Genomic DNA, 57,055 nt, shown 5'->3' with positions numbered 1-57,055 from the left:
AAACAAAAAAATTCTGAGCTGTCGCTCTCCTCCGGTGTTACACGCCTACAGCGGGTTTTAGGATAAAGATTTAAGATTTTAAAATTAAACCTTTTCAATATTTTCAAAGAAAATATTCATACTTCCGGTAAATATTAGGATAAAATCATTTTATTTTAAAAAATAAATTCTTAAAATATTTGCAAAGCAAATATTTTCGCCTACGGCGGGTTTTAGGATTAAAATTGGATTTTTATATTAAAAAAACATTTTAATATTTGCTTCGCAAATATTCACGCTTACGCAAATATTCACGCTTACGCAAGTATTGGATTAAAACTTTTTTATTTTAAATCTTTTCTATTATATAATTTTCTATTATTAGTTTTTTATAATCTTGTGCATCTATTTGTAGTTTTTTCATTGTAATCATCTCCAGATTTATTTTTCATTCTTATTATAACATAAATTTATATAGATTCCTCTTCTTTTTTATAGAATTAATACGGTTTTTACTAAAGAAAAAACGTCCAGTATAATAACTGGACGTTCTGCTAACCCCTAAAGGGTTTTTAATGATGGCTCCGGCGGAGGGATTCGAACCCCCAGCCTAGTGGTTAACAGCCACCCGCTCTACCGTTGAGCTACGCCGGAACGAACTCTGAAACATATTATAACATAAGAGATATTATAAATCAAGAAAATTTTTTGCTACAAATATTAAAATATGTTTTATTTTACATAAATAACTTTTGATATTTCTAACCACTTCATTTGTTTTTCCCTTATGGAATAAATAAAATAGATATACCCTATCCTATCTGCATGAAACAATCCTGACAAACTTATAGTTCCTTTAAGTTCATATATACCATCATGTTCAAAATCAACAGGTTTTAATTCGGCAATTCCACCCAAAAATAAACTTTTGTAATCCCCAATAAATTGACCATATTCATTATACGCTTTCATTTTTATATACTGTTTTTTTCTGTCTGATAGATCTATATACGTATAATAATTTTTATATTTTATTAAAGCTTTGAAATTATCCATAAATTCTGCCTGTAAATCTATTAAACTTTGTTTTGAACTTAATAATTCCCCTTTTTCATAAGAATATATATAATAGTATATATAATTTCCACTTCCTCCTGAATATCCTTTTAAAAAAACATCTAATTTTCCATCTCCATCAAAATCATAAAACGATATATCAGGCTCATATACTCCAAAATCTAAATTTACTGTTGTTGATTCTTTTCCAATTATAGATAATTTTAAATTATCTATATATACTGAACTCACGTGAATTCCTTCTAAAACAATCTTTTCATTAATTGAATCTCCATTTAAATCTATTTCTTTTTGTTCAATAATATCAGAAAAAACAAATAAAGGAAACAACATCAATAAAATAACAATTATTTTTCTCATTATATCAACCTCCAAAAAAATGATTATATAATTTTTTAGATAAATATTCTTGCTTATGCCAGTATCCAGCCAATTTTTCATTTCTTGATAAATCACCCAATTTTTTATAATATTTTTTATTCAATTCTCCAGGGCCAGCACTGAATAAAGGAGTTCCAGGCAATGGCATAAATGTATGTGAATGGATAACTGCATTATATTTTCTAATTATTTTATCCATAAACTCAAAGGTTATTTTTATATCTTCATCAGTTTCAAACGGAAATCCAAAAATAAAATCAACATATGGAATAAATCCATTTTCATAAATAAGAGAAATCGCTTTTTCAACTTTTTCCAAATTATGCCCTCGTTTTATTCTATCTAATATTTTTTCACTTCCGCTTTGTGCTCCAACTATAATCATTTTATTATTTACATATTTTTTTATCACTTTCAAAATTTCCGGTGTAACTGATTCTGGTCTTACATCCGAGGGAAAGGAACCTAAATATATTTCTTCAATCCCCACTTTTTTCAAGCTATATAGCAATTCTTCGATTTTATTCACATTTGGTATAACACCATTTTTTGAGCCATAGCCAAATGAATTAGGAGTTATAAACCTTGCAATTTTTCTATTATTTTTTATGGCTTCTTTGGTATATTCAATTATTATTTCTATATCTCTATGTCTTACTTTTCTTCCAAATAAATTAGGTGTTTGACAATAACCACATAAAAACGGACATCCACGAGTTATTTCAATAGGCATAAAATGTTTATTTTTTATGGCAAATGGAGGATAATAATTTAAGTCCACAAATTCATCTGATACGATTATTTTTTTGTCTGTCCCAATTTTCAAAAAATTAGTGAAGGTTTTTTCACCTTCACCTACAAAAACATGATCAAATCCTATTTTTAATGTTTGTTCTGGCATTGCACTTGGGTGTGGACCACCTGCAATTACTTTATATCCTTTTTCTTTTAGTATCGGTATTTCTTTCTCAACATCAAATATGTCAAAACTCATAAATGAATATGCAATTAAAGTTTCCTCTGGTGAATATTCAAGTATTCTACTAAAATTTTTCTCTAACATTATTTCTATATCTATATTTTCCTTTTCAATAGCGCCTATTAAAGAAACAATTGAATATCTATTGGATTTAAATAATCTAAATATTATCCTTTTCAATTTCATCAACCTCATGTTTTTTAGGTATTATATCTCTTAAACCTGATAGAAAAATTAAAATTCCTACAATTATTGCAGAAGTAGCTGAAACATTTATATAGATATATGTTCCAATTGCAATTGCATTTAATATCCAGGACAAAGTTATATATAATCTATTTTTTTTATAATTATATAAGGATGAAAACATTGTAGATAATAAGACCATGACAACAAACAAATTAATGTCTAATTTTTTTATAAAGCCAAACACTGATAACAAAACGCCTATAAATAAAAAGGTTATTGTGAGTTTATCGTACTTTTTTGACTTAAAAGAGAAAAATGCTGTAATTAATCCAAAAATTATCGCTAAAATCATCAAAAATATATTTGTTTTAAGATAATATGCTGCTAATCCTGATAATAATAAAGAAAATGCAACAGAATAAATCATTCTTTCACCTCACATCTTGTCTACAACTCTTATCCCCAATAAATCCAATCCTTTTTTCAATACTTCTCCGGCCAGATGAGATAACAACAATCTTGATTTTAATATATCCTCTTTTTCTTTTAAAACAGGTAAATTATTATAGAAAGAATTATACGTTTGCGCTAATTCAAATAAGTAATCAGCTATTAAATTTGGCTTGTAATCTTCTGCTGCTCTCATTGTTATTACAGGTAATTGAGTTAATAATAGACCTAATTTTCTCTCTATTTTTTCATTTATAATCAATTTAGAGTTTTCAATTTTATATCCTTTTTCGCTTGCTTTTCTTTTTAATGACTGTATTCTTGCATATGTATATAATAAATATGGTGCTGTATTTCCCTCAAAAGATAACATTTTATCCCAGTCAAATATTATATGACTTATTCTGTTCTGACTTAAATCTGAATACTTTACAGCTCCTATACCTATTGCCTCTGCTATTTCATTTTTTTCTTCATCTGTTAAATTTGGATTTTTTTCTTCAACTATTTTTTTTGCTTTTTCCACTGCTTTATCAAGCAATTCTTGCAATTTTATAACATTACCTTTTCTTGTAGAAAATACCCCATCTGCAAATCTCATTAATCCAAACCATATATGTTGATAATTATCATCCCATCCCAATTTTTTTGCGATATTAAATACCTGTTTAAAATGTGTTTGTTGCCTTTCATCGGTAACATATAGTATTCTATTTGGTTTATACGTTTCTCTTCTAAATTTTATACAGGCTAAATCCGATGTTGCATATAAAAATGCTCCATCTTTCTTTTGTATTATTGCAGGTGGAAGATTTTCTTTTTCATCAAAAAATACAACAACAGCACCCTCGCTATATGTTGCTATACCTTTTTCAAGAAGCATCTTAACTATTTCTGGCATAATTTCATGATAATGAGATTCACCATAATATGTATCAAATTCTATATCCATTCTTTTGTATATTTTATTGTACTCTTTTAATGATAAATCTATAAATTCCTGCCACAATTTTCTGTTCTCAGGCTCACCATCCTGTAATTTTTTTAATTCTAATCTTGCTTCTTCAAGCAATTCTGGGTTTTTTTCTGATTCTTTTTCAAACTTTACGTAAATCCTTTCCATCTCGCCAATAGGATCTTTTTCGTAATTCTCTTTATCTAACCATAATCTATAACCGACTATCAATTTTCCAAACTGCGTCCCCCAATCACCCAGGTGATTGTCTCCAACCACATTATATCCCAAATATTTATATATTCTTTTTATTGAATCTCCTATTACAGTACTTCTTAAATGGCCTATATGCATTGGCTTTGCAATATTGGGTGAGGAATAATCTATTACTACAGTTCCTTTATCTTTTATAAAGGAAAAATCAGGTTTTTCATTTTCTATTTTCAATAAATAACCTGTTAAAAATTCATTTCTTATATAAAAATTTATAAATCCTGGTCCAGCTATTTCCACTTTTTCTATTATATTATTTTCTGGAATATTATCTACAATTTCCTGCGCAATACTTCTCGGTGATTTCTTCAAAGTTTTTGCATTTATCATCGCATAATTCGTTTGAAAATCACCAAAGTTTTCGTTCGCTGTTTTTTGAACAACTGGACTTTTTATTTCTATTTCTGGATATACTTTTTTTACTGACTCTATTAACAGTTCTTCTAACATTTTTTCAATCAACTTCATAAACAAACACTCCTTTCATTTTTACTAATTTATATTGTAATTATAACATAGATTTTGTTAAAAAAAGTATAAATTAATTTATGGATTTCTTAGTTTTTTATTTTTTTATTCATATTTATATAGCAGTTAATAGTTAAGATTGCTATAAATTTTCGTAAAATATATATTATTTTAATATATAAATATGTAATATAAATGATTTTATGCTTTGGTTAATTTTTCTTTTCAATTGAACATTTTTTATATTTTTGGAGTATAATATATACGGAAGTTAAAAAAGATTAATCAAGGAGGTTGATAATATGGCTGAAAAAGAATATGTTGTTGGTATTGATTTGGGTACTACTAATTCAGCTATTGCCTGGATGAAACCAGACGGAAATGTTGAAGTTATTCCAAATGCAGAAGGAAAAAGAACAACTCCTTCAATTGTTCATTTCTCTAAAGATGGAACAGTTATCGCAGGGGAACCAGCAAAAAGACAGGTTGTTTTACACCCTGAAAGGACTATTAGATCAATAAAAAGAAAAATGGGGTCTGACTATAAAGTAAGTATAGATAATAAAAGCTTTACTCCTCAACAAATAAGTGCATTTGTTTTACAAAAATTAGTAAGAGATGCTGAAGCATACTTAGGCGGAAAGATCAAAAAAGCTGTTATTACAGTACCTGCTTATTTCAACGACGCTCAAAGGCAGGCAACTAAGGAAGCTGGAGAAATAGCAGGTTTGGAGGTTTTGAGAATTATCAACGAGCCAACAGCTGCTTCAATTGCTTTTGGATTAAATAAGGTTCATGAAGATAAAAAAATTGTTGTGTATGATCTTGGTGGAGGAACTTTTGATGTTTCTATTTTAGATGTCGGTGAAGGTGTTATTGAAGTTGTATCTACTTCTGGTAATAATCATCTTGGTGGAGACGATTTTGACCAGAGAATAATAAACTGGTTAGTGGAAGAATTTAAGAAAGAACATGCTTCAGATATATCAAATGACAGGCAGGCTATGCAACGTTTAAAAGAGGCTGCTGAAGCTGCAAAAATAGAACTTTCTACAAAATTAGAAACAGAAATAAATTTACCATTTATAACGGTAGTAAATGGACAACCTGTACATTTACAAAAAACATTAACAAGAAAGAAATTCGAAGAATTGGTAAGAGACTTAATCGAATCAACAAGAGGTCCTATTGAAACTGCTTTAAAAGATGCAGGTTTATCTTCACAGGAAATAGATGACGTCCTATTAGTTGGAGGTTCAACAAGGATTCCCGCTGTTCAGGATTTAGTAAAATCAATTTTCCAAAAAGAGCCAAGTAAAGGCGTTAACCCAGACGAAGCAGTTGCTGTTGGTGCTGCTGTGCAAGCAGCGATTATGACTGGAAATACGGAACAAGACTTAGTTTTAGTTGATGTTACACCTTTATCATTAGGTGTTGAGGTTAAAGGTGGTTTAATGGAAGTTATTATTCCTAAAAACAGCAAAATCCCAATTAGAAAAAGCAAAGTATTTACAACCGCTGCTGATTTCCAGAGTGAAGTTGAAATTGGAGTTTTCCAGGGAGAAAGACCTTTAGCAAGAGATAATTTCTTCCTTGGAAGTTTTAAATTAACCGGTATACCACCAGCACCAAGAGGAGTTCCACAAATTGAAGTTTCATTTGATATAGATGCTAATGGTATAGTTAACGTTTCAGCTAAGGATTTAGGAACCGGAAAACAACAATCAATGGTTGTTACAGGTAGAAATAAATTATCTTCAGAAGATATTGAAAGAATGATTAGAGAAGCTCAAGAGTATGAAGAACAAGATAAGAGAAAAAGAGAAGAAATTGAGCTTAAAAACCAGGCTGATGATTTAGCATATCAGGTAGAGAAATTAATTAACGAAAATAAAGATAAAGTTCCTGAAGATCAAAAAACAAGATTAGAAACATTGATCAAAGATGTTAGAGACGCTATAAACAATAATGATATAGCTAAGTTGAAAATAGTTATGGAAGATTTGAAAAACGAATCAATGAAATTAGGACAATATATATATCAGCAAGCTCAAGCAGCACAGGGTAGTGCAAATCAAAACCCCGAAGATACACAAAATCAAAATAGTTAATTAACAATTATTTAGCTGGATCTGTATAGATCCAGCTTTTTATATTTTGTAAATTTGATGAAATGTATCTGTTATATTCCTCCTGTATAATTGCTGAAATATTTTTCAGGGGGGATGTAATGTATAACAAAAACGTCATTATTTACCCAATTTACAGATTTTTTATAAACTTCCGCATTATTGGACCCATACTCATTCCTTATCTACTCTTCAAAGGTTTAAATTATTCTCAAATTATGTTATTACAAAGTATTTATTCCGTTTCTATCTTTTTATTTGAAGTCCCAACCGGAAGTTTAGCCGATAAAGTTTCAAGAAAATTTTCTCTTTTTTTATCCGGAATATTTGCCGCATTGGGTCTAACCTTATATATAATTTTTAATTCATTTTTGATATTTGTTTTAGCTGAAATACTTTTTGGAATTGGTTTAACATTATCAAGTGGTGCAGATTCTGCTCTACTTTATGAAAGTTTAATCAAATTAAATCGAAAAAAAGATTTTCAGGTCATAGAAGGAAAAAGTAACTATTATTTGTTTTTAGGTCATGCTTTTGGTTCCATCCTCAGTAGTTTTTTATACTCATATAATAAGTTTCTTCCGTTTTGGCTTAGCACATTGAGTGTATTAATTGGTTCTATTGCTGCATTCTTTTTTATAGAAACAGATAGAGAAAAAAGCAAACATAATTATACTATACATATTTTTAAAAGTTTCAAAATAGCTATAAACACCCCTCGCATTGTATGGGCTTTACTATATGCTAGTTTCTATGGCTTTATATATAGAGTAGGCTTTTGGTTATATCAACCATATTTTTCCACAATAAATATTGATGTTAAATGGTACGGAGTAATATTTTTTGGATTCAATATAATTGCTGCATGGGCTTCAAAATATTTATCACCTAAAATTAAAGATACTCGCCCAAGAAAAGTATTATTAAGTTTAATAATGCTGATGACTTTAAGTTTTATTTTACCAGTAATTTTTATATCAAAATTGGCAATAGCTTTTCTGGCTTTGCAACAAATAGTTAGAAGTCTTTATAGACCAACAATGAATTTTTATATTAATCACCAAGTAGAAGATAAATATAGAGCAACTGTAATTTCAATGGTAAGTCTTGCAGCTAATTTAAGTTTTGCGATATTATCACCGTTTATTGGTATGGCACTTGATTATAAAGGGACTATTTTTACATATATTCTGGTCGGGATTATTTCACTTACCGGTACTATAGAATTAATTTTATTAAGAAAAAAACAAAAAAAGCTAAAAGAAAAAATGAATGCTTCTGCATGAAGCGTTCATTTTTCTACGGGTAAATTTTTACCCAATTACGTTCATATTCCAAAACTTTTTTTAAATAATCGGAAGTTTCTTTTCTTGTATTGGATAAAAGATAATTATATAATCCACTTAAATTCATCTTTTCTAAGTTTAACCCTCTAACTCTTTTTGAAATTGCTACTGGTCCCATATTATATCCTGCAATAACCATATATTTTCGTTTTGAATATTCTTTTTCGAACTTGAAATATTTTGTATGTAATAAATATATATAAGCTGACCCATATAAAATATTTTTTTCTGGATTATATAGTTCATTCACCAATATTCTAGGATTTGGTTTTCGTTTATAAAGAAAAATATATGCTTCCGTTGCACCATATCTGGGAATTAATTGCATCAATCCCATAGCTCCACTTCTTGATCTTGCGTATGGTAAAAATGACGACTCTTTTTGTATTATGGAAAGAATAAATGGCTTTGGTAATCCATATTTTTTTGATATTTTATTAACTATTGGAATATATTGCTTTGCCTTTTCCAGAAAAGGATTTTTTATAATTGGAATCTTTGTTTTATATATGATTTTACCATCAACAGTTTCTTTTTCTTTTTTTATTTTCGGATTTTCAATTTGTTTTTTGTCAATAAGATTCTCAAGAACTGGCTTTTTGGTGAATTCATCTTTTTTGCTGATAGTTCTTTTCAATTGTTCTTTTATTTTTTCCATAGCTTTTTCTGGACTCTCATTTTTTTCTATAATTGTTTTTACTTCCAGATATCCATTTTTATTTTTCTCATCACTTTTAAAACTCACTTCACTAAATGTTTTCAAATCTTCAGAAAATTCAAACCATTTTTGCGATGAATATTCAAATGGTTTTCCCCAGATTTTCTCAAAATTTTCTAAAAATTTCTTTTCTTTTATCAGATATTCTTTATAGTATTTATCCCATTCTTTCTGGCTCTCTTTATATAATTCTTGCCATTGTTCATTCATTATTTTTAAATGGCCCTCCCATTCTTTATTCATTTCATCAAAATATTTATTAAATTCTTCAGAAAACAAATTTTCTATATCAGAATTGAAATTCATATTAATATCCATATCCATATCAGGTATTTTAAATGGGTCATCTTCAGAAAAAATTATTAAAAAATATAGCATAAAAAATAATAATAATAATAAAAATTTTTTCATCATTCATCTCCCCCATAATATTTTTTTAAATAGTTTTCAACTTTTCCGGCTAATTCTAAAATAATTAATCCATATATATTTATTCCCAGAACATAAAAAATTATTAAAAAACATAGCATAAAATTATTTTTCATATATTCTGGTATTAAAAAATAATAAAATTTTGTCATTATCATTGTGCTTATAAAAGCTGTTAATGAGGTTATAATATATTTTATTTTTTTAGAATACGTGAAGACTATTATCGGAATAAAAAAGAGAAAAATTAAAGACGAAACTTGAATAAAAAATCCAAAAATAGACATTATAAATAAAAATCCCACTGTAAATATTATCGAATAATATAAATTATCTAACAGCGGGATAAATATTGGTATTAATAATGGAATAATATTTGGAGCTATATGAAAAAATTTAGCAATAATATAAAGAATTACTACAATTGATAAATATATTGCTGTTAAAACACTTTTGTTCCTTAAATACAAGGGCATAAATCTCCTCCCATACATTCACAACATGTATCTGCAACAGCAATAGTCCCTATACATTGTAAACATTCGGAACAATCATCATTTCTTCTATAATAACCAGCTCTGAACTTATAGAGTTCTTCTTTCATTTTTTCATCGCTTTTATATTCATTGAATTTATCTTTCCAACTAAATTTTTCATTTTTCATTTTTATTCTCCTTTCAAAAATTTTAAATTTATATATTAATTATTATACCATAAAAAATAAACCTCTTCCAAAAATCCGGAAGAAGTTTATTTTCAACTTAATAGTTTGATGGATTTATTTTGATGGATTTATAAAGTAAATAGCTACACCAGCTACGCCTAAAACAATACCTAACCAACCTAAAATATTTGCTTGATTTGCCGTTTTTTCTATTTTATCAACTCTTGCTTTATCCACAACAGAATCTGACATTGCATATTTTTCTAATTGTTTTTCTAAATTTGCTTTAGTTACATAATTATCGAGTTTCGAGTCAACATCAGCAACAAGTGCATATTTTTCAAGATCTGTTTTTAACGCATAATCTTTTAATCTGGCATTTAAATCTCCTAATGTTGCATATTGTTTTAGATCACCAAATGTTACATATTCTTTCAATGTATCTTTTGTTACATAATTATCAAAATTTAAAGTTAATTCCTTTATTTTTCCAGCATTTGCAGCCACTGATGTTTCAACAGATTTTAAGCTTGAATTTAATCCATTATATAAATTTTCTAATGATGATACTTTTGAATTTAAAGCAGTTATTTCTAATGAAACTTTACTCAAATCTTCAAGTTTAGCATAATCTTTCAAATATTCACTAACTTTTGTATCAATTGTGGTGTTTACCATATCAATATCGGCTTTTAAAGCTAATTTTGATTCAAAATCTGATATTTCATTTTTTATGTTTTCTAAATCTACTGAATTTACTTTCATTTCTAAATCTGCTACTTTATTAGCCAGTATTCCAATTGATTCTACTGCTGTTTTATTTGAAGCAACTTCCTTTTTAAGAACAGCTATGTCATCTGATAAATTTTTTAACATATTTAGATTATTTTCCAAATTTGATATTTTTTGTTCAATCATTTTATTTGATTGCATTTCATTTATCTTTTTTTCAACGTTGTCAATTTTTGTACTCAAAAAGCTAATAACATCATAAGCACTTTTTAACTCGTTTATAGAAGCTTCTAATTCATTTATTTTTGAATTTAATTGCGTTGTGTCTATATTTTCTATTGATTTTTTTATCATCGCTTCAACTTCCATTTTTGACATGCCTTTTGATTGTTTTTCAATTTCCTGAACCTGTTTATCAAGACTTACAACTTTTTCTGCTAATGTTGCAAACAATTGTTGTTCTACATATTTTAAAGCTCTATCAAGTGCAACTGTTAGTTGATATCTATTTACCTGTGATAATCCTTGATATGTTCCATCTGGAAATCCTTCAATAATGCCTAAAGAGGATAACCTTTCAATAGAATCAAATGCCCAATGATTAACCGGAACATCTTTATACGTTGTTGCCGCAAATGAAAATACAGCTAAAGATAAAACGGCTAAAATAATTAAGATCTTTTTCATCCTAACACCTCCAAAAAATTTTTATTATTTTCTAACTCTCAATCTTATTTTACCACAAAAATCAAAAAAAATGGTAAAATAAATTAGTATTTTTAGACATATTTTTATGATATACTTTAATAAGTTTTATTGAAATTGAAAGTTGATTCCCCTAATATTGATTTTTATCAATACTATTTTCTATATTATTATAACAAATTCCTTAAAAAATATAAATACGGAGGTGTTTCAATGCGTTTAAAAAGAACTCATAAATGTGGTGAATTGAATATTAATAATACTGGAGAAAAGGTTATATTAAATGGTTGGGTAGAAAGAGTCAGAGATTTAGGTGGAATTAAATTTGGATTATTAAGAGATCGCTATGGAAAAGTTCAGTTTGTTGTTGATCCGGATAATGAAAAAATTTATGAAATAGCGAAATCTATAGGCAATGAATATGTTATAGCTATAAAAGGTATTGTTAGAAAAAGGCCAGATGATGCAATAAATAAAAATATGAAAACCGGAGAAGTCGAGATTTTAGTTGAAGACCTTGAGATTTTATCAGAATCTGAAACTCCACCTATTTATATAAACAAAGATGAAGAGATTTCAGAAAATTTAAGATTAAAGTTCAGATATCTTGACTTAAGAAAGGAAAAAATGCAGAAAAATTTATTCTTACGTCATAAGGCTCTTCAAATAACAAGAGAATATTTTTCGAAAAATGATTTTATGGAAATAGAAACTCCTTATTTAACTAAAAGCACACCTGAAGGTGCAAGAGATTTTTTAGTTCCATCAAGACTAAAACCAGGAACTTTCTATGCTTTACCACAATCTCCACAATTATTTAAACAGTTGTTAATGGTTTCTGGATTTGATAGATACTTTCAAATTGCAAGATGTTTCAGGGATGAAGATTTTAGAGCGGATAGACAGCCAGAATTCTCACAAATAGATTTTGAAATGTCTTTTGTTGATATGGATGATATTTTAAATTTTACTGAGGGATTATTAAAAAAATTATTCAAAGAATTAATAAATTATGAATTAGAATTACCATTAAAGCGATATACATATGATGAAGTTATGGATAAATATGGTTCTGATAAACCCGATACAAGATATGGCCTTGAAATCAATGATTTTACAGAAATATTCCAAAATACCCATGCAGAATTTATAAAAAATGCTATAGAAAACAATCAGACTATTAAAGGTATTGTTTTAAAAGAAAAAGCAAATAAGTTTTCAAGAAAAAGAATCGATGAATATACAGATTTTGCAAAATCAGTTGGTGCAGGAGGATTAATCTGGGTAAAAAATGAAAATGGAAATATTAAATCATCAATTAAAAAATTTGCAGAACCTGAACTAAATGAACTAGTAAAAAACGGATATATTGGAAATAATGATATCGCGTTTATTTTAGTTGGAAAAAAAGAAGAAATAAACAAAATTTTGGGACATATTAGAGTTAAATTAATTAAAGAAGAAATGGAGAAAAAAGAAGGTTTTGACGTATTGTGGGTTGTAGATTTTCCAATGTTTGCATGGGATGAAGAAGAAAATAGACTGGTTGCTGAACATCATCCTTTTACTATGCCAAAATTAGATGAGTTTGAAAAATTTGCGGATTCAAATCCACTAAAAATAAGAGCTCAATGTTATGATTTAGTTATCAACGGATATGAAATGGCAAGCGGTAGTATAAGGGTTCATAGAAAAGATTTACAAAATAAAATATTCGAATTAATTGGTTTAAGTGAAAAAGAAATCAACGAAAAATTTGGATTTTTAATAGAAGCATTTAAATATGGACCTCCACCACATGGGGGTGCTGCTATAGGATTTGACAGATTAATTGCAATTATGGCGGGCGAAGATTCTATTAAAGAGGTTATTGCATTTCCAAAAACTGCAAGTGGTTCCAACCCAATGACTGGAGCACCATCTTCTGTTTCAGAAAAGCAATTAAAAGAATTAAAAATAAAGCTCGATATTTAAGGAGGATTAGAATGAATAAGTTTAAAGTAGCTATTGATGGTCCTGCTGGTTCAGGTAAAAGTACTATTGCAAAAGAAATTGCAAATATATTTAATTTATATTATCTGGATAGTGGAGCATTATATAGAGCATTTGGATATTACCTGAAAAAAAAGGGTTTTGATTTAAATAGTGAAAATGATATAATAAATGCGTTAAAATCTTTTGATATTAAAATTATTGATGGAGATTATTATTTGTTTGATGAAAAGCTGGATTTTCAGATAAGAACACCAGAAATTGGAAAAGCTGCTTCAATAGTAGCAAAAAATCCAGATGTCAGAAAAAAAGTTAATGAAATATTACGTAATATAGCTTCAAATAACGGCGTTGTTATAGATGGCAGAGATATCGGAACTGTTGTATTACCTGATGCTGAAATAAAAATATTTTTAACTGCATCTATTGAAGAAAGGGCTAAAAGAAGATTTAAAGAATTAATAGAAAAGGGTGAAGATGTAAGTTTAGAGGATGTTATGAAAGAAATAGAAAAAAGAGATATCGCTGACTCTACACGAAAAATCGCCCCTTTAAAACCTGCTGCTGATGCAATTATAGTTAATACTACAGGAAAAGATATAAAAACTGTGGTAGATGAAATAAAAGAAATTATCTTGAAAAAGATTAATTTGGAGTGATTTAAATGGAAATACGCCTTGCTTCAAAAATTGGATTTTGTTATGGCGTTGAAAGAGCTTATGAAAAGGCCCTGGAACTGGCAAAAAAAAATAAAAATGTATATATATATGGTGATTTAGTACATAACAATAGTGTTAAAGACGAACTTATATCTAAAAATATTAATTTTTTCTATTCTTTAAATGATTTACCAGAGAATTCAAAAGAAGCTATTTGTATTATACGTGCTCATGGTATTCCTAAAAAAGATAAGAACTTTTTAAAAAATAACTTTAAAAGGGTTGTAGATTTAACCTGTCCTATTGTTGAAAAGGTCTTTAATTATGCTTACAGTATGCAAAAAAAAGGGTTCTTTATTGTCGCATATGGAAAGAAAGAGCATGCCGAAATGATCGGATTAAAAGGTAATATAGATGAGAAAAAAATAGAAATATTAAAAAATGCTAAATCTTTTAAACATAACAAATTATGTATAATCACTCAAACAACTATGGATTATAATAATTTTAAAGATTTTGCATCACAAATTGCAAAACTTTCAGAATATAATGAGTTGGTAGTAAAAGATACTATATGTTATGAAACAAAAATTCGGGAAAAAGAAGCTAAAGATATTGCAATTTGGTCAGAATTTGTTATAATAATAGGAGGAAAACATAGTTCAAATACTCGAAAACTATATGAAATTTCTAAAAAATACAATAACAATTCTATTCATATAGATTCGGTTAAAGAATTATTGCATATTGATTTTTCCAAAATAAAGAAAATAGGTATTTTAACAGGTACTTCTACACCAAATAAATCTATCAAAGAAGTTATCGAATTTTTAAGGAGGGGTTTTTGATGGTTGAAGATAAAAATGAATTTGAAAAATTACTAAGCGAGGAAACAGAATTTCAAATAAAAAAGGGGGATATTATAAAAGGTGAAATTATTTCTATTAGTTCAGATGGCCTTTTTGTTAGCGCAGAAGGAAAACCATTTGACGTATATGTCGGAAAAGATTATTTATTAAACAATATTAAAGAATATAAATCAGGAGATAAAATTACTGTAAAATTATTAAAAATCAACGAATCTGAAGGCCAGGCATTCGGGTCAGAGAAAGCTGCAAAAAGAGATGCTATAATAGAAGATATCGTTGAAGGTAAAATTGTGAAAGGCAAAATTGTTGAAAAAATCGAAAAAGGTTATATTGTAGAATTAGAAAATGTTATAAATGCATTTTTACCAGGCTCATTATCAATGCTTAATCCACGTCATGATTTTCCAAAAGAAGAAATGGACTTTCTTGTATTAAAAAATGAAAAAAGAAGAAGAAAAATAAATATTGTCGTATCAAGAAAAGGCATTATCGAAAAATATGTCGATGAATTTTTTGAAAATCATCACTTAAATATGATTGTTGAAGGAATTGTAAGTGGCATAAAAGATTTTGGTTTATTTGTTAATTTAAATCCATATGTTACCGCTTTAGCTCCAAGAAGCGAATTATCCTGGGATAAAAAGTTCGATCATACAAAATCCTATTCTATTGGAGATAAGGTAAAAGGTGTTATTATAAAATTAGACAAAGAGGAAAAAAAGGTGTCTATTTCTATAAAAAGATTAAAAGATGATCCGTGGGAAAATATTGAAAAAAAATTCCAGATTGATTCTGTTGTTACTGGAGAAGTGGTTGAAATTTTTCCATTTGGTTTTGCGATTAAACTTGATGAAGGCGTGGAAGGTCTTGTTCATGAATCTGAAATTTTCTGGACAGGAAAAGGTAGAATTGAAGATATAGTTAAAATAGGTGATTTAGTAAAGGTTAAAGTTATTTCAATAGATAAAGATAAAAAGAAAATAACTTTAAGTTATAAGCAGGTAATTGGAGATCCATGGGAAGATATTGATAATAAGTTAAAAGAAGGAGATATTATTAACGGACAGGTAGAGAAACTTTTACCAAATGGTATTATTGTAAAATTAGATAATAATTTAACAGGTTTTTCACATGTTTCCGAATTATCGTGGAATTTTGTTGATAATATTGAAGATTTGTTCTCAGAAGGGGATAAAATTAAAGTTAAAGTGTTACATATAGATAAAGATAATAGAAAAATAAAATTAAGTATTAAACAGACAAAAGAAAATCCTTGGAAAAAAGTTTCCAATGAATTAAAAAAAGGAGACAAAATAAGCGGAAAAGTCTTGAAATATGTTGGGAAAGGCGCTGTTGTACTTGTTGATGATTATGAAGTAGAGGCATTTATTCCAAAATCAAAAATTGACTTATCTGAAAATGAAACCATTGAAGATGTTTTAAAAATAGGTACTAAAGTCGAAGGTGAGATTTTATCTATAGATTTTGAAAATGAAGAACAAAAAGGAAACATGATTATAAGTTTATTAAAATAATAGAGGTGAATTAAATGAAACCAGTTGTGCTAATTATCGGAAAACCAAATGTTGGAAAATCAACTCTTTTTAATAGGTTGATAAAGGAAAAAAAAGCTATAGTAATGGACTATCCTGGTGTAACTAGAGATCAAATATTCAGTGAGGCACGCTATGATGGGCGTGCCTTCACCTTAGTTGATACATGCGGAATATTTGAAGAACCTGCAAATGAATTAGAAGAAATTGCAAAAAATAAAGTAATGGAATCTTTAAAAGAATCAGATCTAATCTTATTTATAGTTGATGGTAAAAACGGTTTAACCGCTGAAGATTATTATTTAGCAAATGTATTAAGAAAAGTTAAAAATAAAGTTCTATTAGTGGCAAATAAGGTTGAATCTTATGAAAAATTTGAAATTAATGTATTACCTGAACTATATAAATTAGGTTTAGGAGAACCTATACCTGTTTCTTCGGAACATAATAAAAATTTAGATGAATTAATAGAAAATATTTTTGAAAAAATCCCTCAATATGAAACTGAAGAAGAAAAAGACGAAAATATCATAAAAGTGGCTTTAATTGGACGGGCAAATGCTGGTAAATCTTCTCTTTTTAATGCTATTACAGGTATTAATAGAGCTATTGTTTCAGATGTGCCGGGAACAACAAGAGACAGCATTGATGAATTAGTAGAAATAAACGGGCAAAAGTATCTTTTTATAGATACTGCTGGTTTAAAAAGAAAGTCAAAGACCAAATACGGTAGTGTCGAGATGTATAGTACAGTTAGAACTATTCGAGCAATTGAAAATTCTGATGTTGTTGTTTTACTTATAGATGCGGTTGAGGGGATTACTCAACAGGATAAAAAAGTTATAGGTACAGCAGAAAACAGAGGAAAGGCTACTGTAATTGCTTTTAATAAATGGGATCTGGTAAAATATCATGATAAACGAATTGAAGAATACTTAAATTTATTTGAAAAGGAATTGTATTTTGTAAATTATAGTCCTGTTATATTCACATCAGCTGCTAAACATTGGGGCATTGAAAAATTAATGGATGCTATAGATACTGCCTACAATTCTTATACAAAACGAATACCTACAAGTGCGTTAAATGCAGCTTTAGAAAGATTTATGATGGTATCTCCTCCACCGATCCGAAAAGGAAAAAGAATAAAAATTTATTATGGAACGCAGGTTGATATTAAACCTCCTGTTTTCATATTTTTTAGTAATATGCCTCAACAAATTCCTAAAACTTATCAAAGAGCTATTCAAAATATGATTAGACGATATATTGATCCTTTTATTGGCTCGCCCATTTTTATAAAGTTTAAAAATAGAACCAAATAATAAAATAGAATCGAATAATGAGGTGATTATCTTGACTGCTATTTTGTGGATAATGTTAGGTTATCTATTTGGTTCAATTCCATTTAGTTTTCTAATCGCTCGTTTAAAAGGAATAGATATTACCAAAGTTGGTAGCGGTAATGTTGGTGGTACAAATGTTTTAAGAAATGCGGGAGCATTTTATGGAATATTAAGTATGATTTTAGATCTTTTAAAATCATTTATTCCAACATTTGTTGCTTTTAATTTTAATAAAGATATTGCATATTTTGTAGCTCTCTTTTCTGTTATAGGTCATATATATCCTGTATGGTTAAGATTCAAAGGAGGAAAAGGCGTTGCTTCTACAGTTGGTGTCTATTTTGCTTTAAACCCAGCTTTAGCTTTAATATTTTTTCTAATATGGATACCTTTAACCTTAACAACTAAATATGTTTCTTTGGCATCAATTTCTACTTTAAGTATAATTGGAATTATTAGCTTTATTTATTCACCAAAACTTGCTTTATTAAATATAGTTTTAGCTTTAATTAGTATTTATAAACATAGATCCAATATTGAAAGGTTATTAAACCATAATGAAAGAAAAACAGATATTATAGAAATTTTTAAAAGGTCCTTTAAAAGATGAAGAAAATAATATTTATTTTTATATTATTTTATTCAATTGCCTTTTCTCAAAATTTAACAGATAGTGAAAAAATGGCTCGAAAGTTATTTTCAGAGAGTCTAAATAGTTTTTTTTCTGGTAAAAAATATGAAGCTCGTTTGAAATTAGAAGATGCTATGTCAAATCAAATTTATTTAAGAGACGTTCCATATTTCTGGTATTTTGCTGCTAAACTGGATCTTTTATTAGGAAATATTGAAAAAGCCAAAGAAGATTTAAATAACATTCTGTTTTTTTCTCCTTCAAACACTGAAGCAATATCACTTTTAAATTTTATAAACTCCCTGAATAACATTGAAAAAATAATTTCACCAGAAATAAAAATAAAAGAATTTAAACAAATAAAAAATATTATAAATGCTAATGAAAAATACTTTATGGCTAATGATTTTCTTATAGTAAATTCTTATATATATATATTAGATATACAAAATAAGCTAATTTACTATACCAACCTGGATAATTCTTATGAAAACTGGATAAAATTTGAAAATGCTATAGGGAAAGATTTTATTCCTTTAAATATATATTATGATGAGCGCACAGACTATTTTTATGTTTCCGGAAACACCGGTCTTTATGTAATAAAAAATTTTTCTTTACAAAAAAAGTTCTATTTCGAAAAAATTAGCAAATATGATAATCTTTTATTAATTGGATTAGATAGAGTCGGAAGATTCTGGACTTATTATGCAAAAAATAATAGTATTCTTATTCTTGATTATGATGGAAATTTATTGGAAAAAATAGCTCTGGACAATAGCTATATTATAACAAATGGGAGTTTTTCGGAAGAATATATAAACTTAATTGATATAAAAAATAAACAGGTTCTTGTATTTTCAACTTATTCAAAAAAAATAGAATCAATTATTCCTCTAAAAAATTCTCATAAACCTTTAAATATTGTATCATTACCTTATAATATTTTTTTAATTTCTTTTATGAATGATGGTACTTATTTATATCAAAATGGAAAATTTATCAAGTTATTTAATTCTTCTTATTTGTTAAATTATAATAACGGAATTCTAATGAAATTTGATTATTCAAGTTATAAATTGATTTTGGATCAAGTTGATTTTGTTGGAGATATAGTTCCTTATCATGTATTTTTATATGGAATTGATTTTGATGTATCTAAAATGATGATTAATTTAAAAATAAGCACCATTTCACCAGGAAGTAATTTGATTAATTTCATTAATAGAAAAATTTATATTACAGATTCAGAAGGTCGATATGCTTTTGATTATAGTAAAAAATTAGAAAAACCTCGTATTTATAATTTTGATAATATGGAATATCTATTTTTAGAAATGACTCCTCTTTTAAAAAACGATTCTATAATTATATTAAATGATACAGAAAATACAAATTATGAAAAATATATAAATATTACGAATATTATACCTTTTTTATTTACAAATATTTCTTTGTATATTATTTCAGATAAAATAATAGATAAAAAATTTCGATATCTTATTAACTTAACTGGTGGTTATCTTATCCCAGAAGAATATCTTATGACCTTTGAAAAATATATAAAAATAAACAAAAAAATAATACAAAATATTACCTATAAAATTTACCCTCCCATAGCTCCTGGAATTAGACCGGTAAAGATTTATTTACAAATAGATAGTAAAATCATGAGTGATACAATGTATTATTATTCGGAAGGTGTTGGAATTGCAGAATAAAAGTAACTATTATCTCAATTTAGGAAACAAATATCTAAGTTTAAACAATGTCGATTTAGCCATTAAAAACTATTTACTAGCTTTAAAAGAAGATTCAAAAAATCCTTTAATATACCATAATTTAGGTGTATGTTATTTATTAAAAAATGAATCAAGTTTAGCGTTCGAAAATTTTAAAAAATCTATCGAAAATGGATTAAATACTGAAGAAACTTATTACTATTATTTAAAATCTTCATTTAATTCTGGTAACTATGAGGAATGCTTAAAAATTAATGCTAATGATAAATTTTTCATTGACATGAATCTAATAAAAATAAAAGCTGCTTTAAAAGTAAACAATTATAAATATGCAAAAAATACTTTAGAAATTTTAAAAATGAATGGATTTTCAAGTCAGGAATTAAATTTAATAGAAAAAATCATTAATTCAAAAAATAATATATAGGAGGTTTTAGCAGTGAGACTAAAAATGTCTATTATTCTGATTGTCCTTGTGGGAATTTCACTTTTTGCTAATTATACAATTAGGACGGGTGATGTTTTGGGATTATGGGTTTTTGGTTATCCAGAATATTCTAACCAAAAAATTATGGTTGGTCCAGATGGGAAGATTACTGTTCCGCCGATTGGAAGATTAACTGCAATTGGAAAAAACATTGAAGCACTTGAAAAAGAAATAAAAGATAAAATAAGCACTTATATAAAATCACCTAATGTTACTCTGGGTATTGTTAATTATGCTCCATTTGAAGTTCAAGTCATTGGAAATGTTAGAAAATCTGGTATTATACAATTGCCCAAACCTGAATTATCCTTAACAAAAATTATCTCTTTAAGTGGTGGATTTGCGGAACCATGGAAAAGTTCTTATGCCATAGTAAAATATCCTGATGGCACAGAAAAGAAAGTTGATATTACTAATTTATTCAAAGGATTATTATTAGAAAATGATCCTATAGTACCTGAAAACTCAACCGTTGTCATACCTTTTGAATTTAATACCAATATTAATGTATACACAAATTTCGGAATAAAAACTATCCAATATTTTAATGGAATTACATTAAAAGATGTTATTTCTCTTTCAAATATTAATCCAGAAAATTTCGAAAATTCCATTATTGTATTAAGAAATGAAGAAATGTTAAACTATTCTTTTGATGATTTAAAAAATAATAATAATATAACTCTAAAAAAAGGGGATACTATTATTTTTAATAAGTTAGAAAAGTATGTTTATGTTTTTGGCCTAAATAAAAGTGGGAAAATAATATTTGATAAAGATGAACCATTTACTATGAAAACTTTGATGGCTAAACTTGGAATTGACCCAAAATACACTACGTATACAATATATAGTAAAGAAAATGGAAAATTGGATAATATTAATGACGATTATAATTTAAATATTGGAGAGATTATAGAATTTGAATCCGTTGAAAAATATGTTTATGTTAGTTCAAATAAAGGCGGAGGAAAAATCATATTTGATATAAAAGAAGCTTTTGATTTGAATACTTTATTGGGTAAAATGGGTATTGATAAAAAGGAGTACAGTATTGAAATATTTAATCCAAAAACTGGAATAACATCTGAAGCCACAAAAAATATTTCACTTATCAAAGGTATGATTATAAAATTTATACCTGTTGAAAAATTTGTATATGTTAATAATAAAGGTAAAATTTCTTTCTCAAAAACTGAAAACTTTGATTTAGATACTTTAGTTGGTAAATTAGGTGTTGATAAAGACTTAACTGAAATTAGAGTTTTTGATCCTGATACTAAAGACACTTTTGTCGCTACAACCAATATTTCTTTGAAAAACAATATGTATATTGATTTTATTCCTGTTGAAAAATTTGTATATGTTAATAATAAAGGTAAAATTTCTTTCTCAAAAACTGAAAACTTTGATTTAGATACTTTAGTTGGCAAGTTAGGTGTTGATAAAGACTTAACTGAAATTAGAGTTTTTGATCCTGATACTAAAGACACTTTTGTCGCTACAACCAATATTTCTTTGAAAAACAATATGTATATCGATTTTATTCCTGTTAATAAATTTGTATACGTTGTTGGGGATATATCAAAAACTATCTATTTTGATAAAAAAGAAAATATTGATAAAAAAACTATTTTAGCTAAATTAGGTTTAACTGAAAATAAAGTTGAACATTTCGAATATGATTCACTCAAACCTGGAAGCATCATAACAATTAAAATTAAAAAGAATTATGTTTATACTTCTGGTGCTTTTAACTATACAGGAAAAATAGACTTTGATATTTCAGAACCAATCACGCTTTCTGCAATTATTTCAAAAGCAAGAGGTTTTAATAACAGTTTTAGTGGGGAATTACTTTTAGTCAATAAAGATATTTCAAAACAGATTACTATTGAAGAAAATAAAATTTATAATGATATAATAGAACCGGGAACTATGATTATGGCAAAAAGTTCAAGAAGAGATGTTTATATTTTAGGTGAAGGTATAGCAAATGGTGTGTATACTGCTAAACTAAATGACTCATTATGGAGTATTTTATTGAAAGCCGGATATGTACCATCGGAGAAATATGAAATAACGGTAAAAAGTAATAATAATATAAATACTTATAATGGTATAAAAGCAGAAAATGTATTAAATAAAACTCCAATAACAAATGAAACTTATGTAAATGTAAAAAAAGTTAAAAATGATACAGTTTTAATTTATAAAAACGGTTCTATCAAGGTTGTTACACCGAAAAATAAAAATTATGTAACTTTAATAGACGTATTTAGCAGTGTTAATGGTTTTTCTCCATCAAATGAGGGAACTATTGTAGTATATAATAAAAATGAAAAAATTGCTGAATACAACTCTTTAGATGTAATTAATAATCCACTTTCAAAAATACCTGAAGGCTCTTATGTAAACTTTATTCTAGATGTTAATTTAAACTATATTACTGTATTGGGAAACACAACACCAAGAAGCATAAAAAGTGAAATTCCTATACCATTAACTGAATTATTAGGGCAATTATCTATTGATTGGAAAACTCAGAAATATATAAACTTATATAAAGCAAATGGAGATTTTGAAAAAATAGATTTGGATAAAGTTAAAAATCTGAATACAGTTTTAATTGAACCTGGTACTGTTGTATATGTTCCATCAACACATAATCAATATATATATGTATTTGGAGAAGTTTCAAGACCTGGAGTTATACCTTATACTAAAGGTTTAAATGTTATTGAAGCTTTATTTAAAGCAGGTGTAAGAACTCAAACTGCTGAATTGTCAAATGTATTTTTATTCACCGATGGTCCTGATCAACCGCCAATTGTTTTAAACTTAAAAGAGTTTTATAATGGTGAAAATGTTCCAGAAAATATGAACAAATTATTAGAACCTGGCGATATTATATATATTCCTAAAAATATTTTAACTAACGTTGTAAATGTTATGAGTATTGTTAATAACTTTATGAGTTTCTTTAATGCAGGATATACAACATACAATAATATTAATAGTATCTTAGGACAATAATCTAAATCCTCGAGCGGGATTTAGATTATGGTTCTTTATATATCAAAATTTATTCTATTTAATTAATAAAAGTTATTATCTTCAAAAATAGATGAGGAGGCATATGTTATGATAGAATTAACTCCAAAAGAAATTGTAAAAGAATTAGATAAATATATTATAGGTCAAACAAATGCTAAAAAAGCTGTGGCAATAGCCTTAAGAAATAGATACAGAAGATTAAAATTACCTGAAAAAATGAAAAAAGAAATTATGCCTAAAAATATTTTAATGATTGGTCCAACAGGAGTTGGTAAAACAGAGATAGCCAGAAGATTGGCTCAAATTGCCAATGCTCCTTTTATAAAAGTTGAAGCTACAAGATTTACAGAAGTGGGATATGTTGGAAAAAACGTTGAATCAATGATAAGAGAATTGGTTAATGTATCTATCAATATGGTAAGAAATGAAATGATGAAAGATGTCGAAGAAAATGCTGAAGAATTAGTTGAAGAAAAAATTTTAGATTCATTAATGGGAATAAAAAAAACTAAACATCCATCTGCTGGAAATTTCATGGATTTGTTAAATATGTTTGGTCAAAATCAACCTAAAAAGGAAGAACCAATTCATGATTCAAATGTTCATGAAAGGAGAGAAGAATTAAGAAGAAGATTGAAAAATAAAGAATTAGAAGAAATTGAAATTGAAATTGAGGTCGAGGAATCTGCAACTCCAATGTTTGCTGGATTGGGCCCGGAATTTGAAGATATGGGAATACAAATTGGAGAAATGTTCTCAAATATGATGCCGAAAAAAACTATTAGAAAAAAATTGAAAATAAAAGATGCAAGAAAATTATTATTACCTATTGAAGCTGAGAAATTGATCGATAAAGATAAAATGATTCAAGAAGCTATAGATAGGGCACAAAATAGGGGCATAATCTTTATAGATGAAATGGATAAAATTGCTGCTAAATCTGGAGGATCTGGTCCAGATGTTTCTCGTGAAGGTGTTCAAAGAGATTTATTGCCTATTGTTGAAGGTACAACTGTTATAACTAAACACGGACCAATTAAAACTGATTATATGCTGTTTATCGCAGCTGGTGCGTTTCATGTCTCTAAACCTTCTGATTTAATTCCTGAAATGCAAGGTAGGTTCCCTATTAGAGTAGAATTAGATGCTTTAACAGAAAAGGATTTTGTCAGAATTTTAGTTGAGCCAGAAAATGCTATTACCAAACAATATAAAGCTTTGCTGGAAACTGACGGTGTTAATCTAATGTTTACAGATGATGGAATAAATGAAATTGCCAAAATTGCTTTTGAGTTAAATGAAAGAATTGAAAATATCGGTGCAAGAAGATTATATACTGTTGTAGAAAGAGTGCTTGAAGAGGTTTCTTTTGAAGCTCCTTTAGGTTCAGAAGTTGATATAAAAATTACAAAGGAATATGTTAAACAAAGAGTAGGAAATCTTGCAGAAAATAAGGATTTAAGCGAATTTGTCCTTTAGGAGGTTTTTCATGCATAGAATTTTAATTATTGATGATTCCCCTGAAATTGTAATTTTATATGAAAAGATGATCAATAATTATCTCCAGAATATTGATCATATTAATACTATTATTTACACTCTAAATGATTTTAAAAATTTTTTAGATGACGAAAATAATTTCAAAGAGAAATTTTCACTTATAATTAGTGAAATAGAGTTGCATGGTGAGAATATTGTAGATTATTTAGAAGTGTTAAAAACGTATCAACCCAGAACTCCTTTATATATTGTTAGCAATAAAATGAACTTAAATTCAATAAAAAATATATTTAAAATTGGTGCTCTAGATTGGATTGAAAAACCGATAGTTCCAGAAGAATTTGCTATTATGCTTGCAGAATCTATATTCAAGGGTGAAACTTTTGAAGGAAAATACAGAAAGTTAAGAAATGAGATAATAAATTTTGATGAAAAGAATAATCTGGAATTTTTTATGCTTGAAGATAAAATAAGCACTTTAATTTTTGAAAACCCTAATAGATATGAAGGTCACTTTTTACTTGGATATTTATACTGGAAAAAACTAAAAAATATAAATCTTCTAAAAAAACATTACAATGCAGCTTTAGTACTTTCTGAAAATAATATTAAAGACAAGGAACTTGAAAATGTTATTGTTAAAATCCTGGAGGGGCATAATAATGAAAAATAAAATGAAATATATTATTATTATTGGATGTGGTAGACTAGGATCTGAATTAGCCCGACGCTTTTCTAAAGATCATAATGTAATTGTTGTGGATAAATTGCCAGAAGCTCTCGAACGTCTTAAAAAATATAATTTTACAGGTTTTTCGATGGTAGTCGACAGTTCTGATATTGCTATTTTAGATCAGGTAAAAGCCGAAAAAGCCGATTTAATATATATCGTCACTCCAGATGATAATTTAAACTTTATGCTTGCAAATGCCTGCAATACTTTTTATAAAACAAAAAACCAAAAATTGGAAATAATAGCAAGAGTTAATGACCCACATAAAAAAAATCTTTTTGAAAAAGCTGGATTAACTATATTTTGTCCTATTGAGCATGCAGTTGACGAATTGGTAGGAAATGAGGGTGTAATAAATGAAAAATAAAATCTTTTATATTGTTGAAGGAGAGAATATCGCTTATTCAATAGTGAGAAATTTATTATATCAGGGACATAATGTATACTATATTTCGGCTAATCAGGAAAATATAAATAGAATTTTATCCTTAAAAGCATATTATTCAAATTTAGATGGAATTTTGCATGATCCAACAGAAATAACTTTTTTGGAAAGTCTTGATATGGCACCAAACAGAGTTGGAGGTGTGATTTCTCTCTCTAGTGATGATGCATTAAATTTTGTTGTTTCATGGTTAATCAAACAACTTTACGAAGATATACGTGTAATATCCCTTGTTAATTATCCTGAAAATGAAAAATTATTTCTGCAAAATTATATTGAAACTGTTAGTATTACAAATTGGATAGAAAAATTGATAGAAGCTTCTATAGAATATCAAACAAATTTGAGTTTTTTTAATCCTTATGCTGACAAATTAGCAATTATAGAGGTAAAAATAAAAAAACAGGATTTTGCTGCTAATAAAAAACTAAAAGATTTATATATGCCAGAAAATTCTATTGTAAGCATGATTATACGCGAAAATGAAATTTTTGTTCCTCAGGGAAATACTGAAATATTGACTGGAGATAAATTGGTTATTTTTTCATTAAAAGATAAAGTTCCTGAAGTTAAGCTGAAACTATTGAAAGGATGAAAATATGCCAAAATACCTTTCTAACTTAAAATATCGATATAAATTAGTTTTTAAAAATACCGGCTTAATGCTGGTATATTTTGGTATTGGATTAATTTTATTTGGATCGTTAGCTCTATTTTATAAAGATTTTAATTCTTTTTATAGTTTTTTGGAATCAGGTTTAATAAGTATATTCACAGGTTCTTTTTTTATATTATTGAGCTGGAATACAAAAAATTCTGCAATAAATATTCAGGATGCTATAGTTATTATATTTTTGGTATGGACATTAGCAATATTCTTTTCTGCATTACCATTCGTTTTTTCTGGAATATTGAATATACATCAAGCTATTTTTGAGTCAACAAGCGGTTGGACAACTACTGGACTTACTCTTGTAGACGTTACAAAAATTCCTAAAATCTTTTTATTATGGCGAAGTCTTATGCAATATTTTGGTGGTGCTGGATTTGCATTAATTATGGTTATAGCTACAGGCGCTCTTGGTGTTGGACTATATCAGGCAGAAGGAAGAACTGATAATGTCGTTCCAAACTTGCGGGATTCTGCAAAAATAATCTTTGGAATTTATATATCATGGGCTATTATAGGTATTATTTTATTAAAATTCATAGCGGGATTATCTTTTTTTGATTCTTTTAATCATACATTGACCGCTCTAGCCACAGGTGGTTTTTCCACAAAAGTTAATAGTATAGGAGAATTTAATAATATTAATGCTGAAATAATTATTATGGTTTTAATGATTGCTGGTGGAACGGGATTTGGAGTTCATTATGCAGCTTTAAGACGCCGAGATTTATTTAGAAAAAATCCCGAACCAAAAACTATGTTTTTTATTTTAATAATATCAATCCCCTTAATTTTATTTTTCACAACAAAATTATTATATGGTTTTTGGGGTGGATTAAGACATTCGGCTTTCCAGGCTATTTCCGCTCTTACAGGAACAGGATTTTCTACAGTTTCATTTGAAAACTGGAATGGTTTTGGATTGCTTATTATGACAATATTAATGATATTAGGCGGAATGATGGATTCAACTTCTGGTGGGTTAAAACTTTTCAGGATATTTGTAATATGGAAAATAATCACTCATCAAATAAAAAATTATTTTAAACCAGAAGGAAGTATTTTTCATATAGAAGTATATAAAGGTATTTCAAAGAAAAAAATTTCTTATGATACTTTAAAAGATGTAATTGCAGTTGTATTTATGTATTTTTTAATATATACTATAGGAGTATTGGTATTATTATCTTATGGTTATTCCATGGAAGATTCTTTATTTGAATATGCATCGGCATTATCTGCAGTAGGACTTTCTATAGGAATAACAACTCCAAATTCACCATTAGGGGTTATATGGATAGAAACAATTGGTATGTATCTCGGAAGGCTCGAATTTTTTGTAATATTCTTTGCCATAATTAAAATCTTTAGAGATATAAAAGATATAATTCAAATTAAATTTTCAAAAATTAGAGGAGGTGGACCCTTTTAAAGGGTAGTGTATGGCTCAATACAAGAAGTTTAAAGGTACTCAGGATATCTTTGGTGAAGAATCAAAATATTGGTATTTTATAGAAAAAAAAGCAAGAGAAACATTTTTAAAATATGGCTATAAAGAAATTAAAACCCCAATAATTGAACCTACTGAATTATTTAAAAGAAGTGTTGGCGAAGATACAGATATAGTTCAAAAAGAAATGTACACTTTTGAAGATAAAGGAGGCCGTTCTGTTACTTTAAGGCCAGAAGGTACTGCTTCGGTAGTGAGAGCATATGTTGAAAATTCTATGATTAACCTTGGCTCCCCAATAAAATTATATTATATCGGTCCTATGTTCAGATATGAAAAACCTCAGGCTGGAAGACTACGACAATTTCATCAGATAGGAATTGAAATTTTTGGAACAAATACACCTATTTCAGATGCCGAAACTATTATTTTAGCAGATGAATTATTAAAATCATTCGGATTAAAAAACTACAAAATAAAAATAAACAGTATTGGTTGTGAAAAATGTCGTCCTGTGTATAGAGATAAACTAAAAGCATATTATAAACCATTATTACCAAAATTATGTGATGATTGTCAGAAAAGATATGAAAATAATATAATGAGACTGCTTGATTGTAAAATTGATAAAAGTTATTCTAAGGATGCCCCAACAATATTAGAACATTTATGTGATGATTGTAAAGCTCATTTTGATAAGGTTATAAAATATTTAGATGAATTAAATATTAATTATGAAATAGATTCTAAAATAGTCCGTGGTCTTGATTACTATACAAAAACAGCTTTTGAAATTGAACATATGGATCTTGGCGCACAATCTGTTATATTAGGTGGAGGAAGGTATAATTCATTAGTTGAGGAAATAGGGGGCAAAAACACTCCTGCGATAGGTTTTGGCATGGGAATTGAAAGGATTATTTTAGCCTTAAAAAAAGAAAATATCGAGATTGAAAATCCTGAAAAAATAGATATATATATTGCTTATGCTGGTGAAAATACAGATATTGCTGCTTTAAAGCTTTCAAAAACTTTAAAAAATGAAGGATTAAATGTATTTTTAAATATTTCCGAAAGAAGCATTAGAAATCAGATGAAACATGCAAATAAAATAAAAGCACATTTTGTTGTTATAATAGGAGAAAATGAAATAAAAACAGATACAATAACCGTTAAAAATATGAATACTGGAGAGCAATTTGAAATAGAAAATTATTGGGCTCCGCAAATTTTAAAAGAAAAAGTTTCATTGGAGTGATGTTATGATTCTTTTAAATCCATTAATAGTTGTTGTTGGAATGATTATGTATATTATTCCTTATTTATGGCCCTTGAGTTTTGCTATTACCATGTTTGTATATCATATATTACTTAAAAATAGAGATGAACATATAAAAAGAATTAAAATCTTATTTAAAATTGAGAATCTGGAATTTTTTAATCTTAAACAAAACAATTCTTTAAAAATTCTATTTGGTTACATAATTTCATTCTCTGGATTTACTATAATTTTTATTAAAATTTCAAATCAATTAGAACGTTTTTATAGCAATATTTCTTCTGTTGAAGAACTGAAAAATATTGAATTTGTTTTACCAACATTTGATACGTTCCTCTTTTTTTTATTTTTATTTTTCATATGGTTTACCTATACAAGATTAATAAATAAAATAATAAAAGATCAATTTTACCTACAAAATATTGAAATTCAGAAAAATTTGATTAAAGAACCTATTTTAAAATATAGAGATGCTAATTTTATAATGTTTCTTAGATTAATAACTTTTAATTTGTATGAATGGTTTTTACTAATTTCGTTGTTAAAAGAAACAAATTCTTTATATAAAGCTGATGGAACTTATGAAATAAATTTAGAAAAAATGAAAAAAGAGATTAAGCAAGATGTATCTGATCCCTTTGAAAACATTAAACAGGAAGATTTTAACTCAAAAGAAGAATTTTTGAGTTATTTATATTCTGAAATTTCAAAATTGAATGTACAAAATCGATTAAAAATCCTTGAAAAACTCCTCGAAAAAAATATTCTTTCAAAAGAAGATGCAGAAAAAATTAAAAAAATGTTTTAAAGAAAATGTTTTAAATTTTACAAAAAATACATATTTTTTTTACTTGACAAGGTATTAAAATATTAATATAATAATACCGATTTTATTAATGCATTTTATTAACGCAATGGCTGTCTTGTGAAATCTAATAGGGAGGTATTAATATGACAAGAGATGAACTTTTCGAAAAGGTAAAAGAAATTATAGTAGAAACTTTAAATGTTGAAGAAGAAGACGTTACTTTAGACGCTTCATTCACTGATGACTTAGATGCAGATTCTTTAGAACTTGTTGACCTGACAATGGCTTTTGAATCTGAATTGGGTGTTACAATTGAAGATGAAGAATTAGAGAACATCAAAACTGTAGAGGATGTTATTAATTCGTTAGCTGAAAAATTAAAAATAGAAGAAGAATAACAACCTTATAAGGGAAGCTTTCGCTTCCCTTATTTTATTTGAAAAAATATTCCGATGCAAACAAACATTGGACATATAACTTGAAATTTTTCGATAAATTATTTGAAAAACATGAAAAATACAGGAGGGTTAGATATGGCGAAAAAATATATTGTCATAACTGGTGGTGTTTTAAGTGGTATTGGAAAAGGTATTGTTTCTGCTTCAATTGGAAGAATTCTAAAAGATAGTGGTATTAAAGTTAACTCTTTAAAAATAGATCCATATCTAAATGTAGACGCAGGTACAATGAATCCAAATCAGCATGGAGAGGTTTTTGTTACCGATGATGGATATGAAGCAGATTTAGATCTTGGGCACTATGAAAGGTTTTTAGGAATCAATATGAAAAGATATAATAATATTACAGCTGGACAAGTTTTTAAGAGTATTATAGAAAAAGAACGTGAAGGAAAATATTTAGGAGCTACTGTACAGATGGTACCTCATGTTACTGAAGAAATCAAAAATAGAATAAAAAATATTGACACAGATTTACTAATAATAGAAATTGGTGGTACCGTTGGAGATATTGAAGGTGAAATATTTTTGGAAGCCGTAAGAGAATTGTCACTTGAAGAGGGAATAGAAAACTTTTTTTTCATACACGTTACTTTTGTTCCTTATTTAAGCGTAACTAACGAATTCAAAACAAAACCAACTCAACAGTCTGTACAGCAACTCAGGAAAATCGGGATACATCCAGATATGTTAATTATTAGAACAGAAAAATCTATTGATTCAAATAGCCTTGATAAAATCGCTTTGTTTGCAGGTGTAAACAGAAAACACGTGATTAATTTACCTGATGTTGACAATGTTTATGAAGTTCCAGAAAAATTATACAATATCGGTGTTCAACATATAATTGCCGAAAATTTAAATTTAAAAATAGATAATAAACTAAACTGGAATTATCCTAAAAACTTTTTACCAATAAAAATAGCATTAGTAGGAAAATATCTTGGAACTGATGATGCTTATAAAAGTATTATAGAAAGTATATTTTTATGTGGAGCAGAAAAGCCTGAGTTAATAGATTCACAACAAATTGAAGACCTAACAGAGGAAGAAACAAAAGAATTATTATCCAGATATGATGGTATAATTATTCCAGGTGGCTTTGGCAAAAGAGGTATTGAAGGAAAAATAAAAGCTGTTAAAATAGCAAGAGAAAATAAAATACCTATATTTGGTATATGTCTGGGAATGCAAATCATGGTCATAGAATTTGCAAGAAACATCGGAAAACTTAAAAATGCTAATTCGTACGAGTTTGATCCTACAACACCATATCCTGTCATTGACATAATGGAAGAGCAAAAAAAGATATTAAAATTAGGTGGAACTATGAGACTAGGAGCTCAAAAAACATTGATTTTAAAAAATACAAAATTATATGAAATATATAAAACAGATATTGTCTTTGAAAGACATAGACATAGATATGAAGTTAATTTAGAAAAATTCAGAAATCTTTTTGTTTATTCAGAAGAAAAAAATATAGATAATAAATTAATTATTTCTGCTAAATCTGATTTTGTTGAAGCTGTTGAATTAAGAAATCATCCATTCTTCATAGGTGTTCAATTTCACCCTGAACTAAAGAGTAAAGTTGGATCCCCACATCCAATCTTTAAAGCTTTTATAAAAAGATTATATGAATTAAAGGAGAAAAAATGAATTTTATAAGTTTATTAATTACATTTCTAATCTACTTTTTTATTATATACTCAATAGAAAAATTTTTTTCATTTGAAAAATCTTTAATCATAAAATCTGTTATATTTACACTTTTAATATTCATATACAAATTAAAATTACATATAAAATTACCCTATTATATATACATTATTTTTATAATATATGGAATAATAATAATTTTTCTTCCACAAAAGTGGGTAAAAAGTGATTCATTCAGGATTTATATTAACAGAAAAAGACTATTACTAATACCACTATCTGCCGCAATAACAGAAGAAGTTTTTTTTAGAGGTATTTTAAATACAAAATTACTGTTTATCTATAATAATATATATATAGCCGTTATGATTTCATCTTTATTATTCGCATTAATACATATATTTAACTTATTCAATGGCATTGAAAACAAACGATATTTCTTTATAACTTTTCCTATAAGATTTGCTTTTGGTTTATTTTTCTCGTATGTTTATTTTAAATATGGTTTATTAAGCGCGATTATATTACACTTTTTAATCGATTTTCCAGCATTATATAAAATATATAAATTGCAATAATTTTAATATCTATTATTGTGTTATAATTATTATACAATTAATATTTTGAGGTGAACTTATGAATTATATTCATGTAAAAGGTGCAAGAGAACACAATTTGAAAAATATCGATGTAAAAATTCCAAAAAATAAATTGGTGGTAATATCCGGTCTTTCTGGTTCAGGGAAATCCACATTAGCTATGGATACAATATACGCTGAGGGACAGAGAAGATATTTAGAATCAGTATCCTCATATGCTCGAATGTTCCTGGGAGAATTAAAAAAACCTGATGTTGAATATATTGAAGGTTTATCTCCGGCTATAGCTATAGAGCAAAAATCTGTTTCACACAACCCAAGATCTACAGTTGGAACCGTGACAGAAATATACGATTACATGAGAGTTTTATTTGCCAGAATTGGAAAACCTTTCTGTCCTAAATGTAATATTCCAGTGGAAAAATCCTCAATAGACGAAATTATAGATAAAGTATATAAGGAGTTTGATGACAGTTCAAGGATTTATGTGTTCTCACCAATAGCAAAAGAAAAAAAGGGTGAATTTAAAAAGGAAATTGAACAGATGAAAAAAAATGGTTATAAAAGGATTGAAATAGATGGAGAAATATTTGATCTGGAAGATATTATCTCTTTGAAAAAAAATTACAGACATACACTCAACTTATTAATAGATAGATTGAAATTAAAAAAAGAAAATTTTGAAAGATTGTATGAAGCTATAGAATTGTCATTAAAAGAATCTGATGGTTTTGTAGAAATTAGAGAACTTGATAATAATGAAAATATTATTAAATCAAAAATTTATAGTGAAAAATTAGTTTGTCCTGAATGCGGTTTTACTTTTCCAGAAATTACTCCAAAATTATTTTCATTCAATAGTCCTTATGGTGCCTGTAAAGATTGTCATGGCTTGGGATTTAAATATGAATTTGAACCTTCATATATTCTGGATCCTGATAAAAATATATATAATGGCGCAGTGAAAGCCGGAAAAGATTCATATATAATTAAAACTTTGGAAAAAGTGATTTTGCATTATAACGACAATCCAGAAAAAAAAATCAGAGAATTAAAAACTGAAACACAAAACGCTTTATTATATGGTACAAAGGATAAAATCACTTTTGAATATATTACTCCAAATGGTGTGTATACTTTCAAAAAAACATTTGAAGGTTTGTATAACATGTATGAAAGAAGATATAAATCTACCGATTCGGATGAAATGCGTAACTACTACCAAAATGAATTCATGACTATGAAAACATGTCAAACTTGTGGAGGAAAAAGATTGAAAATTGAACCTCTAAGCATCAAACTAAATGAAAAAAATATACAAGAAATTTCAGATATGCCTATTGAAAAAACAAAATCTTTTTTCGAAAATATTACATTAACAGATTTTGAGAAAAAAATAGTTGGTGAATTATTAAATGAAATAAAAAAAAGATTGGGATTTTTAACGGATGTTGGTCTGGGATATATTTCCCTTTCAAGATCTGCAAATACGCTTTCTGGTGGTGAATCACAGAGAGTCCGACTCGCTACTCAAATTGGATCTGGTTTAACAGGAGTTACATATGTTTTAGATGAACCAACTATTGGGCTGCATCCAAGAGACAATGATAAATTAATTCAAACATTGAAAAAATTAAAAAATCTTGGTAATACTGTTATAATTGTTGAACATGATGAAGAGGTGATAAAATCTTCAGACTATATAGTTGATTTAGGTCCTGGCGCTGGAATTAATGGTGGAAAAGTTGTATATAGTGGCTGGATAAAAAATTTATTGAAAAACCCAAAAGATTCGCTTACAGGACAATATATAACAGGAAAAAAGAGAATCGATATTATAAAATATCATACAAAAAAAATTGAAAGGAATGAAGTATTAAAATTATATGGTGCATCACATAATAATTTAAAAAATATCGATGTAATGTTCCCCTTAGGAAAATTCATCGTAATTACAGGTGTTTCTGGTTCTGGCAAATCATCTTTAATTATGGATACATTATATCCTGCTTTAATAAAAGAATTAAGGAAGGCTAAAGTCAAACCCGGTTATTATAAAAAAATAGAAGGAATTGAATATATAGACAATGTTATAGCCATTGACCAATCTCCTATAGGAAGAACGCCTCGAAGTAATCCTGCTACTTATACCGGTGTTTTTGATTTAATCAGGGATTTGTTTGCTGCAACTAAAGAAGCTCGTATGAAAGGATTTAAAAAAGGACGTTTTAGTTTTAATGTAAAAGGCGGTAGATGCGAAGCGTGTAATGGAAATGGTTATTTAAAAATAGAAATGCAATTTCTTCCCGATGTTTATGTTACATGTGATGTGTGTAAAGGCAAAAGATATAACAAAGAAACTCTGAATGTTAAATATAAAGGGAAATCTATAGCAGATGTTCTGGATATGTCAGTTGAAGAAGCACTTGATTTTTTCCAGAATATACCAAGAATTAAAAACATATTACAACTGTTAAATGATGTTGGAGTTGGTTATATTAAACTTGGGCAGCCAGCAACTACTTTATCAGGTGGAGAAGCTCAAAGAATAAAATTAACCTCAGAATTAAGAAAAAGAGCTACGGGAAGAACCCTATATTTTCTCGATGAACCAACTACAGGATTACATTTTGAAGATGTAAAGAAATTAATAGAGGTCTTACACAAATTAGTTGAAAAAGGTAATACTGTAATTATTATAGAACATAATTTAGATGTCATAAAAAATGCTGATTATATAATCGATTTAGGCCCTGAAGGTGGAGAAAATGGGGGATATATACTTGCAAATGGAACTGTAGAAGATATAATAAAAGCAAATACATATACTGGTCAATACTTAAAAAAAATTCTATAAAAATTTTTATAAAAAATGGCATGCTTAAGCACGCCATTTTTTATAATATATTATTCTTGAACTTCAAACATGTCTTTTCCAACACCACACATTGGGCATACCCAATCCTCTGGTAAATCATCAAATGATGTCCCTGCAGGAATATTTGCTGTTGGATCTCCTTCTTCTGGATCATAAATATAACCACAAACTGTACATACATATTTTTTCATAATTTTCCCTCCTATAAAATCCGATTATTTTTGTAATGATTACAAAAATATTATACTATTTTTTTCTTGTTTTGTCAAGAGATAATTTCTATTTTAAAAATTAAAATAAAAAAACTTTTTACCTATTTTTATGATATAATTATATAATAAAAAATAAGATATTTCATAAAAATAAGGAAGGAGTTGTTTTGATGTTTGACAAAATAAAAGAGACACCTGTAATTATATTAAACGGATTTACCAGCGATGAAATAAATAAGATAATGAAAGCTATAAAAAATGTTGAAGGCTTGCCAAGAATAATATTCGCAACAACTACAGAAACAAATATAAATTGGACAATTAAAGATTTGATAAACGAATTAAAACAAGAAGATATAGAGGTGAAAAAAGCTTTAAAAAAAGCTATAGAAGAAAGGAAATAGAGATGATTATATGAAAAATTCTAATTTTTATTATAATAATCCCGATAATTCTGTATTATTAAAATCAAGTAGGGGGTATCCAAAATTAGGAGCTATCGTGGACTCCGGGGGAGTTAATTTTGGCATTTTTACTAAAAACAGCACAAAAGTAATTTTAGAGTTATACCAGAATTTTTATGATGATATACCTTCACACGTATTTGAATTAGATCCAATAAAAAACAAAACAGGGGATATATGGCATATTTATATTCATAATATCAAACATGGGCAGTTTTATGGTTGGAGAGTTGATGGTGTTTATGATCCTATTAATGGTTTACGTTTTAATAAATACAAATTACTATCTGACCCATACGCAAAAGCTATTTCTGGTTCTTATAATTGGGATGAGGATAGCGTTTATGGATACGATAAAAAATCATCTTTGTTAGATCTTTCATTTTCTACTATTGATTCTGCTAAAAGTCCCACAAAATCCGTAGTAATAGATGATAGCGTTTATGATTGGGAAGATGATGTTCATCCAAGAATCCCATTAAAAGATTTGATAATTTATGAAATGAATGTAAGACTGTTTACTATGAATCCTAATTCTAACATCAAGAACAGAGGAACATTTGACGGAATTATTGAAAAATTATCTTACTTAAAAGATTTAGGAGTTAATGCCGTAGAATTGATGCCTATATTTGAATTTAATCCGAATTCCATTATAAGAAATAATCCCATTACAGGTGAAAAACTAAAAGATGTATGGGGGTATAATCCTCTGGCTTTTTTTGCTGTAACTGGAAATTATTCCAATGGTTTAAAAATAGGAGAGCAGGTATTTCTCTTCAAAGATTTTGTGAAAGCACTTCATAAAGAAGGTTTTGAAATCATTTTAGATGTTGTATATAATCATACAGGAGAAGGAAATGAATTAGGACCTACATTATCTTTTAGGGGAATTGATAATTCTGTTTACTATATTTTGAGTAAAAATAAAAGATACTATGAAAATTATTCTGGATGTGGCAATACTTTCAATTGTAACAATACTGTTGTTAAAAATTTAATCATTGATAGTTTGAGATATTGGGTAACAGAAATGCATGTTGATGGTTTTAGGTTTGATTTAGCTTCCATACTTGGTAGAGATTCTAATGGAAATTGGATAGGAGATTTATCATTGTTAAAAGACATTGCTGAGGATCCTATAATTTCTGGCTCTAAATTAATTGCTGAAGGATGGGATGCAGCAGGAGGTTATTTTTTAGGAGCATTTCCAGAAGGTTGGGCTGAATGGAATGGAAAATTCAGAGATTCTGTTAGAAAGTTCGTTAGAGGTGATATGGGATTAACAGGTGAAATCGCATGTCGAATAGCCGGTAGTGAAGACCTATATGGGAATAAATCTCCTATGGCAAGTGTTAATTTCATAACTTCTCACGATGGTTTTACAATGTGGGATCTTGTTTCATATAATAATAAACATAACGAAGAAAATGGTGAAAATAATCAGGACGGAACTAATGATAATTATAGTTTTAATTATGGAATTGAAGGTGAAACCAATAATTTAGACATATTGAAAGTTAGAAAACAACAGATAAAAAACTTTTTTACTATACTTATGATTTCTCAAGGAACTCCTATGATATATATGGGAGATGAATTTTGCAGAACACAATATGGGAATAACAACGCTTATTGTCAGGATACAATTAAGAATTGGGTAGATTGGAAGAGAAAGGATGACTTTTCGGATATTTTTCAATTTGTAAGAAAAGTAATTAATTTCAGAAAAATACATCATACATTAAGGAGAGAACACTTTTTTACTGGAAAAGATTATAGTGGTGATGGAATACCTGACATTACATGGCATGGAATTAAATTAAACCAACCAGATTTCTCTTATTATTCTAAATCTCTGGCTTTTATGATTAGTGGAATAGACTTTGTAAATCAAAATGTTCCTCCAGATAATGATATATACGTTGCCCTAAATTTTTATGAAAAAGATTTGTCTTTTGAACTTCCGTTCCTTAATAATAAAAGCTGGTTTCGAGTTATTGATACGTATTTTGATTCACCAGATGATTTTCTTGATTTTCCTCAAAAAGTTTCTAATAACTACATTGTAAAAACAAAAAGTATAATCGTATTAATTTCTAAATAATTGTATTTTGTGGTAAAATATATATAGGAATTTTATAGGAGTGATATATATAAGAGTAGGTATTCTAAGTACAGGCGATGAACTTATTGAAGGAGAAATTTCAAATATTACATCAAAGGAAATTTCAAATATTTTATATAATGAAGGATTTGAAATTTCTACTCATATTTGTGTGCGGGATAATAAAGAAGATATAATATCTTCACTGAGTTTTCTTTCAACTAAAAATGATGTGATTATAATTACAGGTGGTTTGGGTTCCACAATTGATGATATCACAAGAAATGCCGTTGCTGAATTTTTAAATATTGACTTAATTCTGAATACAGATGTTTACAATGATATTATTAATCGTTATAAAAGATTTGGAAAAACTCCAAACAAATTTATAAAAAGACAGGCTTATATACTAAAAAATTCAATCATTCTAAAAAATGATATTGGTAGTGCACCAGGACTTTATATAACAAAAAACAATAAACATTATATTTTACTACCAGGTCCTCCTGATGAAGCCCTTTATATGTTTAAAAAATATTTTAAACATATTTTTGGTAAATTCGATAAAAAGAGAATATATACAAAAAAAATACAATTTTATAATATTACTGAATCACAACTAATTTCTATATTAGAAAAGCATTTAGAAAATATCAACTATTCTACAAAACTCGAATTAGAAATGGGACCTTCATTGATATTTAAAGATAATAAAGAAAAATTAAAATCCATTATTGATTTTATAAATAATCAACTTATAGAGTATGTTGTTCCAGATAATCCATTAAAATATATTATAAACAACTTATCTAATAATAACAAAACCATAAGCACTGCTGAATCGTGTACAGGTGGCTTGGTTGGCAATTTTATAACAAATATTCCTGGATCTTCCAGAGTATATAAAGGTTCTATTGTTGCATATAATAATTATATAAAAAATAAATTATTACATGTGGATAATGAAGTTCTAAAGAATTATGGTGCTGTAAGTGAAAAAGCTGTTAAATTAATGGCAATAAATACCGCAAAAATATTTGATTCTGATTTTTCAATTTCGATAAGTGGCGTTGCAGGACCAGATGGCGGAACAAAAAATTTACCAGTAGGGACGGTGTTTTTTGGATTCTATTATAAATTATATGATAAAATAATAATCGAAAAAAAAAGATTTTCAGGAGATCGTATATTAATAAAAAGAAAAGCTGCTTTTTACTCGCTAATAAGATTTTTAAAATTGTTTTTATAGGAGGTCTGATCTTATGGGAGAAATGGATGTTTATTTAAATGTTTTTATCGAAGAAGCAAATGAAAATTTACAAAAACTAAACGATGAATTATTAGATTTAGAATCCAATCCAGATAATATGGAAAAAGTAAATGAAATTTTCAGGGTTATGCATACCTTTAAAGGTATGGCAGGTACTATGGGATTTGACAAAATTGCAAAAGTATCACATAAAATGGAAAATATTCTGGACAAAATAAGGAAAGGCGAAACAAAAGTTACCTCAGATTTAATTGATTTACTTTTTAAAACACTTGATGCTCTTAATGAAAGTATAGCAGATATTTCAAATGGTGGAAAAGGAAATTTAACTTCTTTAGATGATTTAATATCTATATTAGAAAAATACATTATGGAAAATATAGAGACATCACAAAATCCAAATGAAAATATTCCAGTTCCATCTCAAACTGCTAATGCTTCTGATAAATTATCTCATTTAGATGATATAACAAGAGAATCATTAAAGAATTTATATAATGCCGCAAAAGAAAAGAACCTTAACTTCTTTTTGATTAATGTTAAATTTGATAAAAACGTACAGTTAAAAGCCGCAAGAGCTTTTATGGTTTTACACAAAATCGATGATTTGGGAGGTGAAGTTGTTTATACAAACCCATCATCACAGGATATAGAAGATGAAAAATTCGACCTCGAAATTGAATTAGGCGTAATAATAAATGTCTCTGCTGATGAGTTAAGAGAAAGTCTATTAGGAATTTCTGAAGTTGAGAGCATTGCTATAAATGCTTTTGAAAGTGAGGATTTTGAAAAGCAGAATAGTGTCCCAAAGGAAATAAACAACAATAAAAAAGAGAGTGTCTCAGTGGAAAAGCCTTCCACATCAAAGAAAAAAATACAACTTCAATCAGTAAGGGTCGATATTGAAAAATTAGATCAATTGATGAATTTAATGGCTGAATTGGTTATTTCAAGAAGTAGAATAACTGAAACATTAAGAAAATATGAAATAAAAGATGTTGATGAAAGTCTTGCAAATTTAAGTAGAATAACTCTTGATTTACAAAATATTGTTATGAAAATCAGAATGATTCCTATTGCATTTGTTTTCAATAGATTCCCCAGACTTGTTAGAGATACTGCAAAAAAATTAAAAAAAGAAGTAAATTTAATAATTGAAGGTGAAGATACTGAACTTGATAGAACTGTTGTAGATGAAATAGGTGATCCTTTAATTCATTTAATAAGAAATGCTATAGATCATGGAATCGAGCCTATTGATGAGAGAATAAAGAAAGGAAAATCAAAGGTTGGTACTATTAAATTATCCGCATGGCATGAAGGTGATGGAGTTGTAATTAGTGTTGAAGATGATGGAAAAGGATTAGATAGAGAAGTAATCGCAAACAAAGCAGTAGAAAAAGGACTTGTTGATTCTTCTATGATTCAAACAATGAGTGATGAAGAAATTTTCTCATTTATATTTCTACCTGGATTTTCTACTAAGAAACAAGCAACAGATTTATCCGGTCGTGGTGTTGGGATGGATGTTGTTAAAACCGTTGTTGAATCCTTAAATGGTAGTGTTACTATCTCTTCAAAAAAAGATATTGGAACAAAAATAATTATAAGACTTCCATTGACATTATCCATAATACAGGTTTTGTTAGTAACAATTGACGATTTTGTTTATGCAATACCAATTGCCAATATTGATACAACACAAAAAATGACAGATGGTGATATTAGAATAGTTCAGGGAAATGAGGTTTTTGTTTTAAGAGGTGAGGTCATTCCTTTAATAAGATTAAGAAATGTCTTTAAAATGGAAAGAAATGATAATAATTATATAGAAAAGGTTGTTATTGTAAAAACCGCAAATAAAAAATATGGTGTTGTCGTTGACAGTCTTTTAGGACAGGATGACATAGTTATAAAACCTTTGGGAAAATATTTAAATAGTGTAAAAGAATTCAGTGGCGGTGCAATTTTAGGTGATGGTAGAATAGCTTTAATACTTGACATCACAAACCTAAATGAAATATAAAGAGGTGATTTTATGCAAAAAGAAATTTTATCTTTTGAAATTTCAAATCAGGAATTTGGAATCGATGTTGAATATGTGGAAATGGTTATTGAAAAAGAGGATATTACGCCTGTTCCAAATGCAAGAGAATTCATTGAGGGAATTGTAAATTTGAGAGGAAGAATTGTACCAGTTTTTGATTTAACAAAAATTTTAGACTTAGAAATTGATGAAGATTTCGAATTTGATAGTATAATTATAATGAAACATAATAAAGAAGAATTGGGAATATTAGTAAACAAAGTAAATAATGTAATTTCTTTTGATGATGAAAAACTAGATATTCTCCCATCAAAGAGCGGAAAATTCATCGGGAAAGTTAATGGAGTTTTAAAAATAAGTAACAGGTTAATTGTATATCTTAACCTTGAAAATCTATTTGAATCAATAGAAGTATAATAATATTATGTGGAGGTGCTTTTAATGGCTTTAAAAGTTTTGATAGTTGACGATGCAGCTTTTATGAGAATGTTATTAAAAGATATTATTACAAAAGCGGGGATGGAAGTAGTTGGTGAGGCTGCTAACGGTCAGGAAGCTATAGCTAAATATACTGAATTAAAACCTGATGTTGTTACTATGGATATTACAATGCCTGTAATGGATGGAATTCAGGCAATAAAAGAAATTAAAAAGCAAGACCCTGCCGCAAAAGTAATTGTATGTAGCGCTATGGGGCAGCAAGCAATGGTTATCGAAGCTATACAGGCAGGTGCAAAAGATTTTATTGTTAAACCTTTTCAGGCTAATAGAGTAATTGAAGCTATCCAAAAAGTTTCAAGGGGGTGATTTTACGCCCCTTACTTTTTCATCAACTCAAACAACTCTTATTAGTAGTTGGACTTTATGGGCTTTCTTTTTGATTTTTTTTCTTTTGTTATTCATTATATTATTATTATTTATTCAAAAAAAATTAATAAATAAAGGGTTATTAAATACTCCCTCTGTAAGAATAGTTAAAAAATTCTATATCGATAGAAATTTGACTTTAAATATTATAAAAGTACTAGACAACTATTATCTGGTACTGACAAACAATAACTCTATTTCATATCTTGATAAATTAGAATATGAACAGCTTGCTGAACTATTAAAAGGGAAAAAAGAATTTTTTGATACTTTTGTTGGAGCTTTAAAAAGGGAGAAAAAAACAAATGAAGAAATGTTTAAATAAAAAATATATTTTAATAATTTTATTTTTATTTTTGTTTTTTATAGGTAGTGCACAAGAACCATTACCTATTCCTGAAATTACCATAAACATTGGCGGGAATACACCTGGACCAAATACTTTAATTCCGACCCTTGAAATATTATTATTACTTTCTATCTTAACTTTAGCTCCATCTTTTATAATGATGTTCACATCATTTATGAGGATTATAATTGTATTATCATTTTTGCGAACAGCCCTTGGTAGCCGTCAGGCCCCTCCAAATCAGGTTTTAATAGGTATAGCTTTAATTTTAACTTTTTTAATAATGTCACCTGTTTTTAATCAAATATATCAAAATGCTATAATACCGTATTCTGAAGAAAAAATATCATATACACAAATGTTTGAAAATACATGGAATCCTATTAAAAATTTTATGATAAACGAAATTGTTTCTCATAAAAATCAGGATAATATTTTTATGCTTGCATCAAGTGTAAAAAAAGAAATTAAAAATGTTAATGATACACCACCAGAAATATTAATCCCTGCTTTTGCTTTAAGCGAACTAGAAATTTCTTTTAAAATGGGAGTTTTAATTTATATTCCTTTCATAATTGTTGATATGGTTGTAGCAAGTATCCTTTTATCAATGGGAATGGTTATGATACCTCCAATAATGATTTCTATTCCTTTTAAACTACTTTTATTTATTCTTGTAAACGGATGGGATTTATTAATAGGAGGTTTAATCAGGAGCTTCCAAACATCAGGAGGTTTGTAAAATTGACATTAGAGGTTTTTATAGATGTTTTTAGAGATGGAATTACTGTATTTTTAACAATTATTTCACCAATACTGCTGGTAAGCTTAGGTGTTGGATTAATTATAAGTATTTTTCAAACTATTACTTCAATCAATGAGCAAACACTAACATTTGCTCCAAAAATTATTATTACATTTCTGGTTGTAGGATTATTATTTGGATGGATTGCACAAAAACTAATGGATTTTACCTATCAAATATTAACAACATTTTTTGGAATGATTTAATATGAATGTAGTAGTGTTTTTAGAAACAAAATTCTGGATTTGGGCTATTATTTTTTTTAGAATCATAGGCTTAAGCGTTTCAGCACCGATAATCGGCTCAAGAGCTATTCCATTTTATTTAAGACTTTTTTCATCATTGTTTATATCCTGGATTACTTTACCTCTGGTAAATCTAACTATGCCAGATTTGCCTGTATTTTATTTATTTACAATAATGCTAATTAATTTTTTTCTTGGGATTTTAATAGGTTTAATATCATACATTCCAATTGCTGCTATTCAGTTCGCAGGACAATTTTTTGCATTTCAAATGGGTTTTGCAATGGCTGGGATATTTGATCCAATAAGTGGAGAAGAATCTCCTATTATCGGGCAATTATCTTTTTTAATAGGTGTATTTGCATTTTTATCATTTAAAATGCATGTTTTACTGTTTCAGGTAATTATAAATTCATTTCATACTATTCCATTAATTTTTTCTATGGATGTTAAATTTTTTCCTGAAATTATTTCTACATTTGGAAAAATTTTTGAAATAGGAGCACAACTTGCAATTCCAATGAGTGCATTTATGTTAAGTGTAAATATTAGTTTAGGTATTGTTTCAAGAATGATTCCACAAATAAATGTTTTTATAGTTGGACTTCCTATAAATATATTAATAGGTTCTCTTATTCTATTAAGTATTATAGGAGTGTGGACAGAAATATTCAGTATTAATATGTCGGAGATTATAAAATGGATAAATTCTATAATGACACTTATTTTAAAATAAGTAAATTTAAAATAAATATTCAGCTTTTTGCTGATCCAAGCAAAACAGAAGAACCTACACCAAGGCGATTACAACAGGCAAGAGAAGAAGGTAATGTTCCTGTTTCAAAGGAACTGCTTACAGCTTTTTCCTTTTTAGGTGTAGCTACAGTATTTTATGTCCTTTCAAAATATTTATTTATTGATTTAAAAAGTTCTTTTAATAGATATTTAAATCTTGACACAAGTTTTTTAGATGAAAATGCCTTGATGAATTTGTTAATTCAACAAAAAAACTTATTTATAATTATTTCATTATTTTTATTTTCATCTGCCATTATAAGCCTTATTTTGGGAATGATACAGACAAAATTTTTATTTACCCCAAAAGCTATGAAATTTGATCTGGGAAAATTAAATCCAATAAAGGGTTTTCAACGAATTTTTTCTATGAAAACCTTGTTTGAACTCTTAAAATCTTTAATAAAGTTGTTTTTAGTTGGTTATATTTCTTACAGTGTTGTAAAAGGCAAATGGGAAAATATCATTTCTTTACCATATTCTAACATAGAATCAACAATTTCTTTTTTATATGCTCTAATCATAGAAATATTTTTTAAATTAGGATTATTGATGTTTCTATTAGGGATATTTGATTTCTGGTATCAAAAAAGAGAATATAAAAAGAATTTGAAAATGACAAAACAAGAAGTGAAACAGGAAATGAAAGATATAGAAGGAGATCCTATGGTTAAATCCGCAAGAATAAGAATGTTAAGACAGATTATTAATAAAAATATGATGAAAGAAGTACCAAAAGCCACCGTAGTTGTTACAAACCCAACTCATTATGCTGTTGCTATTAAATATGAAGAAAGTGAAACTAACGTTCCAATAGTTGTGGCAAAAGGACATGATGAGCTGGCACTTAGAATAAAAGAAATCGCAAGAGAAAATCATGTCCCTATCCACAGAAATCCTCCAGTTGCGAGACAATTATATGAAAGAGTTGAAATAAATGATGAAATACCAGAAGACATGTATGAGATTATTGCAAAAATAATAGCTTCTGTTTTGAAACCAACGAGGTGATTAAATGGGAGAAGCTTTAAATAGATTTTTTAAACAATTGGATATCATAGTTCCTTTATTAATTGTCAGTGTCGTTATATTAATGGTTATTCCAATTCCACCTTTTCTTTTAGATTTTCTTCAAATGGCTAATATATCATTGGCCATTGTTTTGTTACTTGTTACCATGTATATTAAAAATGCACTCGAAATATCTGCTTTTCCAACTTTATTATTAGTTACAACATTATTCAGATTATCTTTAAACGTATCGTCTACAAGGTTAATATTATTACAGGGAAAAAATTTCCAAGGGAAAGTGATAAGAGCATTTGGGGATTTTGTTGTTGGAGGAAATTATGTAGTTGGTATTGTTATATTCTTAATTTTAGTTATTATACAATTTGTTGTTATTACACGTGGTGCAGAAAGAATCGCCGAAGTTGCAGCAAGATTTACACTTGATGCATTACCTGGAAAACAAATGAGTATAGATGCTGATTTAAGCGCTGGTATTATCACTGAAGAAGAAGCAAGAAAAAAACGTGAAGATATTAGACGTGAAGCAGACTTTTATGGTGCAATGGATGGTGCCTCTAAATTTGTTAGAGGTGATGCTATTGCCGGCATTATAATTACAATTATAAATATTTTAGGTGGTTTGATTATAGGTGTTTTACAACAGGGATTAAATATAGGGGAAGCTGCTCAATTATATACACTTTTTACTGTAGGTGATGGATTAGTAGCTCAAATACCTGCTTTATTAATTTCAACTGCAACTGGTATAGTTGTATCAAGAGCCGCTTCAAAAGAAAATCTTGGTAAAGATTTATTAAAAGAACTTTCTTCTGAAAAACGTGTATTATATATGACTGGTGGAGTTATTCTAACTTTAGGACTTGTTACCCCATTACCTGTAATGCCTGCCTTATTATTGGGTGGAGGTATGGTAATTTTAGCTTACTTATCAACAAAAGGTTATTTGCAAAAAATGGTACCTGCAGCAGGTCCAAAAGAAGGATTTGAACCTTCTTCTGCTGGAGAAGCTGAAGAAACTCAAAGGTCTATTTCAGGTCCTCCTTTAACATCTGCCGAAGAAGTTTCAGAAATAATACAGAGTGATGTTTTAGAAATAGACATTGGTTATGGACTGATTCCATTAGCAGATCCATCCCAAGGTGGAGATTTACTTGAAAGAATTACAATGGTTAGAAAGCAAATAGCCTATGAGCTTGGTATAGTAATAAGTCCAATCAGAGTAAGGGATAGCGTACTATTAAGCGCGAATGAATATATAATAAAATTAAAAGGTGTTGAAGTTGGGAGGTTTGAATTATTTCCAGAAAAACTGTTAGCTATTAATTCTGGAATGGCTACTGAAGAAATACCTGGAATACATACAAAAGAGCCTTCTTTTAATCTTGATGCATACTGGATTGATGAAAATCAAAAAGAAAATGCTGTTAATCTCGGATATACAGTTGTTGATTCACCAAGCGTTTTTGCAACGCATTTATCAGAAATAATCAAAAAATATGCTCATGAAATACTTGGTTCCAAAGAAACTGAAATGCTCATAGAAGGATTAAGAATTAAAGATCCTTCATTGGTGGAAGAATTAACACCTATGGTATTTAAAACATTTGAAATTAGAAATGTTTTAAAAGAACTTTTATATGAAAGAATATCAATAAGAAACTTACCTGTTATATTTGAGAAATTAATGGAATTAGGAAGCAATGAAATTAAAGATATCGTTTCGCTTGTTGAAGGAGTTAGAAGTGCCTTGGGGCGACAAATATGTGAAAGTGTAAAATCAAATGATGGTGTATTGCATCTTCTTATACTTGATAAAAATACGGAAAATACATTAAACAATTACACAATTGAGTATGGAGGAAACTATACATTGGCTTTATCTCCACAATTATCTCAAACACTTATTGATAATATAAGTCAAATGTTAGAATCACAAATGATGAAAGGGTATAATCCTGTTATATTATGTAGTTCCCCTTTAAGATTTTATTTTGCAAGATGGTTAGTATCAAACATTCCAAATGTAAATGTTATTTCATATAATGAAATAATTCAGGAAATCCCCATTTCCGCAGACGGTAATATAAGCATTTAGATAAACGTTTAGAGGTGAGTTTATGAAAATAAAAAAATACATTGTTAATACTATTCCTGAAGCAATGGAAAAAATCCGAAATGAATTAGGTGAAAACGCTTATATTTTAGATACCAAACGAATTAATAAAGGTGGTTTCCTTGGACTCGGTGGGAAGAAATATATAGAAGTTACTGCTGTTTTAGAAGATAATGTGGAAACAATAATAAAGAATAGCCAGAAACCCTCTGGAGCAGGTTTTTCTAATAATTCTCAAGGAAAAATTAACGAAATCAGAGAAATGGTTGAAAGAAACAAAAGACTTGACGAAAGAATTAATAGAACCAAAAAGAAAGGATTATTTGAAGAAAACTCTTATGCGCCAGGCAATGATAAACTGGAAATAACCGCAAAAAATGAAATTTTAAAGTTAATTGAACAGCAAAGAGAAGTTTCAAAATTAATTGACAATGATGCAAAAAATTTTTATGAAAAAGATAAATTTGAAAATTTAAATTATAGAAAAGTAACGTATAATAGGATTCCTGATCAGTTTTATAATCAAAAACCTTTTAATAAAAAAATATTTGATAAAAATGAGAATATAAAAAATACTATATCAAATAATATATCGAAAAATCAAAAAAGTTCTCAAAATGAATTAACAGAAATAAAAAACTTAATAGAAAAACTTTCTAAAAGAGTTATTTTGAATGGTATAAATCCTTTTATATCCGAATTAATTGAATCACTAAAAAAACAGGATTTATCTGATAAACTTATAGAAGATATAATAAATAACCTCCCAAACGAATTAAACAAAGAAAACTGGAAATCAGATGAAAAATTTAAAAACTTATTATTTGAAACATTAAAAAACAATTTCAAAATAGATGTTCCAAATGTTTATGGTACAATAATGCTTATAGGACCTACAGGAGTAGGTAAAACTACTACATTAGCTAAAATTGCTGCTTTAAATAAATTGAATAGTAATAAAAGTGTTGCAATTGCCACTATAGATTTATATAGAATTGCAGCAACTGAACAATTAAAGACTTATGCAGAAATTATGGATATTCCAGCATCTATATGTTATACTCCTACTGAATTAAAGACAACTGTTGAATCTTTAAAAAATTATGATATATTGTTAATAGATACAGCAGGAAGAAGTCATAAAGATGATATTCAAATAGGTGAATTAAAAATGTATATTGATTCTATAAAACCAAATTATATATTTCTCGTTATTTCAGCTAATATGCGTTTACGAGATATGATAGATGTATATAATAAATTTGCCATTTGTAAACCTACACATCTAATAATCACTAAATTAGATGAAACTTCATCATATGGACAGATACCTTCTTTAATTAAAGAAACAAATTTGCCAATTAGTTATATTACAACTGGGCAAAATGTTCCAAATGATATTGAATTTCCAAACTTTCAAAAGTTATTTAACCTCTTTTATGAGGAGTTGACATTATGAGTATTATAAAAGATCAGGCAGAAAACCTTAGAAAAACATTTTCTAAAAATCAAACTAAAATAATATTGGTAACTGGTGGAAAAGGTGGTGTCGGAAAATCTATTATTGCAGTTAACACTGCCGTAAACCTTGCGAAAATGAATAAAAAAGTCTTAATTTTTGATACAGATGCTGGATTTGCCAATGCTTCTATATTGTTAGGTGTATCACCATCTGTTAGTATTAAAGATTATTTTGATAAAAAGTTGACACTTGATGAGTGTATAATAAAAACACCTTATGGCATAAAATTATTAAGTACAGGAATGGATATTAAAGATTGGATATCTTTTCAAAAGAATTTTACACGAAAAGCCATTGAAGAATTTTTTAATATTGCAAAAGAACATGATTATGTAATAATTGATGTTAGTGCTGGATATAATGAAAACTTGAAACCTTTTTATATTGCTGCAGATAATATACTTTTAGTTACCACTCCAGAACCTACAGCTATAGTTAATGCATATACTGTGGTTAAGGCTTTATCTATTCTGGAAGTAGACGGTATTGTTGATGTTGTCATAAATATGATAAGAAAAAAATCGGAAGCTAATACTGCTGAACAGGTTTTGAGAAAAACAATAAAAGAATATCTATTTAAAGATATAAGGAATGTTTTTTATATAAATTTTGATCATATTGTCCATGACAGTGTTAAATCTCAAACTCCTATATCAAGTTTTAAACCCTCTTCTAATGTTGCTAACGATTTAATGAATATCGCTGAAAAAATTGAGAATGATAAATTATTTAATAATCATAAAAATAATAATTTATTAAAAAAATTACTTTTACTTTTTGGTTTTTATAATAGGTGAAATTATGGATAAAAAAAGTTTTATTAAAAGGATTTTTCTTGTTTTTTTTCCAGGAAATTCTATTAGAATATATGCAAAAGATGATGTTTTAAAAGCAAAAATAAAAACATTTAAAGGAAAAGAAATTAAATTAATATCTCCAAAATATAACTTCAAAATCGGTGATGAAGTCATATTAGAATCTATGTTTGAAGGTGCTTATTATCAGGCTAATTTTCAAATAAAAGATATTGTAAATTTTGGGAATAATGAAATTCTTTTATCATTAAATTTGACAAGTACATTTAAAATTAAAAACAAGCGTATTATTGAAAGACATTATATCTCTATTCCTGTTTTAATTGAAGATAAATTTAAAGGTTTAATGTGGGATTTAAATGAAAATTTTCTTGGTATTGTTTTATTAAATGAATATCTAAATGAAATAAAACAAAATCTCAGCATTAAACTATCAATAATAAATTTTAATATAATTTTTCACGGTACTATCGTTAAAATAAGGCAGGAATTCTTTAATTTAAGTAAATTTATATATGAAATAAAGATATTACAGGATCCAACAGGCTTATTTGGTCATTATTTAGAATACATTAGTGGAAAAAAATTTTTTGAAGATAAAAAAAATTCGGAGGTGCAATCTGATGAACAATGAAGATTTTGATTTTTTCATGTCTGCTTTTAGAGAAATAACGAATATTGGAATGGGTAATGCTGTTAGCTCCTTATCAGTGATGTTAAATAAAAAAGTTGATATTTCAGTGCCAAACTTAGATGTAATAAAATTATCAGATATTTTTTTAAATATGGAAGAGCCTGATGAAATATATGCATGTTCTTATGTAAAAATGGAAGGTGATTTGGATTCATCTTTGGTATTTCTAATTGAAAAAGATTCTGTAAAAAGATTAATCAAAGAAAGTGTAGGTTTAGAAATACAAAGTATTACAGAATTAGATGAAATGTCATCTTCAATGATCGGAGAATTAGGCAATATAATGTTTGGATCTTATGTAAGTGCTATTTCTCAATTTTTAAATATAAATTTGCAGGTAACACCCCCTCAGGTTGCTGTAGATACATTTGCATCTTTAATCGCCGAATCTATTGTAATGAGTATTACATTTGAAGATGAAGTTATATTAACAGAAACTGAAATACAGGTTGAAGATTGGGAAAATGTCATCAAAGGAAAAATTGTTTTTCTTATGAACGAAGAAAATAGAAATAAATTATTTGATTATGTAAAAAAAGTGTTTTATGGGGGTTAAAAAATGAAAAAAATAATAGGAATTGGAGAATACTTTTCTTCAAAAAGTCCAGATATTTTAGTTACTTTAGGTTTGGGTTCATGCGTTGGTGTCTGTATCTGGGATAAAAATAAAAAAATTGGCGGATTAATTCATGTAATGTTACCAAAGTCTCCTGGTTCGAATGTTAACAAACCGGGGAAATATGCTGATCTTGGAATTCCTTTGTTATTAGAAGATTTAAAAAAATTGGGTGGTTCTAACTATACTGCGAAAATATTTGGTGGAGCTGCTATGTTTAAAGGTTCATCAATGGATGTAGGACAGAAAAATATTATTGCTGTAAAAGAACAGCTTAAAAAAGAAAGAATTAGAATTATAGCTGAAGACACTGGAGGAAACAGAGCAAGAAGTATAGAGTTTAACCTCGATACTGGTGAAGTTATGGTTAAAAAGGTGGGTGGTGGTGAAAAAGTTGAAATTTTCAAATTCTGAGTTAAAATTATATGCTATATTATTCTTTATTTTTCTATTTATAAATTTAGTAATATCAAAGAATTTTTTTATAACTTCCATTTTACGTTCTATAATAAGCATTGCTGTAATCATGATTTTAAATACAACTATAAAGGCAGTGATTAATAAATAATGAAAAATATAAATAGAGATGACATAATAAAAAATTTCTTGCCTAAAATAAAATATATAGCTTTAAATTTATTATCCACCCTTCCAAAAAATGTAGAACTTGATGATTTAATACAGGAAGGGATTATAGGATTGCTTCAATCATTAGATAAGTATAATCCCAAAAAAGGGGTGTCTTTTTATTCATTTGCTATAAAGAGAATAAGAGGAGCTATGCTCGACTATTTAAGAAAAATTGATTGGCTTCCAAAAGAGTTAAGACATAAAATAAAAAAAATGGAGGAAATTTTAGCTAAACAAAATATAGACGATTATATAAGTGATGATGAACTGGCAAATATTCTTCAGATTTCAGAAAAAGATGTAAAAAAATTAAAGGTTGAATTGCATAGAAGCCATATATTGAGTTTAGATTCTTTTTTATTAACAAATAATGAAATAAATGTTGAATCTGATATTGATGAAAATGACCCGGAGATTTTAGCTTATAAAGATATTTTAAAAAATGAACTCAAAAAAGCTATATTGAGTCTAAATGAAAGAGAGCAGCTTATACTATCTTTGTATTATGAAAAAGAATTGACCTTTAAAGAAATTGGTAAAGTTTTAGATATTTCGGAATCTCGAGTTTCCCAAATTCATACTTCAATTATCAGCAAATTAAAGAAAAAATTAGGCGGTGATTAACATGCCTGACCCTATTAACCTGAGCATTTCATACATTACTAATGTTGATATTTCAAATAATATACAGAATTTAAACAATGCACTTTTAGCAGCGCGTACAACTAATCTGGAAGAACACATAAAAAAGAATGAAGAAGCTAAGTCTCAGGTAAAAAACACCGATGAAAAATCAGAATCTAAAAATATTAATGCAGATAACAAAGGCACATCTCAAGAATATAAACAGAGACAGAAGTCTAAAAAAGAGAATTCCGAAAAGAAGCGTTTAATTGTAGATGAATATAGAGGACATTCATTGGATATAAGAATTTAACGGACGAAAGTCCGTTTTTTATATGTGAGGTGGTTCAAATAATAAACGAGATAATCAAAAAATCAAAAAAGAAATATAAAATATTAATTTTCCCAGAAACATGGAATTTAGAAAACTTTTTAGAAGAAAATATTTTTCTATATCCAAATTACGATATTTTCCCATTTGAATCTATAAAAATATCAAAAAAAATAAATGCTTCAAGGATAAACACTTTATATAATATTTTAAATCAAAAAGAATTGACAATCTTTACAACATTTCATGCATTATCAAGATATACTATACCAAAAAATATTTTTAAAGAAAATATTTTTAATTTTTCACTCAATGATGATTTCGGTATTAATCCCTTTTTATATGGATATGATAAAGTCTGGAATGTATACGAATTTGGCGAGTATTCACATAAAGGCTTTGTAAAAGATATATTTATTCCTATATACAACAATCCAATTAGAATAGAATTATTTGATAATGAAATTACAAGGATAACTCAATTTGATATTAATTCTCAGAAAAGTATCAATAATCTTAAAAACTTTATATTTATTCCTGGCACTGAGTTTATATATAAATTCGAAAAAAATTTTTATAAAAATATAGAAAAATTAAAAGAAAAATATCATCATAAAGATATTCCAATTGAAATTGAGAAATTTGAAACTATACCCGGTTTATTATATGAAGAAAAAAATACAGTACTTGATTATATTGATCTAAAAAAAACTGATATATTTATTATAAATGAAAAAGAAAGTATTAAGTCTTTTTATGAAAGAGAAAGAGAAAATTTAGAATTTATATCTTCAGATTTTTATAAAACCATATATAAAGAATACAGTGGAAAAAATTTAGAAAACATTATAAATTTAAAATATAAGTCTATAGAAATTGATAAGCATAACTTTATTATAAAAAAAATAGCACATAAAAAAAACGAATCCTTACCTATCTTAGATTGGGAAGATTTGAAAATCAATGATTTAATAGTTCATGAAAATTATGGAATAGGTATATATAAAGGATTAGAAAAAGTTAAAACAACTTCTGGAGAAAAAGAATTAATAAAATTAGAATATGCAAATAATGCAAAAGTATTTTTACCTGTAGAGAGAATAGACAAAATTACTAAATATATAGGAGACAAAGATTTAGTTAAAATTGATAAAATTGGATCGTCTTCATGGCAAAAAAGAAAGAAAAAAGTCGAAGATAATATTAGGCAAAAAATAAAAGAACTGATAAAATTGTATGCTTTAAGAGAATATACTACCGGTATATCGTTAAAGGGCGATGAAGATATTGAAGAACAATTCAAAAAAACATTTGAATATATTGAAACAATTGATCAGGAAAAAGCTATAGAAGAAACATTAGCTGATTTATCTTCAACAAAACCTATGGATAGGTTAATTGCGGGTGATGCCGGTTTTGGGAAAACAGAAGTTGCATTGCGTGCTGTTGTCCGATGCGTAAGTTCTGGCTATCAAGCTGCTATCCTTGTTCCAACCACAATATTGGCTCAACAATATTATAATAATATAAAAGAGAGATTTGAAGAAATTGGTATAAACATAGAGATAATAGATCGCTTTAAAACCTTAAAAGAAAAGGAAAAAATTATAAATAATATAAATTCAGGAAAAATTGATGTAATAATAGGAACACATGCTTTATTAAATAAAAAAATACAATTTAAAAAACTTGGACTTTTAGTGATTGATGAAGAACAACGATTTGGAGTATTTCAAAAAGAAAAACTAAAAGAATTATCTCACGGAATAAATGTTTTAACAATGAGTGCAACACCTATACCAAGAACCTTATACTTCTCACTAACTGGGTTAAGAGATTTATCAATAATTTCAACTCCACCTTTTGGGAGGATTCCTGTAGAAACTTTTGTATTCAAATATTCCAAAAAAATTATAAGAACAGCAATATTGCGAGAAAAAGCCAGAGGAGGGCAAGTTCTATATATACACAATAGAATTAACGATATAGAAAATGTAGAAAATTCCTTAAGAGAAATAGTCCCAGAAGCTAAAATTATTGCTGCTCATGGTAGAATGCCTAAAAGATATCTATCAAAAATAATAAAAATGTTTTATGAAGGTGAAATAGATGTATTAATATCCACAACAATTGTAGAAAATGGAATTGATATACCAAATGCAAATACATTAATTGTTGATGATGCTGAAAAATATGGAATTTCTCAATTATATCAATTGAGAGGTCGCGTGGGAAGAAGTAATAAAAGAGCTTTTGCATATTTTCTATATAAAAATAATTTAAAAACAGAAACCATGAAAAGATTAGAATCAATAAAAAATATTACAGGTCCGGGAAGCGGATTTAAACTGGCTTTACATGATTTGGAAATTAGAGGATTTGGCGATTTACTTGGGGTAGAACAAAAGGGACATATAAATAATATTGGATTAAATATGTATAAAGAAATATTGAACAAAACAATAACTGAATACTATTCTAAAGATATAAAACAACAAGTATCCGAGAAAATTGATCTGGAAATAAAAGGTATAAAAATGCCTATTATCATACCTGAAAAATATATATCTAATCCCATTGAAAGAATGCGTATATATAGAGAAATCGCCAATGAAAATAAAATAGACAACATAGAAAATATAAAAAAAGATATAGAAGATAGATTTGGAAAAATCCCAATTGAACTTGAAAATTTATTAAAATATACAAAACTAAGAATTATAGCATATCAAAAAGGAGCTAAAAATATTGAAATATATGATAATACATTAATAATAGAATATAAAAAATCACTTGATATTGATATCAAGAAGCTTAAAAAACATTCGAGAAAATTCAATCATTTTCCAGAAGAAAAAAAGATTATTATATATACAACAAATTCGGAAAAAACTCTATTTAATTTATTTTATATTTGAATTTATAAATATATCTTATGAGCTTTTGCTTTCGCAAAAGCTTTTTTTATTAGTTGACAATTTTTTACGTTAAATCCTCTTCACCAAATTTTTTACACTATCTGCCAATCTAATAAACAGTTTAATTATTAAAATTCCTAATAAAACGTAAATAATCAAAGCAATTAAAACTGAAATTAATATTATTATTATAAAGAATTGTATTAAACCATTAGAATTTTCTAATAACATTTTCTCTGGTATTGAATATAATAAAACAAAAAACCCCCTGATTATTTAACAGGGGGTAAAATAAAAAGAGGGGCGC

52 protein-coding genes and 1 tRNA gene are annotated in these 57,055 nt (G+C 27.5%); 43 read left to right on the top strand and 10 right to left on the bottom strand.

Features of this window, described 5'->3' with window-relative positions; genetic code table 11:
* Positions 1-558 precede the first annotated feature (558 nt).
* The 5 genes from X275_RS06175 to argS all read right to left on the bottom strand — a co-directional run bounded on the left by X275_RS06175 (position 559) and on the right by argS (position 4,751).
* Positions 559-633, bottom strand: a tRNA-Asn gene (locus tag X275_RS06175).
* A gap of 78 nt (positions 634-711) precedes the next feature.
* Entirely contained in the window at positions 712-1,416 is a 705-nt protein-coding gene (locus X275_RS06170) for a hypothetical protein (protein WP_047268021.1), read from the bottom strand.
* Positions 1,417-1,420: 4 nt separating this feature from the next.
* On the bottom strand, positions 1,421-2,602 hold the full coding sequence (locus X275_RS06165) for a TIGR04013 family B12-binding domain/radical SAM domain-containing protein (RefSeq protein WP_047268020.1): 1,182 nt from the start codon (positions 2,600-2,602) through the stop codon (positions 1,421-1,423).
* The gene (locus X275_RS06160) at positions 2,577-3,032 is read right to left on the bottom strand and encodes a hypothetical protein (protein WP_047268019.1); all 456 of its coding nucleotides are present in this window, start codon (positions 3,030-3,032) and stop codon (positions 2,577-2,579) included. Before X275_RS06160 ends, X275_RS06165 begins: the two co-directional genes overlap by 26 nt.
* Before the next feature lie 9 nt (positions 3,033-3,041).
* Positions 3,042-4,751 (bottom strand): arginine--tRNA ligase, encoded by a 1,710-nt coding sequence (gene argS / locus X275_RS06155; protein ID WP_047268018.1) that lies wholly within the window; start codon positions 4,749-4,751, stop codon positions 3,042-3,044.
* A gap of 302 nt (positions 4,752-5,053) precedes the next feature.
* Between argS and dnaK the strand changes: the two genes are divergently transcribed.
* Positions 5,054-6,862 (top strand): molecular chaperone DnaK, encoded by a 1,809-nt coding sequence (gene dnaK / locus X275_RS06150; protein WP_047268017.1) that lies wholly within the window; start codon positions 5,054-5,056, stop codon positions 6,860-6,862.
* 62 nt (positions 6,863-6,924) lie between these two features.
* Entirely contained in the window at positions 6,925-8,166 is a 1,242-nt protein-coding gene (locus tag X275_RS06145) for an MFS transporter (protein ID WP_335337385.1), read from the top strand.
* A 13-nt stretch (positions 8,167-8,179) separates the two neighbouring features.
* Here the strand turns inward: X275_RS06145 and X275_RS06140 are convergent, their stop codons facing one another.
* The 4 genes from X275_RS06140 to X275_RS06125 form a co-directional block, all read right to left on the bottom strand.
* Positions 8,180-9,355: a transglycosylase SLT domain-containing protein gene (locus X275_RS06140; RefSeq protein WP_197072612.1), complete on the bottom strand. Its 1,176-nt coding sequence runs from the start codon at positions 9,353-9,355 to the stop codon at positions 8,180-8,182.
* Positions 9,355-9,849, bottom strand: a complete 495-nt coding sequence (locus X275_RS06135; RefSeq protein ID WP_047268014.1) for a hypothetical protein — start codon at positions 9,847-9,849, stop codon at positions 9,355-9,357. Before X275_RS06135 ends, X275_RS06140 begins: the two co-directional genes overlap by 1 nt.
* A complete protein-coding gene (locus X275_RS11095) occupies positions 9,834-10,037 on the bottom strand; it encodes a hypothetical protein (RefSeq protein ID WP_052913691.1) in 204 nt (67 codons plus the stop codon). The genes X275_RS06135 and X275_RS11095 overlap by 16 nt, the downstream gene beginning before the upstream one ends.
* Positions 10,038-10,151: 114 nt before the next feature.
* Entirely contained in the window at positions 10,152-11,456 is a 1,305-nt protein-coding gene (locus X275_RS06125; protein ID WP_047268013.1) for an S-layer homology domain-containing protein, read from the bottom strand.
* Between the two features lie 231 nt (positions 11,457-11,687).
* Between X275_RS06125 and aspS the strand changes: the two genes are divergently transcribed.
* The 20 genes from aspS (at position 11,688) to uvrA (ending at position 36,271) form a co-directional block, all read left to right on the top strand.
* Entirely contained in the window at positions 11,688-13,448 is a 1,761-nt protein-coding gene (gene aspS, locus X275_RS06120; RefSeq protein WP_047268012.1) for an aspartate--tRNA ligase, read from the top strand.
* A gap of 11 nt (positions 13,449-13,459) precedes the next feature.
* A complete protein-coding gene (cmk, locus tag X275_RS06115) occupies positions 13,460-14,125 on the top strand; it encodes a (d)CMP kinase (protein WP_047268011.1) in 666 nt (221 codons plus the stop codon).
* A gap of 5 nt (positions 14,126-14,130) precedes the next feature.
* Positions 14,131-14,973, top strand: coding sequence for a 4-hydroxy-3-methylbut-2-enyl diphosphate reductase (gene ispH, locus X275_RS06110; RefSeq protein ID WP_047268010.1), 843 nt, complete (start codon positions 14,131-14,133; stop codon positions 14,971-14,973).
* Positions 14,973-16,529 carry a S1 RNA-binding domain-containing protein gene (locus tag X275_RS06105; RefSeq protein ID WP_047268009.1) on the top strand — a complete coding sequence of 519 codons (1,557 nt, stop codon included), beginning with the start codon at positions 14,973-14,975 and terminating at the stop codon, positions 16,527-16,529. The genes ispH and X275_RS06105 overlap by 1 nt, the downstream gene beginning before the upstream one ends.
* A 14-nt stretch (positions 16,530-16,543) precedes the next feature.
* Complete coding sequence (gene der, locus X275_RS06100) at positions 16,544-17,872, top strand: ribosome biogenesis GTPase Der (protein WP_047268008.1); 1,329 nt, start codon at positions 16,544-16,546, stop codon at positions 17,870-17,872.
* A gap of 31 nt (positions 17,873-17,903) precedes the next feature.
* On the top strand, positions 17,904-18,503 hold the full coding sequence (gene plsY / locus X275_RS06095) for a glycerol-3-phosphate 1-O-acyltransferase PlsY (RefSeq protein WP_084825128.1): 600 nt from the start codon (positions 17,904-17,906) through the stop codon (positions 18,501-18,503).
* Complete coding sequence (locus tag X275_RS06090) at positions 18,500-20,245, top strand: hypothetical protein (RefSeq protein WP_047268007.1); 1,746 nt, start codon at positions 18,500-18,502, stop codon at positions 20,243-20,245. Before plsY ends, X275_RS06090 begins: the two co-directional genes overlap by 4 nt.
* Positions 20,235-20,693 (top strand): tetratricopeptide repeat protein, encoded by a 459-nt coding sequence (locus X275_RS06085; protein ID WP_047268006.1) that lies wholly within the window; start codon positions 20,235-20,237, stop codon positions 20,691-20,693. The genes X275_RS06090 and X275_RS06085 overlap by 11 nt, the downstream gene beginning before the upstream one ends.
* A gap of 12 nt (positions 20,694-20,705) precedes the next feature.
* The gene (locus X275_RS06080) at positions 20,706-23,789 is read left to right on the top strand and encodes a polysaccharide biosynthesis/export family protein (RefSeq protein ID WP_047268005.1); all 3,084 of its coding nucleotides are present in this window, start codon (positions 20,706-20,708) and stop codon (positions 23,787-23,789) included.
* Between the two features lie 108 nt (positions 23,790-23,897).
* Positions 23,898-25,289 (top strand): ATP-dependent protease ATPase subunit HslU, encoded by a 1,392-nt coding sequence (gene hslU / locus X275_RS06075; protein ID WP_047268004.1) that lies wholly within the window; start codon positions 23,898-23,900, stop codon positions 25,287-25,289.
* 10 nt (positions 25,290-25,299) lie between these two features.
* Complete coding sequence (locus X275_RS06070; RefSeq protein ID WP_047268003.1) at positions 25,300-25,983, top strand: response regulator; 684 nt, start codon at positions 25,300-25,302, stop codon at positions 25,981-25,983.
* Complete coding sequence (locus X275_RS06065) at positions 25,973-26,410, top strand: NAD(P)-binding protein (RefSeq protein WP_047265018.1); 438 nt, start codon at positions 25,973-25,975, stop codon at positions 26,408-26,410. Before X275_RS06070 ends, X275_RS06065 begins: the two co-directional genes overlap by 11 nt.
* Positions 26,400-27,083 (top strand): potassium channel family protein, encoded by a 684-nt coding sequence (locus X275_RS11090; RefSeq protein ID WP_052913116.1) that lies wholly within the window; start codon positions 26,400-26,402, stop codon positions 27,081-27,083. Before X275_RS06065 ends, X275_RS11090 begins: the two co-directional genes overlap by 11 nt.
* Positions 27,084-27,087: 4 nt before the next feature.
* On the top strand, positions 27,088-28,590 hold the full coding sequence (locus X275_RS06055; protein ID WP_047268002.1) for a TrkH family potassium uptake protein: 1,503 nt from the start codon (positions 27,088-27,090) through the stop codon (positions 28,588-28,590).
* 10 nt (positions 28,591-28,600) lie between these two features.
* Positions 28,601-29,866: a histidine--tRNA ligase gene (gene hisS, locus X275_RS06050; RefSeq protein WP_047268001.1), complete on the top strand. Its 1,266-nt coding sequence runs from the start codon at positions 28,601-28,603 to the stop codon at positions 29,864-29,866.
* Between the two features lie 4 nt (positions 29,867-29,870).
* The gene (locus X275_RS06045; protein WP_047268000.1) at positions 29,871-30,695 is read left to right on the top strand and encodes a hypothetical protein; all 825 of its coding nucleotides are present in this window, start codon (positions 29,871-29,873) and stop codon (positions 30,693-30,695) included.
* 143 nt (positions 30,696-30,838) lie between these two features.
* A complete protein-coding gene (acpP, locus tag X275_RS06040) occupies positions 30,839-31,093 on the top strand; it encodes an acyl carrier protein (protein ID WP_047267999.1) in 255 nt (84 codons plus the stop codon).
* A gap of 135 nt (positions 31,094-31,228) precedes the next feature.
* Complete coding sequence (locus X275_RS06035) at positions 31,229-32,815, top strand: CTP synthase (RefSeq protein WP_047267998.1); 1,587 nt, start codon at positions 31,229-31,231, stop codon at positions 32,813-32,815.
* Positions 32,812-33,393 carry a CPBP family intramembrane glutamic endopeptidase gene (locus X275_RS06030; RefSeq protein ID WP_047267997.1) on the top strand — a complete coding sequence of 194 codons (582 nt, stop codon included), beginning with the start codon at positions 32,812-32,814 and terminating at the stop codon, positions 33,391-33,393. Before X275_RS06035 ends, X275_RS06030 begins: the two co-directional genes overlap by 4 nt.
* Positions 33,394-33,451: 58 nt before the next feature.
* Positions 33,452-36,271 (top strand): excinuclease ABC subunit UvrA, encoded by a 2,820-nt coding sequence (gene uvrA / locus X275_RS06025; protein WP_047267996.1) that lies wholly within the window; start codon positions 33,452-33,454, stop codon positions 36,269-36,271.
* A 50-nt stretch (positions 36,272-36,321) separates the two neighbouring features.
* On the opposite strand, the gene rd is transcribed toward uvrA, so the two are convergent.
* The gene (gene rd, locus X275_RS06020; RefSeq protein ID WP_047267995.1) at positions 36,322-36,483 is read right to left on the bottom strand and encodes a rubredoxin; all 162 of its coding nucleotides are present in this window, start codon (positions 36,481-36,483) and stop codon (positions 36,322-36,324) included.
* 191 nt (positions 36,484-36,674) lie between these two features.
* Between rd and X275_RS06015 the strand changes: the two genes are divergently transcribed.
* The 21 genes from X275_RS06015 (at position 36,675) to mfd (ending at position 56,748) form a co-directional block, all read left to right on the top strand.
* Positions 36,675-36,908: a DUF3783 domain-containing protein gene (locus tag X275_RS06015; RefSeq protein ID WP_047267994.1), complete on the top strand. Its 234-nt coding sequence runs from the start codon at positions 36,675-36,677 to the stop codon at positions 36,906-36,908.
* Positions 36,909-36,918: 10 nt separating this feature from the next.
* The gene (gene glgX, locus X275_RS06010; RefSeq protein WP_047267993.1) at positions 36,919-39,075 is read left to right on the top strand and encodes a glycogen debranching protein GlgX; all 2,157 of its coding nucleotides are present in this window, start codon (positions 36,919-36,921) and stop codon (positions 39,073-39,075) included.
* A 40-nt stretch (positions 39,076-39,115) separates the two neighbouring features.
* Positions 39,116-40,324 (top strand): nicotinamide-nucleotide amidohydrolase family protein, encoded by a 1,209-nt coding sequence (locus X275_RS06005; RefSeq protein WP_047267992.1) that lies wholly within the window; start codon positions 39,116-39,118, stop codon positions 40,322-40,324.
* Between the two features lie 13 nt (positions 40,325-40,337).
* A complete protein-coding gene (locus X275_RS06000; protein ID WP_047267991.1) occupies positions 40,338-42,371 on the top strand; it encodes a chemotaxis protein CheA in 2,034 nt (677 codons plus the stop codon).
* Between the two features lie 12 nt (positions 42,372-42,383).
* A complete protein-coding gene (locus X275_RS05995; protein ID WP_047267990.1) occupies positions 42,384-42,809 on the top strand; it encodes a chemotaxis protein CheW in 426 nt (141 codons plus the stop codon).
* Between the two features lie 24 nt (positions 42,810-42,833).
* Positions 42,834-43,199, top strand: a complete 366-nt coding sequence (locus X275_RS05990) for a response regulator (RefSeq protein WP_047267989.1) — start codon at positions 42,834-42,836, stop codon at positions 43,197-43,199.
* A 70-nt stretch (positions 43,200-43,269) separates the two neighbouring features.
* Positions 43,270-43,584 (top strand): flagellar biosynthetic protein FliO, encoded by a 315-nt coding sequence (locus X275_RS05985; protein WP_047267988.1) that lies wholly within the window; start codon positions 43,270-43,272, stop codon positions 43,582-43,584.
* Entirely contained in the window at positions 43,565-44,350 is a 786-nt protein-coding gene (gene fliP / locus X275_RS05980) for a flagellar type III secretion system pore protein FliP (RefSeq protein ID WP_047267987.1), read from the top strand. The genes X275_RS05985 and fliP overlap by 20 nt, the downstream gene beginning before the upstream one ends.
* A 2-nt stretch (positions 44,351-44,352) precedes the next feature.
* A complete protein-coding gene (gene fliQ / locus X275_RS05975; RefSeq protein ID WP_047265001.1) occupies positions 44,353-44,619 on the top strand; it encodes a flagellar biosynthesis protein FliQ in 267 nt (88 codons plus the stop codon).
* Position 44,620: 1 nt separating this feature from the next.
* Positions 44,621-45,394 carry a flagellar biosynthetic protein FliR gene (gene fliR / locus X275_RS05970; protein ID WP_047267986.1) on the top strand — a complete coding sequence of 258 codons (774 nt, stop codon included), beginning with the start codon at positions 44,621-44,623 and terminating at the stop codon, positions 45,392-45,394.
* Positions 45,358-46,464 (top strand): flagellar biosynthesis protein FlhB, encoded by a 1,107-nt coding sequence (gene flhB, locus X275_RS05965; RefSeq protein ID WP_047267985.1) that lies wholly within the window; start codon positions 45,358-45,360, stop codon positions 46,462-46,464. Before fliR ends, flhB begins: the two co-directional genes overlap by 37 nt.
* Positions 46,465-46,468: 4 nt before the next feature.
* A complete protein-coding gene (gene flhA / locus X275_RS05960; RefSeq protein WP_047267984.1) occupies positions 46,469-48,580 on the top strand; it encodes a flagellar biosynthesis protein FlhA in 2,112 nt (703 codons plus the stop codon).
* 22 nt (positions 48,581-48,602) lie between these two features.
* Complete coding sequence (gene flhF, locus X275_RS11085; RefSeq protein WP_052913689.1) at positions 48,603-50,057, top strand: flagellar biosynthesis protein FlhF; 1,455 nt, start codon at positions 48,603-48,605, stop codon at positions 50,055-50,057.
* Complete coding sequence (locus X275_RS05950; protein ID WP_052913687.1) at positions 50,054-50,917, top strand: MinD/ParA family ATP-binding protein; 864 nt, start codon at positions 50,054-50,056, stop codon at positions 50,915-50,917. The genes flhF and X275_RS05950 overlap by 4 nt, the downstream gene beginning before the upstream one ends.
* Before the next feature lie 4 nt (positions 50,918-50,921).
* Complete coding sequence (locus tag X275_RS05945; protein WP_047267983.1) at positions 50,922-51,569, top strand: hypothetical protein; 648 nt, start codon at positions 50,922-50,924, stop codon at positions 51,567-51,569.
* Complete coding sequence (locus tag X275_RS05940; protein ID WP_047267982.1) at positions 51,559-52,185, top strand: chemotaxis protein CheC; 627 nt, start codon at positions 51,559-51,561, stop codon at positions 52,183-52,185. Before X275_RS05945 ends, X275_RS05940 begins: the two co-directional genes overlap by 11 nt.
* 3 nt (positions 52,186-52,188) lie before the next feature.
* Positions 52,189-52,659, top strand: a complete 471-nt coding sequence (gene cheD / locus X275_RS05935; protein ID WP_047267981.1) for a chemoreceptor glutamine deamidase/glutamate methylesterase CheD — start codon at positions 52,189-52,191, stop codon at positions 52,657-52,659.
* Positions 52,631-52,813 carry a hypothetical protein gene (locus tag X275_RS11520; protein WP_156168707.1) on the top strand — a complete coding sequence of 61 codons (183 nt, stop codon included), beginning with the start codon at positions 52,631-52,633 and terminating at the stop codon, positions 52,811-52,813. Before cheD ends, X275_RS11520 begins: the two co-directional genes overlap by 29 nt.
* Complete coding sequence (locus X275_RS05930; protein WP_047267980.1) at positions 52,813-53,499, top strand: FliA/WhiG family RNA polymerase sigma factor; 687 nt, start codon at positions 52,813-52,815, stop codon at positions 53,497-53,499. The genes X275_RS11520 and X275_RS05930 overlap by 1 nt, the downstream gene beginning before the upstream one ends.
* Before the next feature lies 1 nt (position 53,500).
* Positions 53,501-53,812, top strand: coding sequence for a hypothetical protein (locus X275_RS05925; RefSeq protein WP_047267979.1), 312 nt, complete (start codon positions 53,501-53,503; stop codon positions 53,810-53,812).
* 29 nt (positions 53,813-53,841) lie between these two features.
* The gene (mfd, locus tag X275_RS05920) at positions 53,842-56,748 is read left to right on the top strand and encodes a transcription-repair coupling factor (protein WP_047267978.1); all 2,907 of its coding nucleotides are present in this window, start codon (positions 53,842-53,844) and stop codon (positions 56,746-56,748) included.
* Positions 56,749-57,055: the final 307 nt, after the last annotated feature.

The sequence above is a fragment of the Marinitoga sp. 1197 genome (genome assembly GCF_001021165.1).
In the GTDB taxonomy this organism is placed as follows: Bacteria; Thermotogota; Thermotogae; order Petrotogales; family Petrotogaceae; genus Marinitoga.
This window is presented reverse-complemented; position numbering and strand designations above follow the sequence as displayed.

Coding starts and splice junctions, on each gene's coding strand:
- X275_RS06170 (WP_047268021.1), bottom strand. CDS start 1,416: ATGAGAAAAATAATTGTTATTTTATTGATGTTGTTTCCTTTATTTGTT.
- X275_RS06165 (WP_047268020.1), bottom strand. CDS start 2,602: ATGAAATTGAAAAGGATAATATTTAGATTATTTAAATCCAATAGATAT.
- X275_RS06160 (WP_047268019.1), bottom strand. CDS start 3,032: ATGATTTATTCTGTTGCATTTTCTTTATTATTATCAGGATTAGCAGCA.
- argS (WP_047268018.1), bottom strand. CDS start 4,751: ATGAAGTTGATTGAAAAAATGTTAGAAGAACTGTTAATAGAGTCAGTA.
- dnaK (WP_047268017.1), top strand. CDS start 5,054: ATGGCTGAAAAAGAATATGTTGTTGGTATTGATTTGGGTACTACTAAT.
- X275_RS06145 (WP_335337385.1), top strand. CDS start 6,925: ATGTATCTGTTATATTCCTCCTGTATAATTGCTGAAATATTTTTCAGG.
- X275_RS06140 (WP_197072612.1), bottom strand. CDS start 9,355: ATGAAAAAATTTTTATTATTATTATTATTTTTTATGCTATATTTTTTA.
- X275_RS06135 (WP_047268014.1), bottom strand. CDS start 9,849: ATGCCCTTGTATTTAAGGAACAAAAGTGTTTTAACAGCAATATATTTA.
- X275_RS11095 (WP_052913691.1), bottom strand. CDS start 10,037: ATGAAAAATGAAAAATTTAGTTGGAAAGATAAATTCAATGAATATAAA.
- X275_RS06125 (WP_047268013.1), bottom strand. CDS start 11,456: ATGAAAAAGATCTTAATTATTTTAGCCGTTTTATCTTTAGCTGTATTT.
- aspS (WP_047268012.1), top strand. CDS start 11,688: ATGCGTTTAAAAAGAACTCATAAATGTGGTGAATTGAATATTAATAAT.
- cmk (WP_047268011.1), top strand. CDS start 13,460: ATGAATAAGTTTAAAGTAGCTATTGATGGTCCTGCTGGTTCAGGTAAA.
- ispH (WP_047268010.1), top strand. CDS start 14,131: ATGGAAATACGCCTTGCTTCAAAAATTGGATTTTGTTATGGCGTTGAA.
- X275_RS06105 (WP_047268009.1), top strand. CDS start 14,973: ATGGTTGAAGATAAAAATGAATTTGAAAAATTACTAAGCGAGGAAACA.
- der (WP_047268008.1), top strand. CDS start 16,544: ATGAAACCAGTTGTGCTAATTATCGGAAAACCAAATGTTGGAAAATCA.
- X275_RS06090 (WP_047268007.1), top strand. CDS start 18,500: ATGAAGAAAATAATATTTATTTTTATATTATTTTATTCAATTGCCTTT.
- hslU (WP_047268004.1), top strand. CDS start 23,898: ATGATAGAATTAACTCCAAAAGAAATTGTAAAAGAATTAGATAAATAT.
- X275_RS06070 (WP_047268003.1), top strand. CDS start 25,300: ATGCATAGAATTTTAATTATTGATGATTCCCCTGAAATTGTAATTTTA.
- X275_RS06065 (WP_047265018.1), top strand. CDS start 25,973: ATGAAAAATAAAATGAAATATATTATTATTATTGGATGTGGTAGACTA.
- X275_RS11090 (WP_052913116.1), top strand. CDS start 26,400: ATGAAAAATAAAATCTTTTATATTGTTGAAGGAGAGAATATCGCTTAT.
- X275_RS06055 (WP_047268002.1), top strand. CDS start 27,088: ATGCCAAAATACCTTTCTAACTTAAAATATCGATATAAATTAGTTTTT.
- hisS (WP_047268001.1), top strand. CDS start 28,601: ATGGCTCAATACAAGAAGTTTAAAGGTACTCAGGATATCTTTGGTGAA.
- X275_RS06045 (WP_047268000.1), top strand. CDS start 29,871: ATGATTCTTTTAAATCCATTAATAGTTGTTGTTGGAATGATTATGTAT.
- acpP (WP_047267999.1), top strand. CDS start 30,839: ATGACAAGAGATGAACTTTTCGAAAAGGTAAAAGAAATTATAGTAGAA.
- X275_RS06035 (WP_047267998.1), top strand. CDS start 31,229: ATGGCGAAAAAATATATTGTCATAACTGGTGGTGTTTTAAGTGGTATT.
- X275_RS06030 (WP_047267997.1), top strand. CDS start 32,812: ATGAATTTTATAAGTTTATTAATTACATTTCTAATCTACTTTTTTATT.
- uvrA (WP_047267996.1), top strand. CDS start 33,452: ATGAATTATATTCATGTAAAAGGTGCAAGAGAACACAATTTGAAAAAT.
- rd (WP_047267995.1), bottom strand. CDS start 36,483: ATGAAAAAATATGTATGTACAGTTTGTGGTTATATTTATGATCCAGAA.
- X275_RS06015 (WP_047267994.1), top strand. CDS start 36,675: ATGTTTGACAAAATAAAAGAGACACCTGTAATTATATTAAACGGATTT.
- glgX (WP_047267993.1), top strand. CDS start 36,919: ATGAAAAATTCTAATTTTTATTATAATAATCCCGATAATTCTGTATTA.
- X275_RS06000 (WP_047267991.1), top strand. CDS start 40,338: ATGGGAGAAATGGATGTTTATTTAAATGTTTTTATCGAAGAAGCAAAT.
- X275_RS05995 (WP_047267990.1), top strand. CDS start 42,384: ATGCAAAAAGAAATTTTATCTTTTGAAATTTCAAATCAGGAATTTGGA.
- X275_RS05990 (WP_047267989.1), top strand. CDS start 42,834: ATGGCTTTAAAAGTTTTGATAGTTGACGATGCAGCTTTTATGAGAATG.
- fliP (WP_047267987.1), top strand. CDS start 43,565: ATGAAGAAATGTTTAAATAAAAAATATATTTTAATAATTTTATTTTTA.
- fliR (WP_047267986.1), top strand. CDS start 44,621: ATGAATGTAGTAGTGTTTTTAGAAACAAAATTCTGGATTTGGGCTATT.
- flhB (WP_047267985.1), top strand. CDS start 45,358: ATGGATAAATTCTATAATGACACTTATTTTAAAATAAGTAAATTTAAA.
- flhA (WP_047267984.1), top strand. CDS start 46,469: ATGGGAGAAGCTTTAAATAGATTTTTTAAACAATTGGATATCATAGTT.
- flhF (WP_052913689.1), top strand. CDS start 48,603: ATGAAAATAAAAAAATACATTGTTAATACTATTCCTGAAGCAATGGAA.
- X275_RS05950 (WP_052913687.1), top strand. CDS start 50,054: ATGAGTATTATAAAAGATCAGGCAGAAAACCTTAGAAAAACATTTTCT.
- X275_RS05945 (WP_047267983.1), top strand. CDS start 50,922: ATGGATAAAAAAAGTTTTATTAAAAGGATTTTTCTTGTTTTTTTTCCA.
- X275_RS05940 (WP_047267982.1), top strand. CDS start 51,559: ATGAACAATGAAGATTTTGATTTTTTCATGTCTGCTTTTAGAGAAATA.
- cheD (WP_047267981.1), top strand. CDS start 52,189: ATGAAAAAAATAATAGGAATTGGAGAATACTTTTCTTCAAAAAGTCCA.
- X275_RS05930 (WP_047267980.1), top strand. CDS start 52,813: ATGAAAAATATAAATAGAGATGACATAATAAAAAATTTCTTGCCTAAA.
- X275_RS05925 (WP_047267979.1), top strand. CDS start 53,501: ATGCCTGACCCTATTAACCTGAGCATTTCATACATTACTAATGTTGAT.